Source organism: Streptomyces sp. NPDC054770 (genome assembly GCF_053611985.1).
Genome location: NZ_JBSHBL010000053.1, coordinates 1 through 57,494 on the forward strand (window position 1 = coordinate 1; position 57,494 = coordinate 57,494).

Here is a 57,494-nt window from a genome sequence, read left to right on the forward strand (position 1 = left end):
CTCCGAGAAGTACCAGCTCAAACCCCGCGACTGGACCCGCGCCGACACCGACGGCATCGCCCCCCTCATCACCCGCCTCAACACCGTCCGGCGCAACAGCCCGGCGCTGCGGCAGTTGCGCGACCTCCACTTCCACCACGCCGACCAGGAAGCAGTGATCGTCTACAGCAAGCGGAGCGGATCGAACACGGTTCTGGTGGTCGTCAACCTCGACCCCCACCACACCCAGGAGGCCACCGTCTCGTTGGACATGCCGCAACTCGGCCTGAACTGGCACGAGTCGGTGCCGGTGCGCGACGAGCTCACCGGTGAAACCTACAACTGGGGCAGGGCCAACTATGTGCGCCTGGAACCGGGTCATCGGGCCGCGCACATCCTCACCGTCCTGCGACCGTCCCCGCAGATCGGAGGGTCACCCATACAATGATCGTCAACGAACCCGTCCCGGACACCTTCGAGGACACTCCCGCAAAGGACCGGGACCCGGACTGGTTCAAACGTGCCGTCTTCTACGAGGTCCTGGTCCGCTCCTTCCAGGACAGCAACGGCGACGGTGTCGGCGACCTCAAGGGCCTGACCGCGAAGCTGGACTATCTGCAGTGGCTCGGCGTCGACTGCCTCTGGCTGCCGCCCTTCTTCAAGTCCCCGCTGCGGGACGGCGGTTACGACGTCTCCGACTACACCGCCGTACTCCCCGAGTTCGGTGACCTCGCCGACTTCGTGGAGTTCGTCGACGCCGCCCACCAGCGCGGCATGCGCGTCATCATCGACTTCGTCATGAACCACACCAGCGACCAGCACCCGTGGTTCCAGGAGTCGCGCAAGGACCCCGACGGGCCGTACGGCGACTACTACGTCTGGGCGGACGACGACAAGCAGTACCAGGACGCGCGGATCATCTTCGTCGACACCGAGGCCTCCAACTGGACCTACGACCCGGTCCGCAAGCAGTACTACTGGCACCGGTTCTTCTCGCACCAGCCGGACCTCAACTACGAGAACCCGGCCGTCCAGGAGGAGATCCTCTCCGCGCTCCGGTTCTGGCTGGACCTGGGTATCGACGGCTTCCGGCTGGACGCGGTGCCGTACCTCTACCAGCGCGAGGGCACCAACTGCGAGAACCTCCCCGCGACCCACGACTTCCTGAAGCGGGTGCGCAAGGAGATCGACACGCAGTACCCGGACACCGTGCTGCTGGCCGAGGCCAACCAGTGGCCCGAGGACGTGGTCGACTACTTCGGGGACTACCGCAGCGGCGGCGACGAGTGCCACATGGCGTTCCACTTCCCCGTCATGCCGCGGATCTTCATGGCCGTGCGCCGGGAGTCCCGCTACCCCGTCTCGGAAATCCTCGCCAAGACCCCCGCCATCCCCTCCGGCTGCCAGTGGGGCATCTTCCTGCGCAACCACGACGAGCTCACCCTCGAAATGGTCACCGACGAGGAACGCGACTACATGTGGGCCGAATACGCGAAAGACCCGCGTATGCGCGCCAACATCGGCATCCGGCGGCGCCTCGCCCCTCTCCTCGACAACGACCGCAACCAGATCGAGCTGTTCACCGCCCTGCTGCTGTCCCTGCCCGGCTCGCCGATCCTCTACTACGGCGACGAGATCGGCATGGGCGACAACATCTGGCTCGGCGACCGCGACGCGGTCCGCACCCCCATGCAGTGGACCCCCGACCGCAACGCGGGCTTCTCCTCATGCGACCCGGGACGGCTCTACCTGCCCACCATCATGGACCCCGTCTACGGCTACCAGGTCACCAACGTCGAGGCCTCCATGTCCTCGCCGTCCTCCCTGCTGCACTGGACCCGCCGCATGATCGAGATCCGCAAGCAGAATCCTGCCTTCGGACTCGGGTCCTACACCGAGTTGCAGTCGTCGAACCCGGCGGTGATCGCGTTCCTGCGGGAGTACGAGGAGGACCTGGTCCTCTGCGTGCACAACTTCTCGCGGTTCGCGCAGCCGACGGAGCTGGACCTCCGGCGCTTCGACGGCCGGCATCCGGTGGAGCTGATCGGCGGGGTGCGGTTCCCGGCGATCGGCGAGCTGCCGTACCTGCTCACCCTGGCCGGACACGGCTTCTACTGGTTCCGGCTGCGCACGGAGACGGTCTAGCCGGCGGAGCGCTCAGGCACAGTCCACCCCGGGCGGCGGCGGTTGGTTTCCTCCGGCCCGCCCGGGGCACGCATCACTAACGCCCCCGACGACGGGGAAAGGACGTACCGCCATGGCGGAAACGGTCAGCCCCTCCACGCCCGCTCTCCTCGCCTCACTCGACCCCCTGCTGCGCGAGTGGCTGCCCCGGCAGCGCTGGTTCGCCGGCAAGGGGGCCCCGGTCACCGGCTTCTCCCCGGTCGCCGAGACCGAACTCCTGCCCTCGGACGGCCGGCTGGGCCTGCGCCATCTGCTGGTCCGCGCCCATCAGCCGCCCGCCCCCGCCGAGGCCGGCGACTGCTACCAGCTCCTCATAGGAGCGCGTGAGGCGCTGCCGCCCCGGCTGGCGCCCGCGCTGATCGGCCACGTGACCGACGGCCCGCTGGCCGGGCAGACGGTCTACGACGCCCTGTACGACCCCCGGCCGGCCGAGGTGCTCCTGGAGGCCCTGCGCAGCCGGGCCCGCATCGGCGGCCTGCGCTTCGAACGCGACCCGGGCCGGGAGATACGCGACGGGCTGGTGGCCCGCCTGCTGACCGCCGAGCAGTCCAACTCGTCGGTCGTCTACGGAGATACGTTCATCCTGAAGCTGCTGCGCCGGGTCGTGCCCGGCGTCAACCCCGACCTGGAGATACCCCTGGCCCTGGCCCGCGAGGGCTGCGCCCGGGTGCCCGCCCCGACGGCCTGGCTGCGGGCGGAGCTGGGCGGGGAGCCGTACGTCCTGGCCGTCCTCCAGCCCTTCGTGCGCGGCGCGACCGACGGCTGGGAGCTGGCGCTGCGCGAGCTGGCCAAGGGCGAGGACTTCGCCGCCGAGGCACGGGCGCTGGGGCGGGCCACCGCCGAGGTGCACACGGCACTGGCCCGGGCGCTGCCGACCGTCACCCTCGGGCACAGTCAGCTGGAGCCGATGGTCGCGGGCATGACCGAGCGGCTGACGGCGGCCGTGCAGGCGGTGCCGGCGCTGCGGCCGTACGAGGAGGGGCTGCGGTCCGCCTACACCGCGCTGGCCGACCTGGCCGCCGAGGGCCGTACCTGGACCGCCCAGCGGGTGCACGGCGACCTGCACCTGGGGCAGTGCCTGCGGGCGCCGTCCGGGGAGTGGTCGCTGATCGACTTCGAGGGCGAGCCGGCCCGCCCGCTGGCCGAGCGCCGGATGCCGCAGCCGCCGGTGCGGGACATCGCCGGGATGCTGCGTTCCTTCGACTACGCGGCCCACTCGGTGACCCCGGCGGCCCCCGGCTGGGCGCGGCTGTGCCGGGCGGCCTACTGTTCCGGATACGCCGAGATCACCGGCGTCGACCCGCGCACCGATCCCGTCCTGTTGCGGGCCCACGAGACCGACAAGGCCGTCTACGAGGTCGTCTACGAGGCCCGGCACCGCCCCGACTGGCTTCCCGTCCCGCTGTCGGCCGTACACCGCCTCGCCACCTCCGACCCGACCTGATCTCCGGGAGACGCGTCCGTGACCTCCAAGAACCCCGTGCCCCTGGCCGCAGACGACCGCGACCGGCTGCTGCACGGCACCCACCACGACCCGCACTCGGTGCTGGGCGCGCATCCGGTCCCGGACGGGATCGCCCTGCGCGCGTTCCGCCCGTACGCCCGCGCGGTGACGGCCGTCGCGGGGACGGAGGGGCAGGACCTGCGGGCCGAACTGCACGACGACGGCGACGGCTTCTTCTCCGCCCTGCTCCCCGTCTCCGAGGTGCCGGAGTACCGGCTGCTGGTGGCGTACGAGGGGACGGTCCAGGAGACCGAGGACGCGTACCGCTTCCTGCCCACCCTCGGCGACCTGGACCTGCACCTGATCGGCGAGGGCCGGCACGAGCGGCTGTGGGAGGTACTCGGCGCGCATCCGACGGTCCACCAGGGCGTGGCGGGTACCCGGTTCTCGGTGTGGGCGCCGAACGCCCGGGGCGTGCGGCTGGCCGGCGGTTTCAACTTCTGGGACGGCACCGGGTATCCGATGCGTTCGCTCGGCTCCTCGGGGGTCTGGGAGCTGTTCGTGCCGGGCATCGGCGAGGGCGAGCTGTACAAGTTCGACATCACCCGCCCGGACGGCTCGCGGACGCTGCGGGCGGATCCGATGGCCCGGCGTACGGAGGTGCCGCCGCACACGTCGTCGATCGTCACCGCGTCCCGCCACGAGTGGTCCGACGCGGAGTGGATGGCGCACCGGGGCGACACCCCCGTCCACGAGGCCCCCTTCTCGGTCTACGAGGTGCACCTGCCGTCCTGGCGCCCCGGCCTGACCTACCGCGACCTGGCCGAGCAACTGCCCGCCTACGTAGGCGAGTTGGGCTTCACCCATGTCGAGCTGATGCCGGTCGCCGAGCATCCCTTCGGCGGCTCCTGGGGCTACCAGGTCACCGGCTTCTACGCGCCGACGGCCCGGCTGGGCACCCCCGACGACTTCAGGTACCTGGTCGACGCGCTGCACCGGGCGGGCATCGGGGTGCTGATGGACTGGGTGCCGGCGCACTTCCCGCGGGACGACTGGGCGCTGGCGGAGTTCGACGGCCGCCCGCTGTACGAGCACGCGGACCCGCTCCGCGCCGCCCATCCCGACTGGGGCACCCTGGAGTTCGACTTCGGCCGCCGCGAGGTGCGCAACTTCCTGGTCGCCAACGCCGTGTACTGGTGCGAGGAGTTCCACATCGACGGGCTGCGGGTGGACGCGGTCGCCTCGATGCTCTACCTCGACTACTCGCGCGAACCGGGCCAGTGGACGCCGAACGAGCACGGCGGCCGGGAGAACCTGGACGCGGTGGCGTTCCTCCAGGAGATGAACGCGACGGTCTACCGCCGGGCGCCGGGCGTGGTCACCATCGCCGAGGAGTCGACGGCCTGGGAGGGCGTGACCCGCCCCACCGACGGCGGCGGTCTCGGCTTCGGCCTGAAGTGGAACATGGGCTGGATGCACGACTCGCTGGAGTACATGTCCCACGAGCCCGTCCACCGCAGGTTCCACCACCACGAGATGACCTTCTCGATGGTCTACGCGTACAGCGAGAACTACGTGCTGCCCATCTCCCACGACGAGGTCGTGCACGGCAAGCGGTCGCTCGTCTCGAAGATGCCGGGCGACTGGTGGCAGCAGCGCGCCAACGTCCGTGCCTACCTGGCCTTCATGTGGGCCCACCCCGGCAAGCAGCTCCTCTTCATGGGCCAGGAGTTCGCCCAGGGCGCCGAGTGGTCGGAGGCGCACGGCCCGGACTGGTGGCTGCTCGACCCGGAGTACGGCGCCGAGGCCGACCACCGCGGCGTGCGTGACCTGGTCCGCGACCTCAACGCGGTGTACCGGGCGAACCCGGCCCTCTGGCAGCGGGACACCGCACCCGCCGGTTTCCGGTGGATCGTGGGGGACGCGGCGGAGGACAACGTCTTCGCCTTCCTCCGCCTGGACGCCGAGGGCACACCGCTGCTCTCCGTCTCCAACCTCTCCCCCGTGGTCCGCCACGACTACCGCCTGGGCGTCCCGGACGAGATCCCCGCCTGGCACGAGACCCTCAACACGGACGCGGCGGGCTACGGCGGCAGCGGCGTCACCAACCCCGACCCGGTGAAACCGGAGCCGCAGAGCAGCCACGGCCACCCCGCAAGCATCCGCCTCACCCTGCCCCCGCTGGCCACGGTGTGGCTGCGGCCGGCTTAGCGCCACCGGCCGGGCCCAGTGGAACTCACTCTGCGGGCTCGGCCAACGCCTCTACCAGTTCAGGGAGTTCACGAAGCGTACGGAGGGTCCGCGGGACCTCCCGGACGATCGCGTCGGCCTGCCCTCGGCTGAACACGAAACGCACATCGTCCTGCCGGGCCTTGTCGGCCACCAGATCCAGCGTCTCCCGTGCCCGCCGCGTCTCGTCGAGCAGTCTGCCGACTCGGACGCGCACCTCGTCGGCCAGCTGCTCCAAAGGGGAAGAGCCGTCGGGGGCGGGCCCTGGCCCGGGCAGCGGCGAGGCCTCGGGGGCCTGGTCCGTACCGGCCGCCTGCCGCGGTTCGGGCGTGGGCGTGGACTCGAACCCGGGCAGGGTCCCGGGAACACTCGGCAATCCAGGCGATACCGGAGGCGGCTCGGCCGGCGTGGCGTCGACGGTGGGTGGGGCGGCCGGGCGCTCGTCGCCCTTGCCGGGTGCGGCGGGTGGCCGTGCCGGGTGGGCGCGCGGTGCGGGGGGTTTGTTCAGGCGCTTTCCGGTCTCCTTGGGGAACTCGCGGTTGAACCAGGCTCCCTTCATGGGCTCGTACAGCAGTTCGCCGCTCCGGCTGACCTTGCGCGGGGGACGGTCCTGATCCATGGCCTTGGCGAGTTCCCGTAGCACGGCCACGGCCTGGATCCTGCTGTTGTTCCGCAGGGCGTTCAGGGCGTTGCGTACCGTCCGCCGTACGCGGGTCGCCTCCGTCCCATCGTCCTCGTCGGACTTCTGCCCGGTCAGCGAGCCCCGGTCGGCGTCGATGAGGCCGTAGGTGGCCAGCCAGTGGGCGGCTCGATAACTCACCAGTTCTTCGAAGGCGTCCTCCTCGGTCTCGGCGGACGCGAGGAGGTCCCGCAGCGGGCGCCCGGAGAGTCTGATACCGCCCCGCACATCGCCCACCTGGAACATCTCACCGATGCGCGGATTCCAGGCCTTCGGGTAGCTCTCGGAGGTGAGAGCGGACCAGGCACGGGCGCGGCGGGCCACTTCGGGGGCGCTGAGCTGAGAGGGCGGCGACTCGCTGAGCGCCCGCCTGATCAGGAACTGTTTGTCCCGGTCGACGGGGAAGAGCTCGCCGAGCAGCATCATCGAGCGCAGGTCCCTGAGTTCGCTCACCGAGGCGTCGCTCGACGCACCCGGCAGGTCGGTGATCGGCGCGGCCCCCGAGAGGACCTCCGCGGTCCTCTCGTCCAGACATCCCGCTGCCACGTACGCGCCGAGGACGCTGCGGGCGACGGCCCGGCTGCGGTCGTTCTGCTCGAATTCCAGGGGCGGGTGCACATGGTCACGCCGGTTGCTCATCTGCACGATGCGGTACAGGCGGCGCGGTGTGGGGCTGCCCACCACAAGGTGAGCCTCGACCACGGCGACCTTCTTGGCCTGCACTGCCCGGAGCGGGTTGTCCGGATCCCAGTGGTCGACGGTGCCGTACTCGTCGTTGAGGGTTTCTGACAGTCGGGCAAGCCAGTCGGAGGGATCGAAGACGAGTGTCTCGCCCTCCCCGCCCAGCTTTTTCAGGGGTACGCCGGTCAGCACCTCCGCGGAGGAGAGACCGAAGATCTCCTGCCGCTCCTTCGTACGGTTGTTTCCACGAACAGCCATCCAGCCCCAGTGTTCGACGGGATGCAGTGGCCGCCCGTCCTCACCCGCCAACGGAGGCTCTTCGAGCTGGAACTGCTGGGCGACGAAGAGGCCGGGTTCCTGCTGGCCGTTGAGTACGAGGTCCTGCTTCAGCACATACGGGCGGTGACCGACCCGTTTCTCCAAGGCCTCCGCCGCCTGGTGCACATTGGCGATCAGCTCCGCCCTGCTGGGTACCTCACTGCGCAGGGCGGCATACGCCTCTTCCTGCCCGTCGGCGTTCATCGCCGACCAGGAATGCACCCGGGCGAGCGCCCTCCGCTGGTCCGTCAGCCCCGACGGGTCGGCGGGCGAATGCCAGGCCGAACTGATCCGCTCGTTGTTCTCCCAGACAACGCCCCCGGCACCGTGCATCCGTACCGCGACAACCGTCGCCTCACCGGCGTCAGTGGTGATGCGCCGCAGGGTGCTCCCCAACAGACGGCGGCGGCCCGCAGGGCCCGTCAGCCCCAGCAGACCGCCCGGCTCCACAAGAAACGGAGCGATATTGGCGAGCGCCTCCCGAGGAACGTTGACTCCCGGTGTATCCACCGCGGCCTGAATCCATTCCTCCTGCTGCTCCCTGGAAGCAGGAAGCGGAAAGGGACGCTCATTCCCGGCCATCGGATCCCCCTTCTCCGGAAAGGCTTTCATCCAGAGACTGACAGGAAAGCATCCAGGTGAGGACCGAACGACACATTGAGTGCCACTTCCGATCGGAACCGACCGGAAGTGCACATCGCTATTTTACAAATTTATCGAAGATAGTCACGATCGGGGACAGAAAAGGAAGCGCCGCGGTCAGGCGACCCCGCCTCCTCTGCCGTCGATCCATCTCCTCGATGTACCCGCGTATCCCCTCGGTGCTGCGCTTCACCTCGGCCACCTGCCGATTCAGCTCGGCCAACTGCTGACTCAGGGCGTCCGTTTCGCCAGGCGCGAACGAACCACCGTTCCCGGGTGCGGGCATGAAGGATCCTTAGATGTGCTCTATGGCGTCGGACACTCCGCCCGACACCAACCGAGTCTCCCCGGAAGCCAGCGCGCCGTCCATTGCCCGCCCCTAATTGATTGCCTCTTTACGCAACTTCCCGATTGAGTCAGAGGTTGACCCGTTCGCATCACCAGAAATGAAAAGTAGTGGCCAATGCTTCGGATTACCAAGCACCAAAGGCTCGCTACGGCATCCCCTTCCCGAACACGTGAGCCCCGAAAGGAAAGGGGAAAGAAGCCACAGAAAAGGGTTGCGACAGCGGAGAAGAAGTGCTATTCGCGGTATGTCTGTTCGGCCAGCGCCCTCGGCAGCTCCCCCGTGTACAGCACCCCCAGCCGCTGGGTCGCCCGGGTCAGGGCCACGTACAGGTCGCTGGTGCCGTAGCGGGACGGTTCCACCACCAGGACCGAGTCGAATTCGAGGCCCTTGGCCTGGCGCGGGTCGAGGAGGACGACGGTCTGCGTCAGGTCGGGTTCGGCGCCGGCCGTGACGCCGTCCAGGCGGGTGGCCAGAGAGCGGTGCAGGTCGCGCGGGGCGATCACGGCCAGGCGGCCCTCCGCCGGGGTGAGTTCGGCGACCGCCTTCTCGACGGCGCCGGGCAGGTCGTCGTGCGCCGGGCGGATCCACGGCCGTACGCCCGTCGAGCGGACCGAGCTCGGCGGCTCGAAGTCCGGCTGCTCGGCGCGGACCACGGCCGCCGCGAGGTCCATGATCTCGGACGGGGTGCGGTAGTTGACGCCGAGGCGGGTGTGGTCCCAGCGGTCCTCGACGTACGGCCCGAGGATGTCCGCCCAGGAGCCGACGCCGGCCGCCTCCGCGGTCTGGGCGGGGTCGCCGACCAGGGTCATCGAGCGGGTCGGGCTGCGCCGCATAAGGAGCCGCCACGCCATCGGCGACAGCTCCTGCGCCTCGTCCACGATGATGTGCCCGAAGGCCCAGGTGCGGTCGGCCGCCGCCCGCTCGGCCGCGCTGCGGAAGTCCTCCTCCTCCTGGCGCTCGGCGAACCGTTCGGCGTCGATGATGTCGTGCGCGGACAGCACCTCGGAGGAGTCGGGGTCGCTGTCCTCCTTGTCGTCGAACTCGTAGGTGCGGGACGCGTAGGAGACGTCGAGGACGCCCTGGGCGTAGGCGATCTGGGTCTCCCGCTCACGCTCCGCCCGGGCCCTGGCCACTCGCTCGTCCACGCCGAGCAGCTCCGCGGCCTCGTCCAGGAGGGGCACGTCCGGGACCGTCCAGGTCCGGGTCACCGGGCGGCGGATCGCGGCCGCGTCCGCGTCGCTCACGTACCCCTCGGGCGCGGCGAGGAAGTCGGCGACCAGGCGCTGCGGGGTCAGCCGCGGCCACAGCTGGTCGATGGCCGACCAGACCTCGGGGTTCTCGGCGAGCTCGTCGCGGATCTGGGTGATGTCGGAGGGGTCGAGCAGGCTGCTGCCGTCGAAGGGGTCGGTGCCCACGCGTTCGGCGTACAGGTCGGTGAGGGTGTTGAGGATGTGGCCCTCGAAGTACTCGCGGGCCACGTTGTGCGGGAGCCGGGCGGCGCGGGTGCGCTCGCGGGCCATGTTCACCAGGCCGTCGTCCAGCATCAGCACCTCGCGGTCGTGCTCGACGGTGACGACCGGGTCGGGCAGCGCCTGCCGGTCGCGTACGACGGCGGCGAGCACGTCGGCCATGTCGGCACGGCCCTTCACGGCGGCCGCCTCCGGGGTGTCCGCGACCGTCGCCTTCACCCCGGGGAACAGCTCGCCGACCGTCGCCAGCAGCACACCCGTCTCGCCCAGCGAGGGCAGCACCTCGCCGATGTAGCCGAGGAAGGCGGGGTTCGGGCCGACGATCAGCACGGCCCGCTTGGCGAGCAGTTCCCGGTACTCGTAGAGGAGGAAGGCGGCGCGGTGCAGCGCGACCGCCGTCTTTCCCGTGCCCGGCCCGCCCTCGACCACCAGGACCCCGCGGTACGGCGCCCGGATGATCTCGTCCTGCTCGGCCTGGATGGTCTGCACGATGTCGCTCATCCGGCCGGTGCGGGCCGAGTCGAGCGCGGCGAGCAGCACCGCGTCGCCGGACGGGTCCTCGTGGCCGGTGCGCTCCCGGTCGCCGAGGTCGAGGATCTCGTCGTGCAGGGAGGCGACCCGGCGGCCGTCGGTGGCGATGTGCCGGCGGCGGCGCAGGCCCATCGGGGTGTGGCCGGTGGCCAGGTAGAAGGGGCGGGCGACCTCGGCACGCCAGTCGACGAGGAGCGGGGTGCGTTCGGCGTCGTCCAGGCGCAGCCCGATCCGGCCGATGTGGTGCCTGGTCCCGGAGATCAGGTCGATCCGGCCGAAGCAGAGGGACCCGTCCACGGCGTTCAGCGCGGCGAGCAGCCCGGAGCGTTCGGCGACCAGGATGTCCCGCTCCAGGCGGGCCTGCATCGGCTTGTCGCCGAGGGCGAGGGCGTCCGCGACCGAGTCCTCGGTGTCGCCGCGCAGCGCGTCCACCCGTGCGTACAGTCCGTCGATGAATTCCTGCTCGTGCCGCAATTCATCGTCCGGAAATTCGGTGTTTGACAATTCCGCTCCCGCCCGGATATACTGTGCCCACTGAACTTCTTCGTAACCCGATCGACTTCACCGTCGACCCGAAGTCACGAACTCTTGAATATACGCAAAGAAATCCCCCGAGCGCAATTGCTCGGGGGATTCTTCGTATAACCGGCCGGTTCAGCGCAGCATGTCCGGCAGTACGTCGGACAGCTCCTCGAGCAGCCGCCGCTTGGGCCGGGCGCCCACCATCGACCGCACCGGCTCACCGTCCCGGAACAGCATGAACGTCGGCATCGACAGCACCTTGTAGGCGTTCGTCGTCTCCGGATTGGTGTCCACGTCCAGCTGCACCACCTTCAGCCGCCCGCTCTCCTGTGCCGCGAGGGCGGTGAGCACCGGCCCCATCTGCCGGCACGGCGGGCACCAGTCGGCGGTGAACTCCACCAGCACCGGCAGTTCCGCCCCGATCACCTCCGCCGCGAAGTCCGCGTCGGTCACCTCAGCCACACCCGCCGCCTTGATCATTGCCCGGGTCCTCCCAGCTCACAGGTCGGCTCCGGACCCCCCGGAACCAGCGCCTCGACGGCCAGCACGTCCCGGGCCCGCTCGGCCCGCTCCAGCTGGGCCCCGACCGTCATCCGTACGGCCTGCAACTCGCCGATCAGCGAGTCCAGCTCCGCCAGCTTGCGCCGGTAGACCGCGAGCGACGCAGGGCAGGTGTCGCCCTCCGCATGCCCGGACCGCAGGCACTCCACGAACGGCCGGGTCTCCTCCAGCTCGAACCCGAAGTCCTGGAGCGTCCGGATCTGTGTGAGCAGCCTCAGATCGCTCTCGTCGTACGTCCGGTGCCCGTTCCCGGCCCGCCGCGCGGGCAGCAGCCCGCGCGCCTCGTAGTACCGCAGGGCACGCGTGGTGGTCCCGGCCCGTGCGGCCAGCTCGCCGATTCGCATGCCTACGACGGTAGGACCTGACGCCGACGTCAAGGCAAGCCCGGCCGCACAGCGGCCCCGGCGTCACGGCAAGCCCTGCAGCACGGCGGCCCCGGCGTCACGGCAGGCTCGGCTCGACCCCCGCCGATTCCTCGACCTCCAGCAGCGAGGCGCTCTGCCGCTCCTCGTCGAAGGCCCTGCGCCCGCCGCGCAGCCCGAAAAGGCGCTTGGCGAGAGCGATGTAGAGCACGGCGAGAATGTTCAGCACGAGAGTCGCGATCTTCAGATAGCTGACTTTCTCGGTGAGTTCGTAGATCTCCAGCGGCAGGAAGGCGGCGGTGGCGATCACCGTCAGATACTCCGCCCACCGCTTGGCGTACCAGAGCCCGACCGCCTCCACGAGTTCGATCAGCGCGTACGCCAGCAGCAGCCCGGCCACCAGCAGCAGCGTGGAGTGCTTGTAGCCGAAGGCCTTCTGGATGGACCCGACGACCGGTGAGTGGTCGAGGTCGTAGTGGAAGTGCTTGAAGACCGGCCGGAACGTGTCCAGGTACTCGTTGAAGAGCCTGCGCACGGCGTCCTGGCTGTTGCTGAACTTCCACACCGCGACCGCGACCAGCACGATGAACACCCCGCGCACGGCCCGCTCGATCGCCAGGAAGCGCAGGATGAACAGGTCCCGCAGCACCTTCCCGCGCGGCACCAGCGGGGCGTCGGACGCGGGCCCCGAGCCGTGCGGCTCGCCCAGCACGAAGTCGCCGCAGCGCAGGCAGCGCCAGGCCTCCCCGATCGCGGTCTGGGTGTGCAGCCGCACCCGCAGCCGCGGATCCTCCGGGGCATAGGTCACATGCCCCTTGCGCGCGCAGTGCCGACGGTCCCAGTCGATCGCCATCCCCCGTGCCTCCCCATACCGCCGTGCCGTTCCCGCCGGACGATTCCCGCCGGACGATTCCCGTCGGCCAGTTCCCCTTGGCCAGGAACGGCACGTTAGTGGATACGGCTGACAAGCGTGGCCGAGGGGTCGGCGGGCGGGAGGTGAAGCCCCCGCGGAGGGACGGTGAACGCCGCCGCGGGGCGGGCAGAATGGCTGCCATGACCACGGGTAACACGGCTGACTCGGGCAGGCCGGTCGCCGGCTCCCGCGCCGACGCGAACCGGCGGCGCATCCTCGATGTCGCCCTCGCCGAACTGCTCCACGACCCCGATGCCTCGATGGACCAGATCGCGCGCGCCGCGGGGGTCGTACGACGGACCGTGTACGGCCACTTCACCAGCCGCGAGGTGCTGATCGGCACGCTGGTCGAGGACGCGGTGGAGGCGCTGGCGGCCGCGGACGCGGGGGCCGGTGCGGAGGCCGGGAAAGCGGCGGACCCGGCGGAGGAGGTGGCCCGTTCCGTCCTCGCCGTCTGGGAGATCGCCGACCGCTACCGGCTGCTGGTCGGCCTCGCCCAGCGCACGGTCACCATGCGGGGCATCCGCGACCGTCTGGCTCCGCTGCGCGCACGCAAGACGGCACTGCTGCAACGCGGTCTCGACGAGGGCGTGTTCAGCTCGCCGCTGCCCGCGCCGGCACTGGCGTACGTCCACGAGCAGCTGCTGTTCGCGGTGATGGAGGCCGTGAACGACGGCCTGCTGGACGCGCGGGAGGCGGGTCGCTCGGCCGCGGTCAGCGCACTGACGGCGGCGGGCGTACCCGCCTCCAGGGCCACCGAACTGGTGGCCGGACTGAGCGTGTGACGCTCGTGGACGTGCCTCCGGGCGGCCGGGGCAACGGGGGGAGTTCCCAGCCGCCCGGAGAGCGGTGGCCGGACGGCCGGCCCGGGTTCAGGCCGGGCCGGACGTCCGGCGGTCTTCGGAGGAGGCTAGGCCTTGGCCAACTCCTCGCGCTGCTCGGGCAGTTCGGGCTCAGCGCCCGCGCCCTCGTCCAGCAGCGTCGTCTCGTCGAACGGCAGCTCTCCCGCGAGCACCTGCTGCATCCGGGCCTTGTCGATGTCCTTGGTCCAGGTACCGATCAGGACGGTGGCGACCGAGTTGCCCGCGAAGTTCGTCAGGGCGCGGGCCTCGCTCATGAAGCGGTCGATGCCGACGATCAGACCGACGCCGTCGACCAGCGCGGGCTTGTGCGACTGAAGGCCGCCGGCCAGCGTGGCGAGCCCCGCGCCGCTGACGCCCGCCGCGCCCTTGGAGGCCAGCAGCAGGAAGAGCAGCAGGGGGATCTGCTCGCCGACCGACATCGGCGTACCGAGGGCGTCGGCGATGTACAGCGACGCCATGGTCATGTAGATCATGGTGCCGTCGAGGTTGAAGGAGTAGCCGGTCGGGACGGTGATACCGACCACGGCCTTGCTGACACCCAGGTGCTCCATCTTCGCGATGAGCCGCGGCAGCGCGGACTCGGAGGAGGAGGTGGACAGGATCAGCAGGAACTCACGGGCGAGGTACTTGAACAGCGTGAGGATGTTCAGTCCGGCGACGATCCGCAGCAGCGCGCCGAGCACGACGAAGACGAACAGCACACAGGTCACGTAGAAGCCGAGCATCAGCACGGCGAGACTCTTGAGCGCGTCGAGCCCGGCGGACCCGACCACGGCGGCGATGGCACCGAACGCACCGATCGGCGCGGCCCACATGATCATGCCCAGGATGCGGAAGACGAGCCGCTGGATGTGCTCGACACCGCGCAGCACCGGCTGGCCGACCGACCCCATGGCCTGGAGCGCGAACCCGGCGAGCAGCGCGATGAGCAGCGTCTGCAGCACCTGGCCCTCGGTGAAGGCGGAGACGAAGGTGGTCGGAATGATCGACAGTACGAAGTCGACGGGGCCGAGCGCCTCGGAGTCGACCTGGCTGTGTCCGGAGGCCTTGAGGGCGTTGGTGAGGTGCAGCCCGTCACCGGGGTGCAGGATGTTGCCGACGACGAGCCCGATGGCCAGTGCGACCAGGGACATCACCAGGAAGTAGCCGAGCGCGATACCGCCGACGGCTCCGACCTTGGCGGCCTTCCGTACGGATCCGATCCCGAGCACGATCGTGCAGAAGATGATCGGCGAGATCATCATCTTGATGAGGTTGACGAACCCGGTACCGAGGGGCTTGAGCTGCACCCCGGCGTCGGGCCAGATGAGCCCCACGGCGATTCCGAGGGCGACCGCAACGATCACCGCGATGTAGAGGTAGTGGGTGCGGTCTCTCTTAACGGCGGGTGTTGCCGTAGGCGTCGTCGTCACGGCTCGCCTCCTTGACGTCATCGTCGGTATGACCGGCGTGCGGCTCACGTCCGGGGGATGTGGGGGATGCCGTGACTATCTCCCGTTCTGTGAGGGCGGTCACCCTTCCGTTCATTTAGTTCGCGCTTAACCCAGGGGGCACACTGCTGACATGCGTTTTCCGCCAGTCCCCCGCCCCCGCAGCCTGGCCGGCCAGCTCTTCGCCATGCAGGCCGTGCTGATAGCGGTGCTGGTGGCCGGTTACGCGCTGTTCACGTACGTCAGCGACCGCCACCAGGCGGAGGCGGCGGCGACCCGGCAGGCGACGGCGGTGGCATGGTCGGTGGCGGACGCGCCGTCGGTCCGCGCGGCGATCCACACGACGAACCCTTCGAAGGAGCTCCAGCCGTACGCCCTCCAGGTGATGCGCGACACAGAGGTCGACTTCATCACGATCATGACCCCGAGCGGCATCCGCTGGACCCACCCCGAACAGAAGGAGATCGGCAAGCACTACCTGGGCCATATCGAGGCGGCCCAGCAGGGCCACACCTACAGCGAGACCTACAAGGGCACCCTCGGTGCGTCGGTGCGCACGGTGACGCCCGTGTGGGACAAGGGCCGGGTGGTCGGCCTGGTGAGCGCCGGCATCAAGGTGGAGGCGATCAGCCAGCGGGTCCAGGAGCAGGTGACGGCGCTGCTGGGGGTGGCGGCGGGTGCGCTGGCGCTGGGCGGGATCGGCACGTACGTGATCAACGCGCGGCTGCGCCGCCACACCCACGGCATGAACGCGGCGGAGCTGAGTCACATGCACGACTACCACCAGGCGGCGCTGCACGCGGTGCGTGAGGGGTTGCTGATGCTGGACGGCCAGTACCGGGTGGCGCTGATCAACGACGGGGGGCGGGAGCTGCTGGGGGTGGGCCCGGAGGGGGAGGTCGTGGGCCGCTCGGTGGCCGAGCTGGGCATGCCGGCGCCGTTGACGGGTGCGCTGCTCGCCTCCGAGCCCCGGGTGGACGAGGTGCATCTGACGGCGGACCGGGTGCTGGTGGTGAACACGTCCCCGGTGTCCGGGGGCGAGCGCCGAGGCACCGTGGTCACGCTGCGGGACGTCACCGAACTCCAGTCCCTGATGGGCGAGTTGGACTCTGAGCGAGGCTTCACGCAGGCGCTGCGCTCGCAGGCCCACGAGGCGGCGAACCGCCTGCACACGGTGGTCTCGCTCATCGAACTGGGCAGAGCCTCGGAGGCGGTCGACTTCGCGACGGCGGAGCTGGAGCTGGCGCAGGCGCTGACCGACCAGGTGGTGGCGGCCGTCAGCGAACCGGTCCTCGCCGCCCTGCTGCTGGGCAAGACCGCCCAGGCGAACGAGCGGGGCGTGGAGCTGGTGGTCTCGGACGAGAGCCGGCTGGATGACGGTTTGCTACCGGAGAGCCTGTCGGCGCGCGATCTGGTCACCATCCTCGGCAACCTGATCGACAACGCGGTGGACGCGGCCCAGGGGACGGCAGGGGCGCGCGTGACGGTGACCGCGTACGCGGAGGACGCCGAGTTGGTGATGCGGGTGACGGACACGGGCGCGGGGGTCGACCCCGCCCATGCCGAGCTGGTCTTCCAGCGCGGCTTCTCGACGAAGCCGGCGGGACCGGGCGGGCGGGGGCTGGGCCTGGCCCTGGTACGGCAGGCGGTCGTACGACTGGACGGGACCCTGACCGTGGCGGAGGGGCCGGAGGGCGGAGCGGTGTTCGAGGTACGGCTGCCGTTGCGGGGTGACGGGTGATGGGCGGGGAACCGATTCGCGTACTGGTCGTCGAGGACGACCCGGTGGCCGCCGACGCACACGTCATGTACGTGGGCCGGGTGCCGGGGTTCGTGGCGGTGGGCAAGGCGCACACGGGGGCGGAGGCACGGCGGATCATGGATCGTACGCCCGTGGACCTGCTCCTCCTGGACCTGCACCTGCCCGACGTGCACGGCCTGCAGTTCGCACGCTCGCTGCGGGCGGCGGGGCATCAGGCGGACGTCATAGCGGTGACGTCCGCGCGGGATCTGGCGGTGGTGCGGGAGGGGGTCTCGCTGGGTGTCGTCCAGTACGTCCTGAAGCCGTTCACCTTCGCGACACTCCGTGACCGGCTGACCCGGTACGCGGAGTTCCGGGCGGCGGCGGGCGAGGCGAGCGGACAGGACGAGGTGGACCGCGCACTGGCGGCACTGCGGGCGCCGTCGCCCGCGGCGCTTCCGAAGGGGCTGAGCGCACCGACGCTGGAGCGGGTGACGGTCGCGCTGCGGGAGTCGAAGGAAGGGCTGACCGCGGCGGCGCTGGCGGAGAGCGTGGGGATCTCGCGGATCACGGCTCGCCGGTATCTGGAGCACTTGGTGGAGGCGGGGCGGGCGGGGCGGAGTCCGTTGTACGGGCAGGTGGGGAGGCCGGAACTGGTTTATCGGTGGGGGCGGGGGCGGTAGGGGCGGAAAAGGGAGAGCCGAGGAGGGCGGCGTAGGTGCGGACTTCAGTGGCTTCGGCGGCAGCGTCGGCGCGGGTGTAGGCGTCGGCGGCCTGAAGGTAGTAGGTGCGGGCTTCGGCGAGGCTGTGGGCGACCTGGTGGGTGAGGGCCAAGTTGTGCAGGGTCTGGCCGACTCTGTACCAGTCCTCGAACTCCAGAAAGATCTCCAGGGCTTTGGAGTGGGCGTCGATCTCCTCCGCCGGGCGGCCCACCTCTCGCAGGGCGAGGCCGAGGTTGGTCCACCCCATGCCCTCGCGATGGCGGTCCCCCACGGCCTGGAACAGGTCGAGGGCGCGGAGGACGGCCTCGACCTCCTCCTCCGGCCGCCCCGCGTTCGACAGGGCGAGGCCGAGGTTGATCCACGCGATGGCCTCGCGCTGGCGGTCCTTTGCGGCGTGGTGCAGGTCGCGGGCGCGGGTATGGGCGCTGATCGCCTCCTCCGTCCGGCCCGCCTCCCGCAGGGCGAGGCCGAGGTTGGTCCACGCCATGGCCTCGTCACGGCGGTCTCCGACGGCCTGGAACAGGTTCCAGGCGTGGGTGTGGGCGTCGATCGCCTCCTCCGTCCGGCCCGCCTCCCGCAGGGCGATGCCGAGGTTGTCCGACGCCCTGGCCTCACGCAACTGGTCCCCGGCCTGATGAGCGGACTCCCGCGCTGCCTCCATGACGGAGATGAGATCGTCGAAATACCGCCGCCAGAGCAGATACTCCCCCAGCGACCCGGCCAGCGAAGCCGTCATTACCGCGAACCGCTTCTCCCGCGCCCACCCGGCCGCCGCCACCAACCCCACACGCTCCCCGTCCAGCCACGCCATCGCCTGCGCCCGGTTCTCGAATCGTTCCGGTTCCGGCATCCCCGGTAGCCACTTCAAGCGCTGATCGGCCGCTTCTGCCCACCACGCGTACGACGCCAACACCCGCTCCCGCGCCGCTTCGCCCTCCTCTCGCAACCGCCCGTCCCCCGCCACCACGCCCGCTCCGAACACCCGCACCAGGTCATGCAACCGCCACCACCCGCGGCCACTGCCCCGCTCGACCATGTGCGCGCGAGCCAGACCCTTCAACTCCCGCAGCGGAGGAGCATCGGCCCCCAGCAGCGCGGCGGCGACCTCGCCGCTCACCTCGGGTCCCGGCACAAGGGCAAGCAGGCGCAACAGCCGGGCCTGCTCGGGCGGCAGACGACGATAGGACAGCTCAAAGGCCGCGCGAACGCTGCGTTCCCCGTCATCAAGGTGAACGAGCCGGTCATGCGAAGCCCCCAGCTCGGCGACGAGTTCCGCGACCGCCATACCCGGATCCTCCGCCAGCAACGCTGCCGCGATCTGAAGAGCAAGCGGCAAATGCCCACAGAGCCCGGCGAGTTGCCCGGCGGCCTCGGGGTCGTCCGCCACGCGGCTGTCCTCGGGATCGGCGATCCTCAGGGCCGATTCGAGAAGCCGTCGTGCCTCCTCGGGCGTGAGCTGGCCCAACGGCACAAGCCGCGCCCCGAGTTGAGGCAGCCGGTCGCGTGACGTCACCAGCACCCGATGCCGGCCCTTCCCCGGCAGCAACGGCCGTACCTGCCCCGGCGACGAAGCGTTGTCGGCCAGCACCAGCACCGCCGCTCGCTGGGCGAGCACTGATCGATAGAGACTCGCCCGGTCATCGGCCGTAGCCGGAATCTGCTCCGGCGGCACCCCGAGCGCCCGCAGCAGTGACTGGAGGGCCTGGCCGGCGCTGACCGGCTGCTCGTCATACCCATGCAGGTCGACGAAGAGCACCCCGCCGGGGAACCACCCCTTCCCGCACGCCAGATACGCCGTCTCGACGGCGAGCGCCGTCTTGCCGATGCCCCCGAGCCCGGACACGGCACTGACGAGCGCCGCGGCGGAATCATCGAGCGCACGCAGCAGCTCAGCCGTCTCGTCCTCCCGCCCGGTGAACCCACTCGGCTTCGGCGGCAGCGAAGCCAACGCCTCCGGCGCCGCCGCACCTCCGCCCTGCTGGATCACGACCTGGACCCCGACCACCTCGCGCAGAAAGACCCCGCCACGGAAGTCGGAGTGATCACCCCCGTACCAAGCGGCCGCGCTACCCGGCGCATGCCGCTCCATGGCAGCCGCAACGGCACCCGCAACCCGCGGGTCCCCGCCGAGCAACTCCGCAACCCGGTCACCCCAGGCCCGTAACGCCTCCGGCCGCCCCGAACCGTCCGCCGCCTCGGCCAGCACCCGCCCGGCATCCCCACCCGCGCCCTCGGCCAGAGCCGCCAGCAAAGCCGATAAAGCCGTTCCCATGTGCCGTTCCGTCCCCCGATGCCCCCAATGCGTGAGCATCAACGGTACGGCGTCAGGCCGGCGTCCGTGCCGGTCTTGCCGGCCTCATGTACAGCAGGACCTGCGCCCCGAGCCCCACCACCGCGAGCGCCTCCAGCACCGACAGCCCGACCAGCAACCCACCACCGTCCCGGCCCGCCCAGAACACCACCAGCGCCGCCAGTGGCACCGCACAGAACGCGGTCAGATCGATCACGGCCTGGAACATCTTGCGGGTCCGCCGCCGGACGTCGGTCCGGTGGTACGCCTCCCAGCCGAAGGTGCTGAAATCCCCGCCATCAGACGCCAGTTGAGCGAGTCGGGGCCCCAACTCGTCCCGCACGTAGTACCCGATCGCCGTGATCTTCTCGTCGTTGACCAGGTACGTCCACCCGAGCACCACACACACCGGCGGCAACGCGAGCAGCATCGACGCCTGCTTGGCCTGTGCCGCCGCGGCGATGACGGCGGCCACCACCCCGAGCGTCACGTACAGCAGGTTGTCCCGGAACCCGATCCGCGCCTTCTGCTCGTCCTTGACCGTCTGGTACTCGGCGAGCAGCAACTGCCCGACGGTGACACCCTGCTCCGGCATACGGCTCTCCCCCACCCGACGGCCCGACCCACGCCGGACGACCATACTGCCTCCGACCTGCCCATTCTCCACTTCACTCGTTTTTTCCTACCGCTGGTATTGCGTTTTGTGAGTGAGCAGTCATGGCGTTTCCCCCACGCCGGAGCGGGCCGGCAAGCGGTCCGTGTCCCTCCCCCAGTCGTTGATAAGGGAAATCGAGGCCAGGACCGGCAGGACGGACTTCTCCGCCGTCGTGTCCGAGGCCCTGGAACAGTGGCTGGCCACCCAAGCTGTGCGCCGCCGCCCATGAGCTGCCGCAGCTGGCCTCGATCGGCCTGATCACCGTCTGATCCGTGGCACGGGGCAACGTCCCGGCCCCGCAGGCGACTTGGCGCTACCGTAAACAAATGCCCGCGAAGCGACCGCGTCCCACCGCCGCAGCCGTCATCCTCACCGCTCTGCCGGAGGAGTACGACGCCGTGCGCGCCCATCTCGTCGGCGCCGAGGAGATCGTCCACCCCAAGAACGGCACCCGGGTCGAACTCGGCCGGCTCGCGGACACCGCTTGGACCGTCGCGCTCGCCGAACTGGGTGTCGGTGCCCTGACCGCCGCCTCGCTCACCACGCAGATCGTCGACTGGCTCGACCCCGAGGCGGTTCTCTTCGTCGGAGCCGCGGGCGGCCTCAAGGACGACATCGAGATCGGTGACGTCGTGGTCGGCACGAAGGTGTACGCCATCCACGGCGGCAAGCAGACACCGAACGGCTTCCAGGCACGCCCCGAGGTGTGGCAGGGCTCGCACCGACTGGTGCAGGCGGCGCGCTCGGCCCTGCGTGACATGCCGGACGTGCGGGGACACCGCAAGCCGATCGCCGTCGGCGATGTCGTCCTGGCCGACGACAGATCGGCCTTCGCCGCCCATATCCGCCACCACTACAACGACGCCTGCGCGATCGAGATGGAGGGCACGGGCGCCGCGCACGCGGCCCACCTGAACGGCCAGTTGGACGCCCTGGTGATCCGCGGCATCAGCGACCTCGCCAACGCCGACAAGCACACGGCAGACGCCTCGGGCTCACAGCTACTCGCCGCCGAAAGGGCCGCGTCGGTGGCGGTGGGGATCCTGCGCAAGCACCAGCCCCGGGAGTCCTCGGACTCCGAGGAGGATCCCCAAGCACGGTACGGCGGCGACCACATCGACTTCAGGGGCGGCACCTTCCACGGCCCCGTCACCGGCAAGCGGACCGGACGCTAGCGGCAAGGGCCCGGTCCCTCACGCTTCGGCGACCCTGCCGTCGCGTCCGCTTGGCTTCACCGGCCGGTCGGCGGAGCTGGACCGCCTGCTCCCGCACCTTTCCCCCGGCAAGACCGCGCTGGCGGTGGAGACGGCACATCGGGCGCGCGCGAAGGGGTGGTTCCCGGGCGGCACGCTCTTCGTGGACCTGCGCGGCTACGACGACGCCCCGGTCACCGCGGACCAGGCGGTCCTGGCCCTCCTCGACGCGCTCGGCGTCCGAGGGACGGATCTGCCGCCGACCACGGAACGCCAGTACGACACCTACCGCGCGCTCCTCACCGCCCAGCAGGACCGGATGCTATGGAGTTCGGCGGCCCGAAGGCGGCGGCGCGGCGACAGCTCGACCACCTTTGCGGATGTCCGAGCGCGACCGTGTCACCCTGCGGGTCATCCCGTTCAAGGCCGGCCGAGCCGACCACCTGCTCTAGCGCTCCAACACCCCCGGCCGGAACGGCTCCACGCCCACCACCCGTCGTACCTTCACCGGCTCGATGAGCAGCATCACCCGTCGCTCCCCGGGCAGCAGCCACGGGTACCGGTCCTCCCCGATGTACTTCCGGGTCAGCCGGTCCATGGACCGCTCCGCCTCCTCCCCCTCCACGAACCGCACCACCCGCCCCCGGATCTCCACCCGGTCGTAGGGGTTGCCGGGGTCGTGGTGCGAGAGCGAGACGGCGGGGTTGCGCCGCAGGTTCTCCTCCTTCACGCGGCCGATCGCCGTGTTGACCATGACGTGGTCGCCTTCGAGGTCCACCCACATGGGCGACACCTGCGGCGCACCGTCGGGCCCGACGGTCGCGAGATGCCAGAAGTTCGGCGCCAGCAGCCGCTCACGAACCTGCTCGTCCAACCTGCCTGTGCGGTCCACGGAATACATGGGGGGAGCCTCACCTGCTCCCTCCCCCAGCAAACCCCCGCAGACTCATTGACCTGACTAGACCACTCCACTTACCTTCACAGCGCAGGAGAGAGACGAACCCCCAGGCCACAGCGCAGTGGCCGCCGAGGAGGTCGTGCCCGTGCGCCCCACCGCCGTCAGCATCGTTGCCCTCACTCTCGTCACCACAGCCGCCACCGCATCCCTCACCGCGTGCGGCGGCGGATCCGGCAGCAGCCCCGACACTGTCAAGATCGCCTTCAAGCAGTCCACGGACAACTCCATCAAGGTGATGGACACGTTTCTCGCGGACATCAAGAAGCAGTTCGAGAAGGAATATCCGGGCAAAAAAGTCGAGCTCGTCCCCATCAAGGCCGCGGACGCCGACTACTACACCAAACTGGAGCAGATGCTCCGGTCGCCCAGGACCGCCCCCGACCTGGTCTACGAGGACACCTTCCTCATCAACTCGGACATCACCAGCGGCTATCTGAAGCCTCTCGACTCCTACCTCGCCAAGTGGCCGGACTGGAACCAGTTCATCGCCACGGCGAAGACGGCGGCCCAGGGCGAGGACGGGAAGACCTACGGCGTGCCCGACGGGACCGACACCCGCGGACTCTGGTTCGACAAGGCCGTGTTCAAGAAGGCCGGGCTGCCTTCCGACTGGCAGCCCAAGAACTGGGACGACGTGCTCGCCGCCGCCCGGACGATCAAGCAGAAGGTCCCCGGCGTCACACCGCTCAACGTCTACACCGGCAAGGGCGTCGGCGAGGCGGCCACCATGCAGGGCTTCGAGATGCTGCTGTACGGCACCAACGACGGAACCACCGACCCGCTGTACGACAAGACCACCAAGAAGTGGATCGCCGGCGGCCAGGGCTTCAAGGACGCGCTGTCGTTCGTCCAGTCCGTGTACAAGGACAAGCTCGGACCCGACGTCTCCGACGCCCTCGACCCCAACTTCGCCACCAACGTGAACGGCGAACTGCTCCCCCAGGGCAAGATCGGCATCGACCTCGACGGGTCCTGGCTGCCGCAGAACTGGCTGCCGGGAAGCGGGCACGCATGGCCCGACTGGTCGAAGGACCTGGGCCTCGCCTACATGCCGACCCAGAACGGGCAGGCACCGGGCAAGGTGAGCATGTCCGGCGGCTGGACCTGGGCCATTCCGTCCAAGGCCGGCAACCCCGACCTCGCCTTCGACTTCGTCAAGACCATGCAGACCGAGGCGAACGCCGAAAAATGGTATATCGCCAACTCCGGCATCGCGGTGCGCAAGGACGTGGCGAGCGACCCGTCGTATGTCGGCGCCCAGCCCGGCATCAAGTTCTTCACCGACCTCGTCTCGAGCACGCACTACCGGCCCGCCTACCCGGCCTACCCGAAGGTCTCCGTCGCCATCCAGGAGGCCATGGAGGGAGTGACCACCGGTGACGCCTCCGTGGACAAGGCGGCGAGTCAGTACGACTCGACGCTGAAGGACGTCACCAACAACCAGGTGATCACCAAGTGAGCCAGGTGAGCACCGCTTCCCGGAGACTGTTCCGGGTCCTCCCCCTCACTCCCGCTCTGATCGTCCTGCTGCTCTTCCTCGCCGGGCCCATCGGTTACTGCGTCTACATCGCCTTCACCGACCTCCAGCTCACCGGCCAGGCGCACGCCTCCTTCGTCGGTTTCGCCAACTTCCGTACGGCGTTCAAGGACGACGAGTTCCTGAACGCCGTATGGCTCACCCTCGTCTTCACCGTGCTGTCCGCGCTCGTCGGGCAGAACACGCTGGGGCTGGCGCTCGCCGCGCTCATGCGGCGGGCGTCCAAGCCCGTCCGGACGGTCACCGGCGCGATCGTCATCACGGCATGGGTGCTGCCGGAGGTGGTCGCCGGCTTCCTGCTGTACGCGTTCTTCCGGCGGGAGGGCACCCTCGACGCCATCCTCGGCTTCCTGCACCTGCCGAGAGAGAACTGGCTGTACACCCTGCCGATCCTGGCGGTGTCGTTCGCCAACATCTGGCGGGGCACCGCCTTCTCGATGCTCGTCTACTCAGCCGCCTTCGACGAGATACCGGTCGAGATCGAGGAGTCGGCGGAGGTCGACGGCGCCGACGGCTGGCGGCGGATGTGGCACATCACGCTGCCGATGATCCGCCGTTCCATCGCGACGAACCTCATGCTCAACACCCTCTCGACGCTCTCCGTCTTCGGGCTGATCTGGGTGATGACCCGGGGCGGACCAGGCAACAGGAGCCAGACCCTGCCCCTCTTCATGTACGAACAGGCCTTCCAGAACAGCATGATCGGGTACGGCACCGCCGTCGCCCTTCTGCTGCTCCTGGTCGGCTCGCTCTTCTCCGTCGTCTACATGCGCCTGCTGCGCACGGAGGTGTGAGCCGACGATGTCCCGCAACCGACGTTCCCGCCGCCTCGCCGCCGACCTCGGCCTGCTCGTCGTGGCCGCCGCGTTCGTGCTGCCGCTCGCCTGGGTGCTGCTCTCCGCCTTCGACCCGCACGCCGATCTCCGCGTGAAGATCCCGGACGGGCTCACCTTCGGCAACTTCGACGCGATCCTGACCCCCGACATCACCTTCACCCCGCTGCTCAACAGCCTGATCCTGTGCGGGGGCGGCACCGCGCTGACCGTCGCCTGCGCCGCCCTGGCCGCCTACCCGCTGTCCCGCTACCGCTCCCGGCTCAACCGGCCGTTCCTGCTCTCCATCCTCTTCGCGACGAGCCTGCCCATCACCGCGATCATGGTGCCGGTGTACGCGCTGTTCGTGCAGATCAACCTCATCGACACCATGCAGGGCACGATCCTGTTCTTCGCCGCCTCCCAACTCCCCTTCGCCATCTGGCTGATGAAGAACTTCATGGACGGCGTACCGAAGGAACTGGAGGAGGCCGCGTGGACGGACGGCGCCAACTCCGCCCAGTCGCTGGTGCGGATCGTGCTTCCGCTCATGGGACCCGGTCTCGCCGTCGTCACCGTCTTCGCCTTCGTGATGATGTGGGGCAACTTCTTCGTCCCGTTCATGCTGCTGCTCTCGCCGGACCAGATGCCCGCCTCGGTCAGCATCAACGACTTCTTCGGCAACCGCGGCACCGTCGCCTACGGCCAGCTCGCCGCCTTCTCCGTCCTCTACTCGACGCCGGTGATCCTGCTGTACGTCCTGGTCGCGCGCAGGCTGGGAGGCGGGTTCGCGCTGGGCGGCGCCGTCAAGGGATGAACAGGTCATGCGTACCTACGAAACCGTACCTTCGCACAATCCGTGTTCCTGGCCGAACGGACCGTAGTCAGTTGCCCTGAACGCCCCTACCTTGTCGGCTGTGCGCCGACCCCCAGCTCTTCCGAACCAGCCAGGTCCTCCCTTCAACGCCCCGACCGCCCGCAGGCTCCGTGCCGCTCTCGGGATGGGGCCGGAACATGTGGCCCACGACCTGCGGGCCTCGTACGGGCTGCCGTACGCCACGCCCGATCTCGTCCTGGCCTGGGAGCGCGGGGCGCTGACCCCGACCAGCCCCGAACTCACGGCTCTCGCAGGCGTGTTGTGGTGCTCCCCGGGCGAACTGATCGGCCGGCCGCGGACCCTGCGCGAACACCGCATCGCCCGCGGGCTGGCCCCGGAGGACGTGGCACTGGCGGTCGGCCTCGACCTTCTCGGCTACCTCGCGATGGAGGAGGACGAGGACTGGCAGGGCACGGAACGGCAGTCCGCCGCCCTGGCCGAGGTCCTCCGGCTCTCCCTGCCCGACTTCATCACCGTCACCGGCAAGGAGGAGAAACTGGCGGAGCTGCTGCGGAGCGCGGTCACCACGCGGTGGCAGGCCTACGTCCGTCAGGTGGGCAGGGTCGTCCCCCTGGACAAACACCTGATCGAGCACACCCTGCGCGACCTGCACGAGAGCTACCAGGTCCAGATGACGGCAACCCTGGCCTGGGGCAACATCCCGACAACCGATTCAGCGGAGGACAGGGGAAAGGACTTCCTGGCGGGGGTCGTCACCCAGTTCTGGAACAGGGTGGAGAACTCGACCCCGTAAGGACAAGCGCCCCGCAAGGGGCGCGGGGCTGTGTTCGATATGCGGCTCCGCCGCGTAGGCGCGCTCAACCCCCACCGGCCCGCAGCCCGCCCACAACCGAACCGCCCCTTAAAACACCGACTCCGCCTCGTCCATCCGATCCTTCGGCACCGTCTTCAGCTCGGTCACCGCCTCCGCGAGCGGCACCATCTCGATGTCCGTCCCCCGCAGCGCCGTCATCTTCCCGAAGTCGCCCCGGTGCGCCGCCTCCACCGCATGCCACCCGAACCGCGTCGCCAGGACGCGGTCGTAGGCCGTCGGCGTGCCGCCCCGCTGGACGTGCCCGAGAATGACCGGCTTGGCCTCCTTGCCGAGCCGCCGCTCCAGCTCGTACGCGAGGGCCGTGCCGATGCCCTGGAAGCGCTCGTGGCCGTACCGGTCGATCTCGCCCTTGACGTAGTCCATCGTGCCCTCGGCGGGATGCGCGCCCTCCGCGACGCACACCACGGCGAACTTCTTGCCGCGGGAGAACCGCTCCTCGACCATCTTGACCAGGTCGGCGGGGTCGAAGGGCCGCTCGGGGAGGCAGATGCCGTGGGCACCGGCGGCCATGCCGGACTCCAGGGCGATCCAGCCGGCGTGCCGGCCCATCACCTCGACGACCATCACCCGCTGGTGGGACTCGGCGGTGGTCTTGAGGCGGTCCATCGCCTCCGTGGCGACCCCGACCGCCGTGTCGAAGCCGAAGGTACGGTCGGTCGACGAGATGTCGTTGTCGATGGTCTTCGGGACACCGACGACCGGCAGGCCCGCGTCGGACAGCATGCGGGCCGCGGTCAGCGTACCCTCGCCGCCGATCGGGATCAGCGCGTCGATGCCGAACTCCTCGACCATGTCGGTGGCCCGCTCGCAGGCCTCGCGCAGCCGGTCCCGCTCCAGTCGCGACGAGCCGAGGATGGTGCCGCCGCGGGCCAGGATGCCGCTGACGGCCTCCAGGTCGAGGGGGGTGTAGTGGCCTTCGAGCAGCCCCCGGAAGCCGTCCTCGAAACCGATGACCTCATCCTCGTACTGTGCGACAGCCCGATGCACCACCGATCGGATGACGGCGTTCAGGCCGGGGCAGTCGCCGCCTGCGGTGAGAACTCCGATGCGCATGGTGGTGTGTCTCCTGCTCGCTGTCGTGACCGGTGAGCCGATCCGATTGTTTCATGTCGGACCGGGCACCGACGATTCCGCGACGGGCGCCATAGCCATGCCCAGGGGTATTGTCAAGAGGGTTCCGCTCACCCCGGTGGGCGATTTTTGTACGCGGCCTTTTGTGACAGGGCGAGGACGGAACGGAGTGCACACGTGACGCGCAGCGTGTACGTGACCGGGATCGACCGCGGCGACGGCCGCCAGGTGGTCGAGCTGGGCGTGATGGAGCTGCTGACCCGGCAGGTCGACCGGGTCGGTGTCTTCCGCCCCCTCGTCCATGACAGTCCCGATCGCCTGTTCGATCTGCTGCGTGCGCGGTACCGCCTCTCCCAGGACCCGGCGACCGGCTACGGCATGGACTACCACGAGGCCTCCGCCCTCCAGGCCGAGCGGGGCGCCGACGAACTGGTCTCCACCCTCGTCGAACGCTTCCACCTGGTCGCCCGCGACTACGACGTCGTCCTCGTCCTCGGCACCGACTACGCCGACACCCAGTTCCCGGACGAGCTGTCCCTCAACGCCCGGCTCGCCAACGAGTTCGGCGCCTCGGTGATCCCGGTGGTCGGCGGCCGCGACCAGAGCGCGGAATCGGTGCTGGCGGAGACCCGGAACGCGTTCCGGGCGTACGACGGTCTCGGCTGTGACGTGCTGGCGATGATCGCCAACCGGGTCGCCCGCGAGGACCGGGACGAGATAGCCGGGCGGATCGACGGGCGGCTGCCGGTGCCGGTGTACGTGCTGCCGGACGAGCCCGCGCTGGCCGCCCCGACGGTCGCCCAGATCGCGCACGTGCTGGACGCGAAGGTGCTGCTCGGCGACGACTCGGGGCTCGCCCGGGACGCGCTGGACTTCGTCTTCGGCGGCGCGATGCTGCCGAACTTCCTGCCCGCCCTGACCCCGGGCTGCCTGGTCGTGACCCCGGGCGACCGCGCGGACCTGGTGGTCGGCTCGCTGGCCGCGCACAGCGCCGGCACCCCGCCGATAGCCGGTGTGCTGCTCACCCTGAACGAGCGGCCCACCGACGAGATCCTCACCCTCGCCGCCCGGCTGGCCCCCGGCACCCCGGTGCTGTCCGTACCCGGCAACAGCTTCCCGACGGCCGCGCAGCTGTTCTCCCTGGAGGGCAAGCTGAACGCGGCCACCCCGCGCAAGGCGGAGACCGCGCTCGGCCTGTTCGAGCGGTACGTCGACACCGCCGGCCTCAACAAGCGGGTCTCGGCGCCGAGCAACGACCGGCTCACCCCGATGATGTTCGAACACAAGCTCCTTGAACAGGCGCGTTCCGACCGGCGCCGGGTGGTGCTGCCGGAGGGCACCGAGGCGCGGGTGCTGCATGCGGCGGAGGTGCTGCTGCGCCGGGGGGTATGTGACATATCACTGCTCGGGCCCGTCGACCAGATCCGCAAGAAGGCCGCCGACCTCGGCATCGACCTCGGCGACGCCCAGCTGATCGACCCGGCCACCTCCGAATGGCGCGACGCCTTCGCCGAGCAGTACGCCCTGCTGCGCGCCCACAAGGGGGTGACGGTGGAGCTGGCGTACGACGTGGTCGCCGACGTCAACTACTTCGGCACCCTGATGGTGCAGAAGGGCCTCGCGGACGGCATGGTCTCCGGGTCCGTGCACTCCACGGCGGCGACCATCCGCCCCGCCTTCGAGATCATCAAGACCAAGCCGGGGTCGTCGATCGTCTCGTCCGTCTTCTTCATGTGCCTCGCCGACAAGGTGCTGGTCTACGGCGACTGCGCGGTGAACCCGGACCCGGACGCCGAGCAGCTCGCCGACATCGCCGTCCAGTCGGCGGGGACGGCCGCCCAGTTCGGGGTGGAGCCGCGGATCGCGATGCTGTCGTACTCCACGGGCACGTCGGGTTCGGGGGCGGACGTGGACAAGGTGCGGGCGGCGACCGAGCTGGCGCGCTCCCGGCGGCCCGACCTGAAGATCGAGGGGCCGATCCAGTACGACGCGGCGGTGGAGCCGTCCGTGGCCGCCACCAAGCTGCCGGGCTCCGAGGTCGCCGGGCAGGCCAGCGTGCTGATCTTCCCGGACCTCAACACCGGCAACAACACCTACAAGGCCGTGCAGCGGTCGGCCGGCGCGATCGCGGTCGGGCCGGTGCTGCAGGGGCTGCGCAAGCCCGTGAACGACCTGTCCCGGGGCGCCCTCGTCCAGGACATCGTCAACACCGTGGCCATCACGGCGATCCAGGCCCAGAACCCGGCCGAGGATCCTGCCCAGAGCCCGGCCCGGCCCCCGGCCCAGAGCCCGGCTCAGTCCCCGAGCGAGAAGGCAACCGCCCAGTGAGCCACCGTCCGACCCGTGTCCTCGTCCTCAACTCCGGCTCCTCGTCGGTGAAGTACCAGCTGCTCGACATGCGGGACAGCAGCCGGCTGGCGGTCGGGCTCGTCGAGCGGATCGGCGAGCAGACCTCCCGGCTGAAGCACACCTGCCTCGGCACCGGTGACACCCGCGAGGCCGTCGCGCCGATCGCCGACCACGAGGCCGCCCTGAAGGCCGTCGCGGAGGAGCTGGCCAGGGACGGCCTCGGGCTGGAGTCGCCGGAACTGGCCGCGATCGGGCACCGGGTGGTGCACGGCGGGCTGTTCTTCACCGAGCCGACGGTGATCGACGACGCGGTGCTCGCCGAGATCGAGCGGCTGATCCCGGTCGCCCCGCTGCACAACCCGGCCAACCTGACCGGGATCCGCACCGCGCGGGCGCTGCGCCCGGACCTGCCGCAGGTCGCCGTCTTCGACACGGCGTTCCACACGACCATGCCGGAGTCCGCGGCGCGTTACGCGATCGACCCGAGGATCGCCGACAGGTACCGGATCCGCCGCTACGGCTTCCACGGCACCTCGCACGCGTACGTGTCCCGGGCGACCGCGAGGCTGCTGGGAAAGACACCGGAAGAGGTGAACGTCATCGTGCTGCATCTCGGCAACGGGGCGTCCGCGTCGGCGGTGCGCGCGGGCCGGTGCGTGGACACCTCCATGGGCCTGACGCCTTTGGAGGGGCTGGTGATGGGAACCCGTTCCGGTGATCTGGATCCGGCCGTCATTTTCCATTTGGCCCGAGTTGGCGGAATGTCCATGGACGAGATCGACACTCTTCTCAACAAGAGGAGTGGTTTGTTCGGTCTGTGCGGTGACAACGACATGCGGGAGATCAGGCGCCGGATCGACGAGGGCGACGAGACGGCACGGCTCGCCTTCGACATCTACATTCACCGCCTGAAGAAGTACATCGGCGCGTACTGCGCCGTCCTCGGCCGGGTCGACGCGGTGGCCTTCACCGCGGGCGTCGGCGAGAACGCGGCCCCGGTGCGGGAGGCGGCCGTGGCGGGTCTGGAGGGGCTGGGGCTCGCGGTCGACCCGGAGCTGAACGCCGTACGGGCGGACGAGCCGCGGCTGATATCCCCCGCCGGCGCGCGTGTCGCCGTCGCGGTGGTGCCGACGGACGAGGAACTGGAGATCGCGACCCAGACGTACGCGCTCGTCGGCACCGGATCGGCACCCGTCGGAAATAACAGCTGAGCACATTAGCGCCCATTTGTATCTTCCACCAGACGGAATATTCCGTAGCGAAACAAACCGATAGGATCGCCCCATGCGCCGTTCGAAAATCGTCTGTACTCTCGGCCCCGCGGTCGACACCCACGAAATGCTCGTCGCCATGATCGAGGCCGGCATGAACGTGGCCCGGTTCAACTTCAGCCACGGCTCGCACGCCGAGCACCAGGGGCGGTACGACCGCGTCCGGGCCGCCGCCAAGGAGACCGGCCGCGCCATCGGCGTCCTGGCCGACCTCCAGGGCCCGAAGATCCGTCTGGAGACCTTCGCCGAGGGACCGGTGGAGCTCGAGCGCGGTGACGAGTTCGTCATCACGACCGAGGACGTCCCGGGCGACAAGACCATCTGCGGTACGACCTACAAGGGCCTGCCGGGCGACGTCTCGCGCGGCGACCAGATCCTCATCAACGACGGCAACGTCGAGCTGAAGGTCCTGGACGTCGAGGGCGCGCGGGTGAAGACGATCGTCATCGAGGGCGGTGTCGTCTCCGACCACAAGGGCATCAACCTGCCCGGCACGGCCGTCAACGTGCCCGCGCTGAGCGAGAAGGACATCGAGGACCTCCGGTTCGCGCTGCGCATGGGCTGCGACCTGGTCGCCCTGTCCTTCGTCCGGGACGCCAAGGACGTCAACGACGTCCACCGGGTCATGGACGAGGAGGGCCGCCGGGTTCCCGTCATCGCCAAGGTGGAGAAGCCGCAGGCGGTGGAGAACATGGAGGACGTCGTGATGGCGTTCGACGGTGTGATGGTCGCCCGCGGTGACCTGGCCGTCGAGTACCCGCTCGAGAAGGTCCCCATGGTCCAGAAGCGGCTCATCGAGCTGTGCCGGCGCAACGCCAAGCCGGTGATCGTGGCGACCCAGATGATGGAGTCGATGATCACCAACTCCCGTCCGACCCGCGCCGAGGCCTCCGACGTGGCCAACGCGATCCTGGACGGCGCCGACGCGGTCATGCTCTCCGCCGAGTCCAGCGTGGGCGCGTACCCGGTGGAGACCGTCAAGACGATGTCGAAGATCGTCTCGGCGGCCGAGCAGGAGCTGCTGAGCAAGGGCCTGCAGCCGCTCGTCCCCGGCAAGAAGCCGCGCACGCAGGGTGGTTCGGTCGCCCGTGCCGCCTGCGAGATCGCCGACTTCCTCGGCGGCCGGGGCCTGGTGGCCTTCACCCAGTCCGGTGACACGGCCCGTCGCCTCTCCCGCTACCGCGCGCAGCAGCCGATCATCGCCTTCACCACCGACGAGAACACCCGCAACCAGCTCACCCTCAGCTGGGGCGTGGAGTCGCACGTGGTGCCGTTCGTGAACACCACGGACGAGATGGTCGACATGGTCGACCAGGAGCTCGCCAAGATCAACCGCTTCAACCCGGGCGACACCGTCATCATCACGGCCGGCTCGCCCCCCGGCGTCTCCGGCACCACCAACATGCTCCGCGTCCACCACATCGGCGGCATCAACAAGTGACGCCCCCGTAGCGGGCCTTGCACGACACTGAGGGCGCCTCCTGTGACAGGGGGCGCCCTCAGGTGCGTGGGGGGCCGGTCGCCCCCGGTCAGGACGTACTCAGCGGTCGAACCGCCGGAGTCGACGACCTCCGCTCGTTCCTGCCTGGCCCGCTCCCGTTCCTCGGCCTCCGCTCGTGTGGCCGCCTTGTCCGCCTGGTCGGCGTACGTGTCGGCCTTGTCCGCCGCGCCCTGCGCTGCGGTGGCGTCGCTCTCCGCCTTGGTGGCCGTCCGGTCGGCCGCAGCCGCGTCCTGTTCGGCGCTGTCGGCGGCGGAACGGGCGCCGGCGGCGTCCTTCTCCGCCTCCGTGGCGTCGCGGTCGGCCTGGGCGGCCGCCGATTCGGCCTCGTTCGCGGCGAAGTTGGCGTAGAAGGCGTCGGTGCCGGCCTGCTCGTCGTACTTCCGCGCGTTCGCGTCCGCCTTCTTTGCGGCTGCCGCGTCGGCTGCCGCAGCGGTCGCCGACGCGTTGGCCGCCGCTGCGGAGTTCACCGCCTGCACCGCGTAGTCCGCGGCGTCAGCAGCCGCCTGGAGCGCGGTCTTCGCGTCCCCGGCGGCCTTGTCCGCGAGCGCCTTGGCCTGTGCCGCCGCCTTCTTCGCCTCGTCCGACTTGGCCGTCGCCGCCGACGCCTGCTGCTCGGCGAGCGTCTTCGCGGTCTGCCCGATCAGCACCGCGTACGCCGCCGAGGCGTCGCTCTCCTGGTAGGGAGTGCCCAGGCTGATCGCTTCGTCGGCCGTCTTCGCGGCCTCGGCCACCGCCGCGGTGGCTTCCTTGCGCGCGGTGGCGGCCGCGGTCTGGGGACGCGATCATCCTGCCAGAGCAGGGGATTTCGAGAAAGGAATAACGGCACTTTACTTTCCCTTTTGAATCGACCTCGCACCGGGAGGAGGCCGAACAGGACTGTGCCCCGCCGAGTTGACACTCGGCGGGGCACAGTCTTCTTGCGGCTCCCGAACGGGTCTGTGGTGACGCTCAGCTTGTTCCGTCGGTGGTGTAGACGTGCATCCCGGGCACGTGCAGGGTGCCGCCGAACTGGGCCGCCTGGACGACCTTCACGTTGGTGAAGTAGATCAGCGGGATGTTCAGCGGCGGCGGGTTGTCCGGGGTGAACGTGATCGGGATCAGGCCGAAGAGGTTGCCGGAGATGGACTCCGTGTACATCGTCGTGGCGCCGTCGCGGATCGTGGACGTGGAACCGGCCGCGGCCTGCACGTGGTAGGTCTTGTTGATGGTCGTGTCCTTGACCGTCTGGTGCAGGTCGCCGATGTCGGTGCCACCCGAGATGACGTACTTCAGCACCTTCTTCGTCTTGCCACTGGCCGTCTTCACCGTGACGATGCCCTGGTAGTCGGCGCTCTTCAGCGTCAGCGAGCTGGCGCTCAGGTACCAGGGGTCGTCCGCCACCGCGACCTTGTTGTCGACACCGCTCACGTCGTCGGTGGCGGCCTTGCAGTCGTCGGCCGACGTGCCGGAGCTCGCGGAGGCGCTGGGCGAGGCGCTGGAGGTGGCGTCCGCGGCGGCCTTGGTGGCGTCGTCCGCCGCCTTGGTAGCCGTGTCGGTGGTGTCCTTCACGGTGTCCGTGACCTTCTTGACGGTCTTGGACACGGCATCGGAGCCGCTGTCGTCGCTCGACGAGGAGGACGAGTCCGACTTCTCCGCGGACGACGAGGAGGAGTCCGAGGACGCGGACGCCGACGGCGAGGGAGTGGCGCTCGCGGTGGAGTCCGACGAGGACGAGCTCGTCGTGCTGCCGCCGCTGAGGATGCTGCCGATCGCGTCGCCGATCGAGCCCAGCAGGCCACCGCCGCTGCTGCTCGCGGAGGCGGACGGCGACGGGGTGGCCGTGCTGCCGGAGTCCGACGAACCGGAGGACCCCGAGGAACCCGAATCGCCCGAGGACGAGGACGACTTGGACGCGGACGGCGTCGGCGTGGCCGTGCCGTCGGAACCTGAATCCGACGAGGACGACTTGCCCGACGACGACGTCGAGTCCTTGGCGTCGTCCGACGCCGTGGCGGACGGCGTTGCCGAGTCCGTGGCGCCGTCGCTCGCGCTCGCCGAGGCGGAGGGCGAGGCCGAGTCCAGGGCCGCGACGCAGTCCTTGTAGTCCTCGGCGAGGCTCTTCGACGACGAGGACGCCGTGTTGTTGGTGTCGGCGATCGCGAGCGACGACGTGAACCCGAAGCCCATGAGCACGGCCGTCGGCATCGCCACGGACGCTATCGCCTTGCCCGCCGGCATGTGGAACCTGGTGAACAGCGGCTTTCTGGGTGCCGCATGGCGGGGCCCGGTTCTCACACGGGACTCGTCCACATCAGTCCCGTGGGTCACCTCGTCAGCCGGCACTGTGCCTCCCGTTCGCCCCGTTCACCGGGCTCGTTCCTGACAGGTCGTTCGACTCGCCCACGCCGTCCGGACCCGTGTAGTAGGCGGCCTCTTCCGGGGCGTCGTCCCCGGCCGGCGGGATCTCGCCCTCCGGCTGCGGCTTCGGGGGCGCACCCGGGGACCAGGCCACGGCCATCGCACCGCCGATGAGGGCGAGCAGGAAGCCCATGACGAAGCCACCGAAGTTGGACACGGGGAGGGACACCAGCGCCAGCAGGATCGCGGCGATACCCGCGAACGTGCGGATGTGCTTCTGGAACCAGAGGCTGACGCCCAGGACGACGAGCAGCACACCGATGATCAGGGATCCGGCACCCGCGGTGGTCGCCATCGCCACCGTGAGGTTGCCGATCTGGAGATGTGCGTACGGGAAGTACATGATCGGGAAACCGGCGAGCAGGATGTACAGACCGGCCCAGAACGGCCGGGTGCCCCGCCAGGAGCGGAACTGCAGCCTCCGGCGGGTGAACTGGCCGGGTGCGGCAGGAGTCTCGGCGCTCATGGAAAACAGCTCCCTGGTGCGGCGTTGCTGTGGTGGTGATGCTGTGTGATGCGGTGATGGTTCCTTGTACCGCGTGTGTAGACCGTGGGAAGAAGGTGGAGGGCGGGGGTGCCGTCGGCGCCCCCGCCCGTCACGGAGTGCTTAGTAGCACTCCGCTCCCTTCGTCGAGATCGACATGTGCAGATTGCTCAGCTTGAAGGTTCCGGCGGTGGTGGCCCACGCCGTCTGCTTCACACCGGTCAGCGAGGCGTGGTCGGCCTCCTGCGCGAACCCGTTCGGGTTCGTCAGACCGGCCTTGGCCTCGTCGGACTTGATGCCCGGACCCTTGGTCGAGCTGCCCGCGGCGACACCGATGTTGATGTTGGTGAACGTCGCGTCGGCGCTGAGGTCGTCGAGGTCGATGTACAGCTTGCTGGCCTCGACCGGCTTCTTCGCGTCAGTGCCCGCATGCAGGATCAGGCTGACGTTCCCGAAGATCGGGACGTTCGGCGTGACCACGGACTGGCACAGGTTGGTGATGGTCGCGGTGTTGAACGCCGAGACCGCCACCGGATGAATCGTCTTGTCACCGGCGAGGGTGACACCCGAGTCGACAGCGCCGTACTGAACGAAGCCGTCGCCTTCCAGCGAGTCGGCCGTGACCTTGAACTGCTGGCCCGACACGCTGAACGACGCGGCGAGAGCACCCTGCGCGAGGGCGACACCTATACACGCCGTGGCGGCAACGCTGGGCACCATGACCACAGCGAACCGCTTCCATCTGGTCCCGCCACGCACCTGGGACTCCATATTTCCTCCTTCTCGGACGTACATCTCCTGGCCCGGAATCGCCCCCAACGGCGGCTCGGCCGGGCAGGGATGGGAGAAGTGCTACGTCCTCGGAAGGGGAGCGCCCGCACTCGGAGGCACGAACCGCACCTCGATCACCGGCGATCACCCCCGAGCGACAACCACTGGTCGCGCCTGACACGCATCACGCACAACCTTGCTGGACAGGCTTCACCACAGGGCGAAGACCCCCCTGCCCAAGAGCCGGCGTCACTGCCGCCGACTCTGCTCGGTGGGGACCCAGATGAGCCCGCGGCCCGACCGGCTGTCGGGGTACGGGAATGGACCGAGCGTCGCCGATCGTGGTGCATTCTCGCCGCCCGCACAAGGGGCTTCGTTACTGGGTAGTAACGGCCGGATAACCGAAGGACGACCCACCGGTCTCGAAGGGCCACTCTGGGTGGCAGTCAGGGGCAGAGCAAAACAGTTGATCAGTGGACAGAATCAGACAGATCAACAGCCCTGATTTACTCCGAGTAACAGCGGCCGCGATTACCAAGATTTGGTAAAGAGCGGCCGCTGTGACCCCGCGTCGGCAAATCTTTCACTCCGGCATCACAGGACGTGACGTTTAGCGACTGGTCAGAACCGTGTTCAGACCGTGATGCGGACCGTGCTTCAGAACAGCGCCCGGGCCAGCGCCCGGCGCGCACCGACGACCCGCGGGTCGTCGGTGCCCACGACCTCGAAAAGCTCAAGAAGCCGCCGCCGTACGGCATCCCGGTCGTCCCCGGCCGTCCGCTGCACGGTCTCGATCAGCCGCCCGAAGGCGTCCTCGACGTGCCCGCCCACCAGATCCAGATCGGCGGCCGCGATCTGCGCCTCGGCGTCGGCCGGCCTCTCGGCCGCGTCCCTGCGCACCGCCTGCGGGTCCATCCCCTGCACCCGCTGGAGCAACTCGGCCTGCGCGAGCCCCAGCTTGGCCTCGCTGTTGCCCGGGTCGTCGGTCAGCACGTTCTTGTACGCCTGGACCGCACCGCCGAAGTCCCCCGCGTCCAGCGCCCGGACGGCGGCTTCGAGGAGCGCGTCGTACGGCCCCGCCGCCACCGTGGGCTCCGGCTGGACACCCGGCTCCGCGTCGGGGTCGACGACGAGCCCGGTCAGCCCGAACCGCTGCTCGGCGACCTGCACCAGCTGGTCCAGCGTCTCGCGGATCTGCTGCTCACCGGCCGCACCCTGGAAGAGCGGCAGCGCCTGACCGGCGACGACGGCGAACACCGCCGGGATCCCCTGGACCCCGAACTGCTGCATCAGCATCTGGTTGGCGTCGACATCGATCTTGGCCAGCAGGAAGCGGCCGTTGTACTCGACCGCGAGGCGCTCCAGGACCGGGCTCAGCTGCTTGCAGGGCTGACACCACTCGGCCCAGAAGTCGATGACGACAGGGACTTCGGCGGATCGCTGGAGGACATCGAGTTCGAATCCGGCTTCGTCGACATCGATGACCAGATCGGCCGGGGAGACGGCACCGGCCCCACCCTGCCGGGCCGCTTCGGCGCGCGCCTGCTCGGCCTTGGTCTTGGCCTCCTGGGCCGCCTTGACCGCGGCGAGGTCGACGACGCCGCTCATGGACATGTTCCGTGGCTGCATGCGTCTATCCTCCCCCGTTCCCGCGCGCAAGTGAAAAGCGTTGTGGAAGCTGGCCGAACGTGTGTTCATCAAGCGGCGCCGGGTCCCCACCCCACGCCATGGTCGTCGCCCGCGCGGTCACCCACGAGCTTTCGCTACGACCCGTAGCGTAATGCCATCGGGGACCCGCGCGACACCACATTCCGGTGATCTCCCTCACGGCATCACATGAACCGCCGGTTATGGTCGTGGAATGCAGAGCCGCACCCCCGCCGGACGCACCGGCCGCCCGCGCAGCGCCGCCGCGGACGCGGCGATCCTGGAGGCGACGCGGCAGGCGCTGGTCGACCTGGGCTGGTCCAAGCTCACCCTGGGAGACGTGGCCACGCGGGCCGGGGTTGCAAAAACGACTCTCTACCGCCGCTGGGCGGGCAAGAACGAGCTCGTCGTCGACGCGGTGGCGGAACTCTTCGACGAACTGGAGCTCCCCGACCGCGGCAGCCTGGCGAACGACATCGAGGGCGTGGTGCTCCAGTTCGCGGCGATCCTGGACCGTCCGGAGGCCCGCAGCGGCCTGATGGCGGCGGTCGCCGAGTCGACCCGGGACGACGCGCTGCGGGAACGTATCCGCGCCTCCATCGTGGACCGCCAGAAGCGGCTGGTCCTGGAGGGCCGGGCCCGCGCCCAGTGCCGGGGCGAACTCCCGTCCGAGCCGGACCCGGAGGAGGCCGCCCGCACGGTGGACCTGATCTTCGACATGGTGGCGGGTGCGGTGGTCCACCGCACCCTGATGAGCGGCAAGCCGGCCGACGAGGCGTGGGTCCGCGACTTCACCCGCGTCCTGTTGCTGGGCCTCACCACCCAGCCGCCCGAGCTTCCCTGAGCGCTCCGCCGGAAGTGGCGCGATGTGCCGTCTGCTCAGCCACGCCGAGCGCACCGGGGCAGCCGCCTCCCGACCCACCGAGCCGACCCGGGCGGCCACTTCTCGGCCGGCCGAGTCGGGTGGTGGGTGGGCACAGGTCTCGGGGGTCCAGGGGGCGGAGCCCCCTGGTACGCGGCTAGAACCCCGCCGGCTCCGTGTACACGCCCCACTCGTCCCGCAGCACCCCGCAGATCTCACCCAGGGTCGCTTCGGCCCGTACGGCGTCGAGCATGGGCTCGATCATGTTGGCACCGGACCGGGCAGCGGCCAGCATCGCGTCCAGCGCCGCACGCACCGCCGCCTCGTCCCGCGCCGCCCGCCGTGCGCCCAGCACCCGCACCTGCTCCCGCTCCACCTCGTGCGAGACCCGCAGGATCTCCAGGTCCCCGGTGACGGAACCGGTGTGCACGTTGACGCCGACGACCCGCTTGTCGCCCTTCTCCAGCGACCGCTGGTACTGGAAGGCCGACTCGGCGATCTCGCCGGTGAACCAGCCGTCCTCGATGCCCCGCAGGATCCCGGAGGTGACCGGCCCGATCGGGTGCCGCCCGTCCGGATGGGCCCGCAGCCCCCGCTCCTTGATCTGGTCGAAGATCTTCTCGGCGTCGGCCTCGATCCGGTCGGTGAGCTGCTCGACGTACCAGGAACCGCCCAGCGGGTCCGCCACGTTGGCGACCCCGGTCTCCTCCATGAGCACCTGCTGGGTGCGCAGCGCGATCTCGGCGGCCTGCTCGCTCGGCAGCGCGAGGGTCTCGTCGAGGGCGTTGGTGTGCAGCGAGTTGGTCCCGCCGAGCACGGCCGCCAGCGCCTCCACGGCCGTACGCACCACGTTGTTGTACGGCTGCTGGGCGGTCAGCGAGACCCCGGCGGTCTGCGTGTGGAAGCGCAGCCACTGGGACTTGTCCGACCGGGACCCGTACACGTCCCGCATCCACCGCGCCCAGATCCGGCGCGCGGCACGGAACTTGGCGATCTCCTCGAAGAAATCGACGTGCGCGTCGAAGAAGAAGGAGAGGCCGGGCGCGAAGACGTCCACGTCGAGCCCGCGGCTCAGCCCCAGCTCCACGTACCCGAAGCCGTCCGCGAGCGTGTAGGCCAGCTCCTGCGCGGCCGTCGCACCCGCCTCGCGGATGTGGTAGCCGGACACGGACAGCGGCTTGTACGCGGGGATGCCGGCCGCGCAGTACTCCATCAGGTCGCCGATCAGCCGCAGATGGGGCTCGGGCTGGAACAGCCACTCCTTCTGGGCGATGTACTCCTTGAAGATGTCGGTCTGGAGCGTGCCGTTGAGGACCGCCGGATCGACGCCCTGCCGTTCGGCGGCGACGAGGTACATGCAGAAGACGGGCACGGCGGGCCCGCTGATCGTCATGGACGTCGTGACGTCGCCCAGCGGGATGTCCTTGAACAGGACCTCCATGTCGGCGGCGGAGTCGATGGCCACCCCGCAGTGCCCGACCTCGCCCAGCGAGCGCGCGTCGTCCGAGTCGCGCCCCATGAGGGTCGGCATGTCGAAGGCCACGGAGAGACCGCCGCCGCCGTTGGCGAGGATCATCTTGTAGCGCTCGTTGGTCTGCTCGGCGTTGCCGAACCCGGCGAACTGGCGGATGGTCCAGGTCCGCCCGCGGTAGCCGGTCGGATACAGCCCGCGCGTGAAGGGGTACTCCCCCGGCCAGCCGATCCGCGCGAATCCCTCGTACGTGTCCCCTGGCCGGGGCCCGTACACCGGCTCCACGGGGTCCCCGGAGAGCGTGGTGAAGTCGGCGTCCCGCTTGCGGGCCGCGTCGTAACGGGCCTGCCAGCGTCGGCGGCCCTCCTCGATGGCGTCAGCGTCCATACCCTCGAATTTACTAGGACGTCCAAGTAAATGTCGATGGAGAACCGCCGCACGGGTGTCCGCGCGGCGGTATACGACCCGAGGGCCTGCGGCCTAGGCCTGGACCTTCGCGGCCACCGGAGTCCCGTCGGTGACCTTGGCGTCCAGCTCGCGGGTGACCTTGCGCTCCACGAAGAACGCGGCGGTCGGGATGGTCCCCGCCAGCAGCACCCACAGCTGCTTGCCGACCGGCCACTTCGCCTTGGAGCCCAGGTCGAAGGCGAAGACCAGGTAGACGACGTAGAGCCAGCCGTGCGCGATGGCGACGACCCGTGTGACGTCGGCCGCACCGTCGATGTCCATCCCGTACTTGGCGATCATGCTCAGGCACAGCAGCACCAGCAGCACACCGGTGACGTAGGCCAGGACGCGGTAGCGGGTCAGCACGCTCTTTTTCATGGGGACGAGCGTAACCACCCGTTCCGGGAGATCTTGCCGCGGGTCACCGCTCGGCGGACGGCGGATTCAGTCCTCGTCGAAGTCGCTCGCGGCGATCCGCAGCGGCCGCAGCATCGCGAAGATCTCCCCGCACTCCTCGGCGTCGTACACCCCGAGCCCGAAGTCCATCGCCATCAGGTCGCGGGTGGCCGACTCGACGACCTCGCGGCCCTTCTCGGTGATCGTGGCGAGCGTGCCGCGCCCGTCGTTGGGGTTGGGCCGCTTGTCGACCAGGCCGGACTTCACCAGCCGGTCGACGGTGTTCGTCACCGAGGTCGGGTGCACCATCAGCCGCTCGCCGATCTTCGACATCGGCAGCTCGCCGGCCTTGGAGAAGGTGAGCAGCACCAGCGCCTCGTAGCGCGCGAACGTCAGCCCGTACGGCTTGACCACCGCGTCGACCTCGGCCAGCAGGATCTGCTGGGCCCGCATGATCGAGGTGATCGCGGCCATCGACGGGACGCTTCCCCAGCGCCGCTTCCAGAGGTCGTCGGCTCGGGCGATGGGGTCGAAGGGAAGACTGAGAGGCTTTGGCACGCCACCGACCCTACCGGCCGGTCATATAGCGGTCAGCCGTGTCTCGGCTTTCGGTCACCTTTGCGAGGGGTGCCGACGGCAGGCCCGCCGGGCCGCCGCCGCGAGCACCGAAGGCAGGCCTTCCGGAGCAGCCGTCACGACGCCGGCCGCGGTGTCCGCCGGGCGGCCGCCGCCAGGCCGCAGCAGCACACCGCCCCCACCGCCCCGGCGCCCGCCACCGCGGCCCGTACCCCCACCGCCTCCGCGGCCACCCCCGCCAGCGTCATGCCGACCCCCTGCACGGTCATCAGCCCGGCGCTGAGCACCGTCATGGCCCGGCCGCGCAGCTCCTCCGGCACTGCCTGCACGAACCACTGGTCCAGACCCAGCGTGTACGCCGACCCGGCGCCCGCCGCCAGCAGGAGCAGCAGCGAGAGGACGAGGGACGGGTGCAGGGCATAGCCCAGGTACGGCAGCAGGGTGAGGCAGACCAGCGGGAGGGCGATCCGCTCCCGGGCGGCCGGGCCGAGCCGGGCGCCGGCATACAGCTCCCCGGCGACCGTGCCGACCGGCAGCGCGCACATCAGCAGCCCGAGCCCGGGGGATCCGGCGCCGAGCGCGTCGGCGTAGGGGGCGGCGAGCGCCTCGGGGACGACGGCGAACATCGCCGGGATCCAGAAGAGGAGCAGCAGGCGGCGGATGCGGCGGTCGGCGAACAGCTGCCGGGTGCCGCCGCGCTCCCGGGTACGGAGGCGGGCGGGGCGGTGCCGGGTGCCGAGGCGGAGCAGGACGGCCGAGGAGAGGAAGGTGCCGACGGTGATCAGCAGGGCGTGCCGCGGGGCGAGGACGGCGAGGAGCAGTCCGCCGAGGCCGTAGCCGGCCAGCAGCGCGCTCTGCGCGACGATCCGCAGCAGGGAGCGGCCGAGCACGAACAGCTCGCCGCCGCCGAGGACGTCGGAGAGGGTCGCCATCCGAGTGCCGGCGAACACCGGCGAGACGACGGCGAGCGCGCAGCGCAGCCCGAGCAGCACCCCGATGCCGGTGCCCGGGACCGCCATCACGGCGACGCACCCCGCGCACACCAGGTCGCACACCACCAGCACCCGGCGGGCCGGGTACCGGTCGGCGACCGGGGCCAGCAGCGTGCCGCCGACCAGGTAGGGCAGGAAGCCCAGCGCGAAGGTCAGGGCGCTGAGCAGCGGCGATCCCGTGAGGTCGTACACCAGTACGGTGAGCGCGATCTCGCTGACGATCACGCCGAGCATGGACAGCACATGGGCGGCGAAGACGGCACGGAACTCGGGCACGGCGAGGACCCGGCCGTAGCCGGCGGGTCGCTCCAGGGCAGGCGCGGACATGGACGGCAGCGTGCCCGCGCCACGGCCGGCCGCTTAGAGTTTCGGCACCAGCCGAATCTTCCGCCTCTCCGCCGGGGACCCCGCCATGCCCTCCCACCTCCACTTCGACGAGGACGACTTCCTCCGCTGCCGGTTCGCCGTGTCGCCGTTGTGGGAGACGCAGGAGGCGGTGCGCACGCTGCGGCGGCCGGACCGGCACGGCTACCACGCGCCCTGGCTGCGGCGGATCAGGGCGGCGGCGGCCGGTCTCGACCTGGCCCCGCTGTGGCTGCTGATGCCCCGGCGCGGTCACTCCCCCGACTGGCTGGTGCCGCCGCCGACCGGTCCGGCGGCCTCCGTGGCGGAGGAACTGGCGGCCCTGCGGGCGGTGGACCCGGAGACGGCCCGGGCCGACACCGCCCGCTCGCTCGCCGACACGCCGGGCGCGCTGGAGACGGCCACGGCCCGGGCCTGGCTGGCGGATCCGGCGCGCCTGGTCCGGGAGCTGACGGACGCGCTGGAGGCGGCCTGGCGGGTCCTGGTGGCGCCGGACTGGCCCCGGCTGCGCGCCCTGCTGGAGGCGGACATCGCCTTCCACTCCCGGCGGCTCGCGGAGGTCGGTCTGGGTGGGCTGCTGCCGGAGATCCACCGCCGGTGCGGCTGGCGGTCCGGAACGCTGACCGTGGCGTCGCCCGGCGCGTACGAGCGGCGGCTCGGCGGGCAGGGCCTGGTGCTGATGCCGAGCGTGTTCACCTGGCCGGACGTGATCAGCACCTTCGACCCGCCGGCCCGGCCCACGCTGGTCTACCCGGCCCGGGGCATCGGCGGCCTGTGGACCGACCCTGCCGACACCACGCCCGACACCCTGGTACGGCTGCTGGGCCGGGGCCGCGCCGCCGTCCTGGCCGCCCTGACCGAACCGGCCGGCACCGGTGCCCTCGCCCACCGGCTGCGGCTCGCCCCGTCCTCGGTCTCCGCGCACCTGGCGGTCCTGCGCGACGCGGGCCTGCTGACCTCCCACCGCTACGGCCATCAGGTGCTGTACGAACGGACCCCGCTGGGCATCGCGCTGGCGTCCGGGACACCGGGCGGCTGACCCCTACGGGGCGAGGTACTGCTCGACCGTCGCCACCTTGCTGGTGAGTCCGTCGGTGACGCCGGGACGGATGTCCGCCTTGAGGACCAGGGAGACGCGCGGGGCGCGCTCCTCGACGGCGGCGACGGCACGCCTGACGACGTCCATGACCTCGTCCCACTCGCCCTCGATCGAGGTGAACATGGCGTCGGTGCGGTTGGGCAGCCCCGACTCGCGGACCACCCGGACCGCGTCGGCGACGTACTCCCCCACGTCCTCGCCGACGCCGAGCGGCGTGACGGAAAAGGCGACGATCATGCCTTCACGGCCCCTTCCTGCTCCTGGCGGGCGCGGGAGGCGATGACCGCGTCCTCGGCCTCACGGCGCAGCTTGCGCTCGGCGAAGAAGCCGCCGGTCGGCAGGACGGAGAGGACGAAGTAGAAGGCGGCGGTCTTCGGGGACCACTTCGTGCGGTTCCAGGCGTCGGCCCAGAAGATCACGTAGAGGATGAACAGGACACCGTGGATCGCGCCCATCACGGGCACCGCGTTGAAGTCCGTGGTCCGCTTGAGCACCGAGCAGACGAGGAGGATCAGGAAGGAGACGGCCTCCGGGGCGGAGACCAGTCGGAGGCGGCGGATGGCGGTGGCGGTCTTGATGTCCACGAGTCACCTTCGGTGGGAGAGACGTCCACTCTTTGTGAACGCGAGCACAAACGTCCGGCCATTGTGGCAAAGGGGCTGCGCGGACCCGGCGCGGGGGTGGGAGGCAGAGCGAGCCCGAGGAGCGGCACCCCTAGGGGACGGATCCGGGGTGACGTCCACCCACGGGACCTGTCGCCGTCATCCGCCTGCGGCTACCTTCGCAGCGTGGCGATGTTCCGACTCCAGGGCAGCAAGGTGCTCGCCGTCGAGATGACCGGGGACGCCGTGAAGGCGAAGAACGGCTCGATGGTCGCGTACGACGGGCAGATGGCGTTCAAGAAGCTGAGCGGCGGCGGCGAGGGGCTGCGCGGGATGGTGACCCGGCGGCTCACCGGCGAGCAGATGACGGTGATGGAGGTGAAGGGGCACGGGACGTGCTGGTTCGCGGACCGGGCGTCCGAGATCAACCTGGTCGGCCTCCAGGGCGACAAGCTGTACGTCGAGTCCAGCAACCTGCTCGCGACCGACGCCGGCCTGCGCACCGGCACGACGTTCACGGGCCTGCGCGGCGCCTCCCAGGGCAATGGACTGTTCACCACCACGGTCGAGGGCCGCGGCCAGGCGGCGATCATGTCGGACGGCCCGGCGGTGGTGCTCAGAGTCAGCCCGCAGTACCCGCTGACCGTCGACCCGGGCGCCTACATCGCCCACCAGGGCAACCTCCGCCAGTCCTTCCAGTCGGGTGTGACCTTCCGCACGTTCCTCGGGGAAGGCGGCGGGGAGGCCTTCCAGATCCGGTTCGAGGGGGACGGCCTGGTGTACGTACAGCCGAGCGAGCGCAACACGATCGCGGGGGACGTCTGACATGGCCCTGCGCGAGGTGAACTCGAAGATGGTCGAGGCGACCGTCGTCCCCGGGCAGCGGCTGTTCAGCCAGCGCGGGGCGATGCTCGCGTACAAGGGCGAGGTGTCCTTCACGCCCAACATCCAGGGCGGCCAGGGCGGGCTGATGTCGATGCTCGGGCGCCGGGTGGCCGGCGAGGCGACCCCCCTGATGACGGTCGAGGGCAGCGGCACGGTCTTCTTCGGGCACGGCGGCCACCACGTCCACGTCATCACCCTCACCGGCGACACGCTCTACGTCGAGGCGGACCGGCTGCTCGCCTTCGAGGGCACGCTCCAGCAGGGGACGATGTTCATGGGCTCCCAGGGCGGCGTGATGGGCATGGTGCGCGGCCAGGTCACCGGCCAGGGCCTGTTCACCACCACCCTCAAGGGCCACGGCGCGGTCGCCGTGATGGCCCACGGCGGGGTCTTCGAGATCCCCGTCACTCCGCAGCGCCCGGTCCATGTCGACCCGCAGGCCTACGTCGCCCACCACGGCGACGTGCGCAACAAGCTGTCGTCCGCGCTCGGCTGGCGGGAGATGGTGGGCCGGGGCTCCGGCGAGGCGTTCCAGCTGGAGCTCAGCGGCAACGGCATGGTGTACGTGCAGGCGTCCGAGGAGAAGCTGTGAGCGCATACGGAGCCGCCGGAGCGGCCGGTCCGGTCGTGTACGACCCCATGACCCTCCCCGTCGACGACAACGTGAACAAGTACACCTTCTGCGTGGAGCTCAAGAGCGGCCAGTGGTTCCTGCAGAAGGGGAAGATGATCGCCTACTACGGCGCGATCGACTTCAACGGCATCGGACACGGCCGTTTGGACCGGCTTGTCCGTACGTCCTTCCATTCGCCTCTGCACGCGAGCGACTGGGTGGTGGCGGAGGGGTCGGGCAAGATGCTCCTCGCCGACCGGGCGTTCGATGTGAATTCGTACGACCTGGACGACGGCAACCTGACCATTCGCTCTGGCAACCTGCTCGCTTTTCAGCCAAGTCTCGCCCTGAAGCAATCAATCGTTCCCGGTTTTCTGACCCTTATCGGAACCGGAAAGTTTGTGGCCGCGTCCAACGGTCCGGTGGTGTTCATGGAACCCCCCATCCGGGTGGACCCGCAGGCACTGGTGGGGTGGGCCGACTGCCCCTCTCCCTGTCACCATTACGACCATGGGTACATGACCGGCGTGATGGGCGGTCTACGTGCACTGACAGGCCTCGGCGGGGCCTCCGGAGAGGAGCATCAGTTCGAGTTCGTAGGGGCCGGCACGGTCCTGCTCCAGTCCACCGAGACCCTGATGGCCGAGCAGCCCGCGGGAGCGGTTCCGCACCAGCCCGGAGTGCCCGGCGGAGGCGGCCCCTCCACAGGTCATTCACAACAACAGGGCACACCGCGCCTTCCCGGACAGCTGGGGGACCTCCAGCGTCGCTTCGGGCTGTGAGCGGTAGTCTGCGGAGTGTGACATCGAACGCGTGCGCACAGTCACACCACCCTCACTAGTTCGCCTTTCAACATTTTAGGTAGACTTGATTCATGGAGACCGAGACGGCCACGCGCTGGCTGACCGATGCGGAGCAGTGCGCCTGGCGCACCCACCTGGAGGTCAACAGGCTGTTGACGTACCAGCTCGAAAAGGATCTCCAGCCGTTCGGCCTGACGATGAACGACTACGAGATCCTGGTGAACCTGTCCGAGTCGGAGGACTACCGGATGCGGATGAGCGACCTCGCCTCCGCCACCCTCCAGTCCAAGAGCCGGCTGTCCCACCAGATCACCCGCATGGAGAACGCGAACCTGGTCCGCCGCGAGAACTGCGAGTCCGACCGCCGCGGACTGTATGCCGTCCTCACCGAGCACGGCATGGAGACGATGAAGAAGGTGGCGCCACATCATGTCGCCTCCGTGCGGCGGCACTTCATCGACCTGCTGTCGCCGGAGACACTCCTGGAGCTGGACAAGGGCCTCAAGCCGATCGCGGAGCACCTGCGGGGGCAGCGCGGGCGCCCGTGACGACAGACAGCAGCTGAAAGCGGCGGACGGGTGTTCAGGTCCCGTCCGCCGTTCGCTGCCTGCCGGGCGAAGCGCCCCGTCAGGCCCGCGGCCCGGAGACAGCCCGCACCCCGACGGCGGACACGACCGCGACACCTCCGGCCAGCGCGAAGCAGACCGCCACCGGCAGCCGCCCGGCCAGCAGCCCCGCCACGGCAGAACCTCCCGAGCTGCCGGCGTTGACAGCCGCGTTCACCCACGCGCCGGCCCGCGTCCGCTCCCCCTCCCCCGCCGACTCGTCGGCCAGCAGATACGCCGTCGTCAGGACCGGTGCCACGAACGCCCCGGCCACCGCCATGGCTCCGGCCAGCGCCCACATCCCGGGCGCGAACCCGGCGACCACCAGAACCACCCCCAGCCCCGCCGACAGCCACGCCAGCCGCTCCGCCGCGGGCCGACGCCACTCCACCACCCCGTTGAGCAGCCCTCCCGCCGCGCTGCCCGCCGAGAGCGCACCGAGCACCCAAGGGACGACCTGCGTGCTGTACGACCGCTGCTCCGCGAAGGCCATCACCAGCAGGTCGGCCGCGCTCAGCGCGAGCCCTAGGCCGGCGACCGCCACCACCGGCGCCGCCGGAAAGCGTCCGGGCGTGCGGCCGGTCTTCCGCTTCGGCGGCACCGCGCCCCGCACCGCCGGTGACACCACGAACGCACATGTGCCGGTGAGCATCAGCACCGCGCTCAGCAGCAGCCCGGCCGGGGGCGGCCCGAACCGCAGCAGCAGGCCCACCAGCGCCGGACCCGACACGTACAGCAGTTCCTCGGCGACCCCGTCCAGGCTGTACGCCCGTCGCAGCAGGGCGGGATCCTCGGCCAGGCGGCCCCACACCGCCCGCATGGTGGGGCCCAGCGGCGGCGCGCAGCAGCCCGCGAGCGTGACCGTGACGGCGAGCGCGACCGGCGGCCCGCCCGGGCGCCAGGTCAGGGCCGCCAGCAGGCAGAGCACGGAGCTGTACGCGGCTGCCATCGGAGGCAGGGCGCGGCGCGGGCCGTACCGGTCGACCAGGGCCGCGCGGACCGGCATCAGCACGACCGCAGAGCCGCCGAACAGTGCCATCACCAGCCCGGACAGGGCGTACGAGCCGGTCGCCCGGGTCACGGACAGCAGCACCGACAGCGAGACGGTGCCGTAGGCGAGGCGGGCCGTCAGGGCGGCCAGGAAGGTACGGCGCGCGTGCGGGACGCGCAGGACGGCGGCGTAGGAGGGCCGCTGGGCAGTTGAAGGGCGCGATGAAGTCAGCGCGGACATGGGTGAGTTCCTCGGGGAGAGGCGGAAGAGGGGACACCTGATCGCGCCACGGCACGGGGCGTTCACATGCCGGTGGCGGCGTCGGGTGCGCTCTTACGCCAAGGAGAGGAACATGCCGCCCAAGTTAGCAGCACGGACGGGGGGTGTCGCTTACCGGCGCCGGCCGGGTGCCGCTGCGCCCACCCGTGCCGCCCTGCGGCACGCCTGCCCGCAGCTGGGTAGCTGTACAGGAGCGGCTGGGCAGCGCCCCGCAAGGGGTGCGGGGCCCCAGCCGATATGCGGCTCCGCCGCGCGGGCGCGACCAGCCCCCACCGGCCCGCGGCCGGGGGACGATCCGGGCCCCGCGACGTCGGCCAGGCCAGGCGTCAGCCTTCCGTCAGGCCCGCCACCAGTTCGTCCGCCGCGCGGTAGGGGTCCAGTTCGCCGGCGACGATGCGTTCCGCGAGCGCGCCGAGATGGCGGTCTCCGTGGAGGTCGCCGATGCGTTCGCGCAGGGCCGTGACGGCGATGGTCTCGACCTCGCGGGAGGCGCGGGCCAGGCGGCGTTCCGTCAGGACACCTCGCTCCTCCATCCAGGCGCGGTGCTTCTCCAGGGCCTCCACCAGTTCGTCGATGCCCTCCGCACGGGCGGCGACCGTCTTGACGATGGGCGGGCGCCAGTCGCCTGGGCCGCGGGACTCGCCGAGGCCCAGCATGTGGTTCAGTTCGCGGGCCGTGGCGTCCGCGCCGTCGCGGTCGGCCTTGTTGACGACGTACACGTCGCCGATCTCGAGGATGCCGGCCTTCGCCGCCTGGATGCCGTCGCCCATGCCGGGGGCGAGCAGGACGACCGAGGTGTCGGCCTGGGAGGCGATCTCGACCTCGGACTGGCCGACGCCGACGGTCTCCACGAGGATCACGTCGCAGCCCGCCGCGTCCAGGACACGGATGGCCTGGGGGGCCGACCAGGCGAGTCCGCCCAGGTGGCCCCGGGTGGCCATCGAGCGGATGTAGACGCCGGGGTCCGAGGCGTGGTCGGACATGCGGACGCGGTCGCCCAGGAGGGCGCCCCCGGAGAACGGGGAGGACGGGTCGACGGCCAGCACGCCGACCCGTTTGCCCTGTTTGCGATAGGCGGTCACCAGCGCCGAGGTGGAGGTCGACTTGCCGACTCCCGGAGAGCCGGTCAGGCCTACCACGAAGGCGTTGCCCGTCAGCGGGGCCAGCGCCGCCATGACCTCCCTGAGCTGCGGGGACGCCCCCTCCACCAGGGAGATCAGGCGGGCCACCGCACGCGGTCGGCCCTCCCTGGCCTGGGTCACGAGCGAGGAGACGTCCTGCATCACAGCTCCGTTCACGAAGAGAAACTACTCAGGCCTTCGGTACCCGCACGATCAGTGCGTCACCCTGACCGCCGCCACCGCACAGCGCGGCCGCGCCGACCCCGCCGCCGCGGCGCTTGAGCTCCAGGGCCAGGTGCAGGACGAGCCGGGCGCCGGACATGCCGATGGGGTGGCCCAGGGCGATCGCACCACCGTTGACGTTCACCGTTTCGGTGGACACGCCGAGGTCCTTCATTGACTGCACGGCGACCGCGGCGAAGGCCTCGTTGATCTCGATGAGGTCGAGGTCGGAGACCTCCAGGCCCTCCTTCTTCAGCGCGTGCCGGATGGCGTTGGACGGCTGGGACTGCAGGGAGTTGTCCGGTCCCGCCACGTTGCCGTGCGCGCCGATCTCGGCGAGCCAGGTCAGCCCCAGCTCCTCGGCCTTGGCCTTGCTCATCACGACCACGGCCGCCGCGCCGTCCGAGATCTGCGAGGAGGAGCCGGCCGTGATCGTGCCGTCGCGGGTGAACGCCGGCCGCAGCTTGCCCAGCGACTCCGCCGTGGTGTCGCCGCGGATGCCCTCGTCCTTGCTGAAGACGACCGGCTCGCCCTTGCGCTGCGGGATCTCGACCGGGGTGATCTCGGCCTCGAAGACGCCGTTCTTCTGCGCGGCGGCGGCCCGCTGGTGGGACAGGGCCGCCACCGCGTCCTGCTCCTCGCGGCCGAGGCCGAGGCGGGTGTTGTGCTTCTCGGTCGACTCGCCCATCGGGATGTTCTCCCAGGCGTCGGTCAGGCCGTCGTACGCCATCGCGTCGAGCATCTCGACGGCGCCGTACTTGAAGCCCTCGCGGGACTTCGGGAGCAGGTGCGGGGCGTTGGTCATGGATTCCTGGCCGCCCGCGACCACGATGTCGAACTCGCCGGCCCGGATCAGCTGGTCGGCCAGGGCGATGGCGTCGAGGCCGGAGAGGCAGACCTTGTTGACGGTGAGCGCCGGGACGCTCATCGGGATGCCGGCCTTCACGGCGGCCTGGCGGGCCGGGATCTGCCCGGCGCCGGCCTGGAGCACCTGCCCCATGATCACGTACTGCACCTGGTCGCCCCCGATCCCCGCACGGTCGAGGGCGGCCTTGATCGCGAAGCCGCCGAGGTCGGCTCCGGAGAAGGACTTCAGCGAGCCCAGCAGTCGTCCCATGGGCGTCCGCGCGCCCGCGACGATCACCGAGGTGGTTCCAGAGGTTCCAGAGGTCATGAGCTGCGAATCCCCTTACCGGCTGCACTGCCGAGGAGTGAACGAGGGTTTACTTCGAATGTATTGCGTGGCACTCCGTGCCGTCATCGGGCCGTCAGTGTGATCGCTGGCACGTTGCGTAACCGTCGTCGTGGCGCTGCACTGAATCCATGCTGACGCGAATCGACCACATCGGGATCGCCTGCCACGACCTCGACGCGACCGTCGAGTTCTACAGGGCCACCTACGGCTTCGAGGTGTTCCACACCGAGGTCAACGAGGAGCAGGGCGTGCGCGAGGCCATGCTCAAGATCAACGAGACGTCCGACGGGGGTGCCTCCTACCTGCAGCTTCTGGAGCCGACCCGGGATGACTCGGCGGTCGGCAAGTGGCTCGCGAAGAACGGCGAGGGTGTGCACCACATCGCCTTCGGTACGGCGGACGTGGACGGCGACGCGGCCGACATCCGTTCCAAGGGCGTACGCGTTCTGTACGAGGAGCCACGGATCGGCTCCATGGGGTCGCGAATCACCTTCCTGCACCCGAAGGATTGCCACGGCGTACTGACAGAACTGGTCACTTCGGCGGCTGTTGAGTCACCTGAGCACTGACCCTCGTACATATGGGCCGGTAGGGTTGGGGGCGGTCGTCCCTTCGCAGGTTCGCAGGGCCGGGGCGGCCGCATGCCGGGGTCCGGGTTTCGGGGGACGAGCGTCGGGGCAGCAGCCCGTGCTCCGCCGTTGATCTGACACCATTCCCCGGGGGCCCCGTTCGGCGGATGGACGGAGCTCGTTCGGAAAAGGTTGCGACCAGGGGACGGATGGGACCGCGCAGTGCGGGGCTACGAGAGCCAGGAGCGAGAGCCGGCGGCTGACGTCGACCACCTCTCTCGGTTCGAGGCCGAGATGAAACGGCTGAAGACCGAGCGGGAAAAGGCGATCCAGCATGCCGAGGACCTCGGCTACCAGGTCGAGGTGCTGCGCGCCAAGTTGCACGAGGCGCGCCGCACCATCATGTCCCGGCCCGCGTTCGACGGCGGTGACATCGGCTACCACGCCGAGCAGCTGCTCCGTAACGCCCAGGTGCAGGCCGACCAGATCCGCCAGGAGGCGGAGCGGGTGGCCGCGGAGGCCCGGGCGCAGACCCAGCGGATCCTCCAGGAGCACGCCGAGCAGGCCTCGCGGCTCCAGGCCGAGCTGCACCAGGAGGCGGTGACCCGCCGCCAGCAGCTGGACCAGGAGCTGGCCGAGCGCCGGCAGACCGTCGAGTCGCACGTCAACGAGAACGTGGCATGGGCCGAGCAGCTGCGGGCGCGCACCGAGTCGCAGGCCCGCCGGCTGCTCGACGAGTCGCGGGCCGAGGCCGAGCAGGCCATGACCGCCGCCCGTACCGAGGCCCAGCGGCTGACCGACGAGGCCCGGCAGCGGCTGACCAATGACACCGAGGCGGCCCGCGGCGAGGCCGAGCAGATCCTGCTGCGCGCCCGCCGGGACGCCGAGCGGCTGCTGAACGCCGCGTCCACGCAGGCCCAGGAGGCCACCGACCACGCGGAGCAGCTGCGCAGCTCCACCGCGACGGAGTCGGACACGGCCCGTCGGCAGGCGGGCGAGCTGAGCCGGGCCGCCGAGGAGCGGATGGCGGAGGCCGAGGAGGCGCTGCGCAAGGCGCAGTCCGAGGCCGAGAAGCTGGTCACCGAGGCCGAGGCGAGCGCCACGAAGGCCCTCTCCAGCGCCGAGGCCACCAACCAGCAGCGCACCCAGACCGCCAAGGAGCAGGTCGCCCGGCTGGTCAGCGAGGCCACCAAGGAGGCGGAGGCCACCAAGGCGAGCGCCGAGCAGATCGTCGCGGACGCCAAGGCCGAGGCCGAGAAGATCACCGCGGAGGCCTCCGAGAAGGCCCGCAGCCTCACCGCCGAGGAGAGCGCCTCCCAGCTGGCGAAGGCCGCCAAGACCGCCGAGGACGTCCTGAACAGGGCGGCCGAGGAGGCCAAGCAGACCACCAAGGCCGCCGCCGAGGAGGCCGAGCGGATCCGCACCGAGGCGGAGACCGAGGCGGACCGGCTGCGCGCCGAGGCGCACGACATCGCCGAGCAGCTCAAGGGCACGGCGAAGGACGACACCAAGGAGTACCGCGCCAAGACGGTCGAGCTGCAGGAGGAGGCCCGCCGGCTGCGCGGCGAGGCCGAGCAGCTGCGGTCCGACGCGGTCGCCGAGGGCGAGTCGATCCGCGCCGAGGCCCGGCGCGAGGCCGTGCAGCAGATCGAGGAGGCGGCCAGGTCCGCCGAGGAGCTGCTCGCCAAGGCCAAGGCCGACGCCGACGAGCTGCGCCAGACCGCGACCACGGACAGCGAGAAGGTCCGCACCGAGGCCATCGAGCGCGCCACCACGCTGCGCCGGCAGGCCGAGGAGACCCTGGAGCGCACCCGGCAGGAGGCCGACCGGCACCGCGAGGAGGTCCTGGAGCAGTCCGAGGGGATCAAGGCGGACGCCGAGCGGGCCGCGGCCGAGCTGCGCGAGGAGACCGAGCGGGGCGTCGAGGCCCGACGCGCGGAGGCCGCCGGGGAGCTGACCCGGCTGCACACCGAGGCCGAGGACCGGCTCGCGAACGCCGAGCAGGCGCTGACCGAGGCGCGTGAGGAGGCCGGCCGGATCCGCCGGGAGGCCGGCGAGGAGACCGACCGGCTGCGCTCCGAGGCCGCCGAGCGGATCCGTACGCTCCAGCAGCAGGCCGAGACCGAGGCCGAGCGGCTGCGCGACGAGGCCGCCGCCGACGCGTCGGCTTCTCGCGCGGAGGGCGAGAGCATCGCCGTACGGCTGCGGTCCGAGGCCGCGGCCGAGGCGGAGCGGCTCAAGCAGGAGGCCCAGGACACCGCCGACCGGGTGCGTGCCGAGGCGCAGGCGGCCGCCGAGCGGCTGTCCACGGAGGCGTCCGAGACGCTGGCCGCCGCCCAGGAGGAGGCCACCCGCCGCCGCCGGGAGGCCGAGGAGCTGCTCGGTTCGGCGCGCGAGGAGGCCGGCCAGGAGCGGGATCGGGCCCGCGAGCAGAGCGAGGACCTGCTGGCCCAGGCGCGCAACCGCGTCGAGGAGGCGCAGGCCGAGGCGGTACGGCTGGTCGAGGAGGCGGACCGGCGGGCCACCGAGATGGTGTCGGCCGCCGAACTCCACGCCCAGCAGGTACGGGACTCGGTCTCCGGGCTGCATGAGCAGGCGCAGGAGGAGATCACCGGGCTGCGCTCGGCGGCCGAGCACGCCGCGGACCGTACCCGGCGGGAGGCCGAGGAGGAGTCGGACCGGGTCAGGGCCGACGCCTACGCCGAGCGGGAGCGGGCCAGCGAGGACGCGACCCGGATCCGGCGCGAGGCGGCCGAGGCGTCCGAGGCGGCGAAGGCCCTTGCCGAGCGGACCGTCGCCGACGCGATGACCGAGTCCGAGCGGCTGCGGTCCGAGGCGGCGGCGCACGCCCAGCGGGTGCGCACCGAGGCCTCCGACGCCATCGCCCAGGCCGACCAGGACGCCACGCGCACGCGTGCCGAGGCGCGCGAGGACGCCAACCGGATGCGTTCGGACGCGGCGACCCAGGCCGACACCCTCATCACCGAGTCGCGCAGCGAGGCCGAGCGGCTCCAGAACGAGACCATCGCCGAGGCCGACCGGGTCCGCGCCGACGCCATCGCCAAGGCGGAGAAGCTGATCGCGGACGCCTCCGGCGACGCGGAGCGGCTGCGTGCCGAGGCCGCCGAGACCGTCGGTTCCGCCCAGCTGCACGCCGACCGGACCCGCGCGGACGCCGAGCGGCTCAAGGCGGACGCGGAGGCGGCGGTCGAGCACCTGCTCAACTCCGCGCGCGAGGAGGCCGAGCGGACCCTCGACGAGGCCCGCAAGGACGCCAACAAGCGGCGCCAGGACGTGGCCGAGCAGGTCGACACGCTCATCAACGAGACGGCCGCCGAGGCCGACAAGCTGCTCACCGAGGCGCAGCAGCAGGCGATGAAGACCACCGCGGACGCCGAGTCGCAGGCCGACACCATGGTGGGCGCGGCCCGCAAGGAGGCCGACCGGCTGGTGTCCGAGGCCACGGTCGAGGGCAACTCGACGGTGGAGAAGGCCCGTACGGACGCGGACGAGCTGCTCGTCGGCGCCCGCCGGGACGCCACCGCCATAAGGGAGCGCGCGGAGGAGCTGCGCGACCGCATCACCACCGAGATCGAGGGGCTGCACGAGCGGGCCCGCCGCGAGGCCGCCGAGACCATGAAGTCCACCGGCGACCGCTGCGACGCGCTGATCAAGGCGTCCGAGGAGCAGCTGGCCAAGGCCCAGGCCAAGGCCAAGGACCTGGTCTCGGAGGCGAACTCCGAGGCGGGCAAGGTCCGGATCGCCGCCGTCAAGAAGGCCGAGGGGCTGCTCAAGGAGGCCGAGCAGAAGAAGGCCACGCTGGTCCGGGAGGCCGAGGAGCTCAAGGCCGAGGCGATCCGCGAGGCCCGGGCCACGGTCGAGGCCGGCAAGCGCGAGCTGGAGATCCTGGAGCGTCGGCGGGAGAACATCAACGGCGAGATCTCCCGTGTCCAGGACGTCCTGGAGGCGTTGGAATCCTTCGAGACCCCGTCGTCCGCCAAGGACGGCGGAGTCAAGGCGGGCAGTACGGTGGGCGCCCCCCGATCGGGTGGCAAGTCGTCAGAAGGCTAGAGACCTAGGCCGGTTCTGTAGTCTTCTGGGGCATTTAGCCGGACCTTTGGCAGAGGCTTTGGCAAGCGTTCTCACAGCCAGCCACCCAAAAGTGGTGTCATTCTCCAGATCAAACACGCATCCGCTCGATGACACACCGCATCGGCCCCTAGGATTCCACCTATCACCTCACCGGTCTCACTCGACAGGAAACCCATGAGCGACACTTCCCCCTACGGCTTCGAGCTTGTGCGGCGTGGGTACGACCGCGCTCAGGTGGACGAACGCATCTCCAAGCTCGTCTCCGACCGTGACAGTGCTCTCGCCCGCATCACCGCTCTGGAAAAGCGCATCGAGGAGCTCCACCTCGAAACGCAGAACGCCCAGGCCGCCGTGACCGACGCAGAGCCGTCGTACGCCGGTCTCGGCGCGCGTGTCGAGAAGATCCTCCGCCTCGCCGAGGAGGAGGCGAAGGACCTGCGCGAGGAGGCCCGGCGCGCCGCCGAGCAGCACCGCGAGCTCGCCGAGTCGGCGGCCCAGCAGGTACGCAACGACGCAGAATCGTTCGCTGCGGAGCGCAAGTCCAAGGCCGAGGACGAGGGCGTCCGGATCGTCGAGAAGGCCAAGAGCGACGCGTCGCAGCTGCGTGCCGAGGCCCAGAAGGACGCGCAGTCCAAGCGCGAGGAGGCGGACGCCCTCTTCGAGGAGACCCGTGCGAAGGCCGCTCAGGCCGCCGCCGACTTCGAGACGAACCTCGCGAAGCGCCGCGAGCAGTCCGAGCGTGACCTGGCGTCCCGCCAGCAGAAGGCGGAGAAGCGCCTCGCGGAGATCGAGCACCGCGCGGAGCAGCTGCGCCTGGAGGCCGAGAAGCTCCGCACGGACGCCGAGCGCCGCGCCCGCCAGACTGTGGAGACGGCGCAGCGTCAGGCCGAGGACATCGTCGCGGACGCGAACGCGAAGGCCGACCGGATCCGTTCGGAATCCGAGCGCGAGCTCGCCGCGCTGACGAACCGCCGCGACAGCATCAACGCCCAGCTGACCAACGTCCGCGAGATGCTGGCCACGCTGACCGGTGCCGCGGTGGCC

General features: G+C 70.3%; 48 protein-coding genes and 1 pseudogene (1 of these 49 running past the window's edge). 25 read left to right on the plus strand and 24 right to left on the minus strand.

Going from position 1 to position 57,494, the window contains the following annotated elements:
- The 4 genes from ACWGKQ_RS35295 to glgB form a co-directional block, all read left to right on the plus strand.
- Nucleotides 1–427, plus strand: a 427-nt coding sequence (locus ACWGKQ_RS35295) for a DUF3459 domain-containing protein (protein ID WP_453296107.1), incomplete at its 5' end; no start/stop codon positions are given.
- Complete coding sequence (treS, locus tag ACWGKQ_RS35300; RefSeq protein WP_453296108.1) at nt 424–2,124, plus strand: maltose alpha-D-glucosyltransferase; 1,701 nt, start codon at nt 424–426, stop codon at nt 2,122–2,124. The genes ACWGKQ_RS35295 and treS, both read left to right, overlap by 4 nt.
- A 112-nt stretch (nt 2,125–2,236) precedes the next feature.
- Nucleotides 2,237–3,607 (plus strand): maltokinase N-terminal cap-like domain-containing protein, encoded by a 1,371-nt coding sequence (locus ACWGKQ_RS35305; protein WP_453296109.1) that lies wholly within the window; start codon nt 2,237–2,239, stop codon nt 3,605–3,607.
- Between the two features lie 18 nt (nt 3,608–3,625).
- Entirely contained in the window at nt 3,626–5,818 is a 2,193-nt protein-coding gene (gene glgB / locus ACWGKQ_RS35310) for a 1,4-alpha-glucan branching enzyme (protein WP_453296110.1), read from the plus strand.
- Nucleotides 5,819–5,843: 25 nt separating this feature from the next.
- On the opposite strand, the gene ACWGKQ_RS35315 is transcribed toward glgB, so the two are convergent.
- The 6 genes from ACWGKQ_RS35315 to ACWGKQ_RS35340 all read right to left on the minus strand — a co-directional run bounded on the left by ACWGKQ_RS35315 (nt 5,844) and on the right by ACWGKQ_RS35340 (nt 12,803).
- Nucleotides 5,844–8,024, minus strand: coding sequence for a hypothetical protein (locus ACWGKQ_RS35315; RefSeq protein ID WP_453296111.1), 2,181 nt, complete (start codon nt 8,022–8,024; stop codon nt 5,844–5,846).
- Nucleotides 8,025–8,214: 190 nt separating this feature from the next.
- Nucleotides 8,215–8,442 (minus strand): hypothetical protein, encoded by a 228-nt coding sequence (locus ACWGKQ_RS35320; protein WP_453296112.1) that lies wholly within the window; start codon nt 8,440–8,442, stop codon nt 8,215–8,217.
- A 296-nt stretch (nt 8,443–8,738) separates the two neighbouring features.
- Complete coding sequence (locus ACWGKQ_RS35325) at nt 8,739–11,009, minus strand: HelD family protein (protein ID WP_453296113.1); 2,271 nt, start codon at nt 11,007–11,009, stop codon at nt 8,739–8,741.
- 150 nt (nt 11,010–11,159) lie between these two features.
- Nucleotides 11,160–11,507: a thioredoxin family protein gene (locus tag ACWGKQ_RS35330; RefSeq protein ID WP_453296114.1), complete on the minus strand. Its 348-nt coding sequence runs from the start codon at nt 11,505–11,507 to the stop codon at nt 11,160–11,162.
- Entirely contained in the window at nt 11,504–11,932 is a 429-nt protein-coding gene (locus ACWGKQ_RS35335; protein ID WP_453296115.1) for a MerR family transcriptional regulator, read from the minus strand. The genes ACWGKQ_RS35330 and ACWGKQ_RS35335 overlap by 4 nt, the downstream gene beginning before the upstream one ends.
- A 97-nt stretch (nt 11,933–12,029) precedes the next feature.
- Entirely contained in the window at nt 12,030–12,803 is a 774-nt protein-coding gene (locus ACWGKQ_RS35340; protein WP_453296116.1) for a DUF2127 domain-containing protein, read from the minus strand.
- 191 nt (nt 12,804–12,994) lie between these two features.
- Between ACWGKQ_RS35340 and ACWGKQ_RS35345 the strand changes: the two genes are divergently transcribed.
- Entirely contained in the window at nt 12,995–13,648 is a 654-nt protein-coding gene (locus ACWGKQ_RS35345) for a TetR/AcrR family transcriptional regulator (RefSeq protein ID WP_453296117.1), read from the plus strand.
- Nucleotides 13,649–13,773: 125 nt separating this feature from the next.
- Here ACWGKQ_RS35345 and ACWGKQ_RS35350 read toward each other — a convergent pair whose 3' ends face one another.
- A complete protein-coding gene (locus tag ACWGKQ_RS35350) occupies nt 13,774–15,159 on the minus strand; it encodes a cation:dicarboxylate symporter family transporter (RefSeq protein WP_453296118.1) in 1,386 nt (461 codons plus the stop codon).
- 130 nt (nt 15,160–15,289) lie between these two features.
- On the opposite strand from ACWGKQ_RS35350, the gene ACWGKQ_RS35355 reads away from it, so the two are divergent.
- Together ACWGKQ_RS35355 and ACWGKQ_RS35360 are read left to right on the plus strand one after the other, a co-directional pair.
- Nucleotides 15,290–16,897, plus strand: coding sequence for a sensor histidine kinase (locus ACWGKQ_RS35355; RefSeq protein WP_453296119.1), 1,608 nt, complete (start codon nt 15,290–15,292; stop codon nt 16,895–16,897).
- Nucleotides 16,897–17,580, plus strand: a complete 684-nt coding sequence (locus ACWGKQ_RS35360; protein ID WP_453296120.1) for a response regulator — start codon at nt 16,897–16,899, stop codon at nt 17,578–17,580. Before ACWGKQ_RS35355 ends, ACWGKQ_RS35360 begins: the two co-directional genes overlap by 1 nt.
- Here the strand turns inward: ACWGKQ_RS35360 and ACWGKQ_RS35365 are convergent.
- Together ACWGKQ_RS35365 and ACWGKQ_RS35370 are read right to left on the minus strand one after the other, a co-directional pair.
- Nucleotides 17,465–19,891 (minus strand): tetratricopeptide repeat protein, encoded by a 2,427-nt coding sequence (locus ACWGKQ_RS35365; protein ID WP_453296121.1) that lies wholly within the window; start codon nt 19,889–19,891, stop codon nt 17,465–17,467. The genes ACWGKQ_RS35360 and ACWGKQ_RS35365 overlap by 116 nt on opposite strands.
- 52 nt (nt 19,892–19,943) lie before the next feature.
- A complete protein-coding gene (locus ACWGKQ_RS35370) occupies nt 19,944–20,504 on the minus strand; it encodes a hypothetical protein (protein WP_453296122.1) in 561 nt (186 codons plus the stop codon).
- 386 nt (nt 20,505–20,890) lie between these two features.
- Here ACWGKQ_RS35370 and ACWGKQ_RS35375 point away from each other — a divergent pair, with 386 nt between their 5' ends.
- Both ACWGKQ_RS35375 and ACWGKQ_RS35380 read left to right on the plus strand, forming a co-directional pair.
- Nucleotides 20,891–21,739: a 5'-methylthioadenosine/S-adenosylhomocysteine nucleosidase gene (locus ACWGKQ_RS35375; protein ID WP_453296123.1), complete on the plus strand. Its 849-nt coding sequence runs from the start codon at nt 20,891–20,893 to the stop codon at nt 21,737–21,739.
- Nucleotides 21,740–21,815: 76 nt separating this feature from the next.
- A pseudogene (locus tag ACWGKQ_RS35380) lies at nt 21,816–22,082 on the plus strand (hypothetical protein); the annotation flags it as partial.
- Between the two features lie 123 nt (nt 22,083–22,205).
- Here ACWGKQ_RS35380 and ACWGKQ_RS35385 read toward each other — a convergent pair.
- A complete protein-coding gene (locus tag ACWGKQ_RS35385) occupies nt 22,206–22,658 on the minus strand; it encodes a PPOX class F420-dependent oxidoreductase (protein WP_453296124.1) in 453 nt (150 codons plus the stop codon).
- Nucleotides 22,659–22,800: 142 nt separating this feature from the next.
- Here ACWGKQ_RS35385 and ACWGKQ_RS35390 point away from each other — a divergent pair, with 142 nt between their 5' ends.
- The 4 genes from ACWGKQ_RS35390 to ACWGKQ_RS35405 all read left to right on the plus strand — a co-directional run bounded on the left by ACWGKQ_RS35390 (nt 22,801) and on the right by ACWGKQ_RS35405 (nt 26,695).
- Entirely contained in the window at nt 22,801–24,174 is a 1,374-nt protein-coding gene (locus ACWGKQ_RS35390; RefSeq protein ID WP_453296125.1) for an extracellular solute-binding protein, read from the plus strand.
- Nucleotides 24,171–25,046 carry a carbohydrate ABC transporter permease gene (locus ACWGKQ_RS35395; RefSeq protein WP_453296126.1) on the plus strand — a complete coding sequence of 292 codons (876 nt, stop codon included), beginning with the start codon at nt 24,171–24,173 and terminating at the stop codon, nt 25,044–25,046. The genes ACWGKQ_RS35390 and ACWGKQ_RS35395 overlap by 4 nt, the downstream gene beginning before the upstream one ends.
- Before the next feature lie 7 nt (nt 25,047–25,053).
- Nucleotides 25,054–25,881, plus strand: a complete 828-nt coding sequence (locus ACWGKQ_RS35400) for a carbohydrate ABC transporter permease (RefSeq protein ID WP_453296127.1) — start codon at nt 25,054–25,056, stop codon at nt 25,879–25,881.
- Nucleotides 25,882–25,981: 100 nt separating this feature from the next.
- The gene (locus ACWGKQ_RS35405; RefSeq protein WP_453296128.1) at nt 25,982–26,695 is read left to right on the plus strand and encodes a helix-turn-helix domain-containing protein; all 714 of its coding nucleotides are present in this window, start codon (nt 25,982–25,984) and stop codon (nt 26,693–26,695) included.
- A 108-nt stretch (nt 26,696–26,803) separates the two neighbouring features.
- Here ACWGKQ_RS35405 and ACWGKQ_RS35410 read toward each other — a convergent pair whose 3' ends face one another.
- Entirely contained in the window at nt 26,804–27,829 is a 1,026-nt protein-coding gene (locus ACWGKQ_RS35410) for an ATP-dependent 6-phosphofructokinase (RefSeq protein ID WP_453296129.1), read from the minus strand.
- Between the two features lie 195 nt (nt 27,830–28,024).
- Here ACWGKQ_RS35410 and pta point away from each other — a divergent pair, with 195 nt between their 5' ends.
- The 3 genes from pta to pyk all read left to right on the plus strand — a co-directional run bounded on the left by pta (nt 28,025) and on the right by pyk (nt 32,908).
- Nucleotides 28,025–30,175: a phosphate acetyltransferase gene (gene pta, locus ACWGKQ_RS35415; RefSeq protein ID WP_453296130.1), complete on the plus strand. Its 2,151-nt coding sequence runs from the start codon at nt 28,025–28,027 to the stop codon at nt 30,173–30,175.
- Nucleotides 30,172–31,407: an acetate kinase gene (locus tag ACWGKQ_RS35420; RefSeq protein ID WP_453296131.1), complete on the plus strand. Its 1,236-nt coding sequence runs from the start codon at nt 30,172–30,174 to the stop codon at nt 31,405–31,407. The genes pta and ACWGKQ_RS35420 overlap by 4 nt, the downstream gene beginning before the upstream one ends.
- A 73-nt stretch (nt 31,408–31,480) precedes the next feature.
- On the plus strand, nt 31,481–32,908 hold the full coding sequence (pyk, locus tag ACWGKQ_RS35425) for a pyruvate kinase (RefSeq protein WP_453296132.1): 1,428 nt from the start codon (nt 31,481–31,483) through the stop codon (nt 32,906–32,908).
- Between the two features lie 1,008 nt (nt 32,909–33,916).
- Here pyk and ACWGKQ_RS35430 read toward each other — a convergent pair.
- From ACWGKQ_RS35430 to ACWGKQ_RS35445, 4 genes are all read right to left on the minus strand, one after another.
- Nucleotides 33,917–35,290: a hypothetical protein gene (locus ACWGKQ_RS35430; RefSeq protein WP_453296133.1), complete on the minus strand. Its 1,374-nt coding sequence runs from the start codon at nt 35,288–35,290 to the stop codon at nt 33,917–33,919.
- Complete coding sequence (locus tag ACWGKQ_RS35435) at nt 35,280–35,831, minus strand: DUF6114 domain-containing protein (protein ID WP_453296134.1); 552 nt, start codon at nt 35,829–35,831, stop codon at nt 35,280–35,282. Before ACWGKQ_RS35435 ends, ACWGKQ_RS35430 begins: the two co-directional genes overlap by 11 nt.
- Before the next feature lie 141 nt (nt 35,832–35,972).
- Entirely contained in the window at nt 35,973–36,620 is a 648-nt protein-coding gene (locus ACWGKQ_RS35440) for a DUF6230 family protein (RefSeq protein ID WP_453296135.1), read from the minus strand.
- A gap of 657 nt (nt 36,621–37,277) precedes the next feature.
- A complete protein-coding gene (locus tag ACWGKQ_RS35445) occupies nt 37,278–38,249 on the minus strand; it encodes a tetratricopeptide repeat protein (RefSeq protein WP_453296136.1) in 972 nt (323 codons plus the stop codon).
- 232 nt (nt 38,250–38,481) lie between these two features.
- Between ACWGKQ_RS35445 and ACWGKQ_RS35450 the strand changes: the two genes are divergently transcribed.
- Nucleotides 38,482–39,111, plus strand: a complete 630-nt coding sequence (locus ACWGKQ_RS35450; RefSeq protein ID WP_453296137.1) for a TetR/AcrR family transcriptional regulator — start codon at nt 38,482–38,484, stop codon at nt 39,109–39,111.
- A 175-nt stretch (nt 39,112–39,286) separates the two neighbouring features.
- On the opposite strand, the gene ACWGKQ_RS35455 is transcribed toward ACWGKQ_RS35450, so the two are convergent.
- The 4 genes from ACWGKQ_RS35455 to ACWGKQ_RS35470 form a co-directional block, all read right to left on the minus strand.
- Complete coding sequence (locus ACWGKQ_RS35455) at nt 39,287–40,987, minus strand: acyl-CoA mutase large subunit family protein (RefSeq protein ID WP_453296138.1); 1,701 nt, start codon at nt 40,985–40,987, stop codon at nt 39,287–39,289.
- A 93-nt stretch (nt 40,988–41,080) separates the two neighbouring features.
- Nucleotides 41,081–41,425, minus strand: coding sequence for a DUF3817 domain-containing protein (locus tag ACWGKQ_RS35460; RefSeq protein ID WP_453296139.1), 345 nt, complete (start codon nt 41,423–41,425; stop codon nt 41,081–41,083).
- A gap of 66 nt (nt 41,426–41,491) precedes the next feature.
- On the minus strand, nt 41,492–42,001 hold the full coding sequence (locus ACWGKQ_RS35465; protein ID WP_453296140.1) for a MarR family winged helix-turn-helix transcriptional regulator: 510 nt from the start codon (nt 41,999–42,001) through the stop codon (nt 41,492–41,494).
- Nucleotides 42,002–42,135: 134 nt separating this feature from the next.
- On the minus strand, nt 42,136–43,338 hold the full coding sequence (locus ACWGKQ_RS35470) for an MFS transporter (protein ID WP_453296141.1): 1,203 nt from the start codon (nt 43,336–43,338) through the stop codon (nt 42,136–42,138).
- Between the two features lie 85 nt (nt 43,339–43,423).
- Here ACWGKQ_RS35470 and ACWGKQ_RS35475 point away from each other — a divergent pair, with 85 nt between their 5' ends.
- Entirely contained in the window at nt 43,424–44,413 is a 990-nt protein-coding gene (locus tag ACWGKQ_RS35475; protein ID WP_453296142.1) for a DUF5937 family protein, read from the plus strand.
- A 3-nt stretch (nt 44,414–44,416) separates the two neighbouring features.
- On the opposite strand, the gene ACWGKQ_RS35480 is transcribed toward ACWGKQ_RS35475, so the two are convergent.
- Both ACWGKQ_RS35480 and ACWGKQ_RS35485 read right to left on the minus strand, forming a co-directional pair.
- Nucleotides 44,417–44,710: an MTH1187 family thiamine-binding protein gene (locus tag ACWGKQ_RS35480; protein ID WP_453296143.1), complete on the minus strand. Its 294-nt coding sequence runs from the start codon at nt 44,708–44,710 to the stop codon at nt 44,417–44,419.
- Nucleotides 44,707–45,057, minus strand: coding sequence for a DUF3817 domain-containing protein (locus ACWGKQ_RS35485; RefSeq protein ID WP_453296144.1), 351 nt, complete (start codon nt 45,055–45,057; stop codon nt 44,707–44,709). Before ACWGKQ_RS35485 ends, ACWGKQ_RS35480 begins: the two co-directional genes overlap by 4 nt.
- A gap of 210 nt (nt 45,058–45,267) precedes the next feature.
- Here ACWGKQ_RS35485 and ACWGKQ_RS35490 point away from each other — a divergent pair, with 210 nt between their 5' ends.
- From ACWGKQ_RS35490 to ACWGKQ_RS35505, 4 genes are all read left to right on the plus strand, one after another.
- Nucleotides 45,268–45,900, plus strand: coding sequence for an AIM24 family protein (locus tag ACWGKQ_RS35490; RefSeq protein WP_453296167.1), 633 nt, complete (start codon nt 45,268–45,270; stop codon nt 45,898–45,900).
- A gap of 1 nt (nt 45,901) precedes the next feature.
- Entirely contained in the window at nt 45,902–46,552 is a 651-nt protein-coding gene (locus ACWGKQ_RS35495) for an AIM24 family protein (RefSeq protein ID WP_351494366.1), read from the plus strand.
- Nucleotides 46,553–46,599: 47 nt separating this feature from the next.
- Nucleotides 46,600–47,355 (plus strand): AIM24 family protein, encoded by a 756-nt coding sequence (locus tag ACWGKQ_RS35500; RefSeq protein WP_453296145.1) that lies wholly within the window; start codon nt 46,600–46,602, stop codon nt 47,353–47,355.
- A 92-nt stretch (nt 47,356–47,447) separates the two neighbouring features.
- Entirely contained in the window at nt 47,448–47,924 is a 477-nt protein-coding gene (locus tag ACWGKQ_RS35505; protein ID WP_453296146.1) for a MarR family winged helix-turn-helix transcriptional regulator, read from the plus strand.
- Between the two features lie 79 nt (nt 47,925–48,003).
- Here the strand turns inward: ACWGKQ_RS35505 and ACWGKQ_RS35510 are convergent, their stop codons facing one another.
- From ACWGKQ_RS35510 to ACWGKQ_RS35520, 3 genes are all read right to left on the minus strand, one after another.
- On the minus strand, nt 48,004–49,212 hold the full coding sequence (locus tag ACWGKQ_RS35510) for an MFS transporter (RefSeq protein WP_453296147.1): 1,209 nt from the start codon (nt 49,210–49,212) through the stop codon (nt 48,004–48,006).
- Nucleotides 49,213–49,577: 365 nt separating this feature from the next.
- Entirely contained in the window at nt 49,578–50,534 is a 957-nt protein-coding gene (meaB, locus tag ACWGKQ_RS35515) for a methylmalonyl Co-A mutase-associated GTPase MeaB (protein WP_453296168.1), read from the minus strand.
- 28 nt (nt 50,535–50,562) lie between these two features.
- A complete protein-coding gene (locus ACWGKQ_RS35520; protein WP_453296148.1) occupies nt 50,563–51,768 on the minus strand; it encodes an acetyl-CoA C-acetyltransferase in 1,206 nt (401 codons plus the stop codon).
- A gap of 149 nt (nt 51,769–51,917) precedes the next feature.
- On the opposite strand from ACWGKQ_RS35520, the gene mce reads away from it, so the two are divergent.
- The 3 genes from mce to ACWGKQ_RS35535 form a co-directional block, all read left to right on the plus strand.
- On the plus strand, nt 51,918–52,358 hold the full coding sequence (gene mce, locus ACWGKQ_RS35525) for a methylmalonyl-CoA epimerase (protein WP_453296149.1): 441 nt from the start codon (nt 51,918–51,920) through the stop codon (nt 52,356–52,358).
- A 222-nt stretch (nt 52,359–52,580) separates the two neighbouring features.
- Complete coding sequence (scy, locus tag ACWGKQ_RS35530) at nt 52,581–56,429, plus strand: polarized growth protein Scy (protein WP_453296150.1); 3,849 nt, start codon at nt 52,581–52,583, stop codon at nt 56,427–56,429.
- Nucleotides 56,430–56,624: 195 nt separating this feature from the next.
- Nucleotides 56,625–57,494: the 5' portion of a cellulose-binding protein gene (locus ACWGKQ_RS35535; RefSeq protein ID WP_453296151.1), read on the plus strand. It continues 66 nt past the right edge of the window; the window shows 870 of its 936 coding nt (coding positions 1–870); its start codon is at nt 56,625–56,627; its stop codon lies beyond the right edge, outside the window.

Coding starts and splice junctions, on each gene's coding strand:
- meaB (WP_453296168.1), bottom strand. CDS start 50,534: ATGCAGGACGTCTCCTCGCTCGTGACCCAGGCCAGGGAGGGCCGACCG.
- ACWGKQ_RS35450 (WP_453296137.1), top strand. CDS start 38,482: ATGCAGAGCCGCACCCCCGCCGGACGCACCGGCCGCCCGCGCAGCGCC.
- ACWGKQ_RS35505 (WP_453296146.1), top strand. CDS start 47,448: ATGGAGACCGAGACGGCCACGCGCTGGCTGACCGATGCGGAGCAGTGC.
- ACWGKQ_RS35345 (WP_453296117.1), top strand. CDS start 12,995: ATGGCTGCCATGACCACGGGTAACACGGCTGACTCGGGCAGGCCGGTC.
- ACWGKQ_RS35320 (WP_453296112.1), bottom strand. CDS start 8,442: ATGCCCGCACCCGGGAACGGTGGTTCGTTCGCGCCTGGCGAAACGGAC.
- ACWGKQ_RS35495 (WP_351494366.1), top strand. CDS start 45,902: ATGGCCCTGCGCGAGGTGAACTCGAAGATGGTCGAGGCGACCGTCGTC.
- ACWGKQ_RS35500 (WP_453296145.1), top strand. CDS start 46,600: ATGACCCTCCCCGTCGACGACAACGTGAACAAGTACACCTTCTGCGTG.
- ACWGKQ_RS35350 (WP_453296118.1), bottom strand. CDS start 15,159: ATGACGTCAAGGAGGCGAGCCGTGACGACGACGCCTACGGCAACACCC.
- ACWGKQ_RS35410 (WP_453296129.1), bottom strand. CDS start 27,829: ATGCGCATCGGAGTTCTCACCGCAGGCGGCGACTGCCCCGGCCTGAAC.
- ACWGKQ_RS35375 (WP_453296123.1), top strand. CDS start 20,891: ATGCCCGCGAAGCGACCGCGTCCCACCGCCGCAGCCGTCATCCTCACC.
- pyk (WP_453296132.1), top strand. CDS start 31,481: ATGCGCCGTTCGAAAATCGTCTGTACTCTCGGCCCCGCGGTCGACACC.
- ACWGKQ_RS35330 (WP_453296114.1), bottom strand. CDS start 11,507: ATGATCAAGGCGGCGGGTGTGGCTGAGGTGACCGACGCGGACTTCGCG.
- ACWGKQ_RS35400 (WP_453296127.1), top strand. CDS start 25,054: ATGTCCCGCAACCGACGTTCCCGCCGCCTCGCCGCCGACCTCGGCCTG.
- ACWGKQ_RS35340 (WP_453296116.1), bottom strand. CDS start 12,803: ATGGCGATCGACTGGGACCGTCGGCACTGCGCGCGCAAGGGGCATGTG.
- ACWGKQ_RS35460 (WP_453296139.1), bottom strand. CDS start 41,425: ATGAAAAAGAGCGTGCTGACCCGCTACCGCGTCCTGGCCTACGTCACC.
- ACWGKQ_RS35335 (WP_453296115.1), bottom strand. CDS start 11,932: ATGCGAATCGGCGAGCTGGCCGCACGGGCCGGGACCACCACGCGTGCC.
- ACWGKQ_RS35510 (WP_453296147.1), bottom strand. CDS start 49,212: ATGTCCGCGCTGACTTCATCGCGCCCTTCAACTGCCCAGCGGCCCTCC.
- ACWGKQ_RS35360 (WP_453296120.1), top strand. CDS start 16,897: ATGGGCGGGGAACCGATTCGCGTACTGGTCGTCGAGGACGACCCGGTG.
- ACWGKQ_RS35455 (WP_453296138.1), bottom strand. CDS start 40,987: ATGGACGCTGACGCCATCGAGGAGGGCCGCCGACGCTGGCAGGCCCGT.
- ACWGKQ_RS35440 (WP_453296135.1), bottom strand. CDS start 36,620: ATGGAGTCCCAGGTGCGTGGCGGGACCAGATGGAAGCGGTTCGCTGTG.
- treS (WP_453296108.1), top strand. CDS start 424: ATGATCGTCAACGAACCCGTCCCGGACACCTTCGAGGACACTCCCGCA.
- ACWGKQ_RS35370 (WP_453296122.1), bottom strand. CDS start 20,504: ATGCCGGAGCAGGGTGTCACCGTCGGGCAGTTGCTGCTCGCCGAGTAC.
- ACWGKQ_RS35490 (WP_453296167.1), top strand. CDS start 45,268: ATGTTCCGACTCCAGGGCAGCAAGGTGCTCGCCGTCGAGATGACCGGG.
- ACWGKQ_RS35480 (WP_453296143.1), bottom strand. CDS start 44,710: ATGATCGTCGCCTTTTCCGTCACGCCGCTCGGCGTCGGCGAGGACGTG.
- ACWGKQ_RS35475 (WP_453296142.1), top strand. CDS start 43,424: ATGCCCTCCCACCTCCACTTCGACGAGGACGACTTCCTCCGCTGCCGG.
- ACWGKQ_RS35520 (WP_453296148.1), bottom strand. CDS start 51,768: ATGACCTCTGGAACCTCTGGAACCACCTCGGTGATCGTCGCGGGCGCG.
- ACWGKQ_RS35385 (WP_453296124.1), bottom strand. CDS start 22,658: ATGTATTCCGTGGACCGCACAGGCAGGTTGGACGAGCAGGTTCGTGAG.
- ACWGKQ_RS35435 (WP_453296134.1), bottom strand. CDS start 35,831: ATGAGCGCCGAGACTCCTGCCGCACCCGGCCAGTTCACCCGCCGGAGG.
- ACWGKQ_RS35470 (WP_453296141.1), bottom strand. CDS start 43,338: ATGTCCGCGCCTGCCCTGGAGCGACCCGCCGGCTACGGCCGGGTCCTC.
- mce (WP_453296149.1), top strand. CDS start 51,918: ATGCTGACGCGAATCGACCACATCGGGATCGCCTGCCACGACCTCGAC.
- ACWGKQ_RS35445 (WP_453296136.1), bottom strand. CDS start 38,249: ATGCAGCCACGGAACATGTCCATGAGCGGCGTCGTCGACCTCGCCGCG.
- ACWGKQ_RS35355 (WP_453296119.1), top strand. CDS start 15,290: ATGCGTTTTCCGCCAGTCCCCCGCCCCCGCAGCCTGGCCGGCCAGCTC.
- ACWGKQ_RS35305 (WP_453296109.1), top strand. CDS start 2,237: ATGGCGGAAACGGTCAGCCCCTCCACGCCCGCTCTCCTCGCCTCACTC.
- ACWGKQ_RS35365 (WP_453296121.1), bottom strand. CDS start 19,891: ATGGGAACGGCTTTATCGGCTTTGCTGGCGGCTCTGGCCGAGGGCGCG.